A 53306-nucleotide genomic window follows, 5' to 3' on the forward strand; every position below is an offset into this window, starting at 1 on the left:
AAGACGGTGGCCCTGCTCGGCCTGACGTTCAAGCCGGACACCGACGACATGCGCGATGCGCCCTCGCTGTCGATCATCTCCGGCCTTCAGGACGGCGGGGCCAAGGTGGTGGCCTACGATCCAGAGGGGATCGAGCAGGCGAAACCCATGCTGCAGGGCGTAAGCTACGCCGAGGACGCCTATGCCTGCGCCACGGGGGCGGACGTTCTGGTCCTGGTGACGGAATGGCGCCAGTTCCGCGCGCTCGACCTGCCGCGTCTGAAGGAGCTGATGAACGCCCCCGTGCTGGTCGATCTGCGCAACGTCTATTCCCCGGCCGAGGCCGAGAAGCACGGCTTCCAGTATACCGGAATCGGCACCACGAAGGTCGACGCCTGAGCCCACCACCCGTCCCGGCCTACATCGGGACGGGCCTTCAGCGGGCGGTGCGGCGGGCGAGCAGCGTGTAGAGCACCTGCGCGGCCACGACACCCAACACGGCCGCCGTGCCCTTCACCGAGAAATCGAACAGCCGCCCGTGCCGGCTCGCCGTGAGTCCCTGCGCGAGTTCGAGCAGGCCGGCCATGGCGACGCTCGCCACCACCACCAGTCGCCAATGGCGGGGATAGGACAGGGCGAGCAGGAATCCGAACAGGGCGTAGGCCGCCGCCCGCTCCAGATGCGGCGAGGCGACGACCGGCCTCGCCTCGATCGGCGAGAGCGTCACGAAGACGAGGATTGCGGCGACGATCCAAGCCGCCAAGCGAACGAGGGTCAACATCGTTCCCTCGTGGCGCAGCCGCCGCGGTACGGTCAAGCGGCGAATCGGCAGCCCTGCCGAGCGGTTTTTCTTCCAGGGTCTGTGCCACCGCTCCTGCCGCGAGAATCCGCAAAGCGGCGCCGCACCGCGCCTCTCGGCATTCCGCCTCGGGTTGCGCCTGAAACCTGAGGTCGATTTTTGCCGGATATCCCCAATTTGGAGGATGCGACTCCCCCTGATCTCGATGCCTCCTGCTCCTTGTCGATCACGCCGCCACGGCGCCAGCGATGGAAGACCCATTGATCCGGGGCGGAGCTTCTGAGGGGGAGACAGACATGATCCGGGAAAGCGAGGACGTGCCGCGCTGGCTCCAGCGCCGCGAGAACCGCAAGGCCGGCCGCTACGACGGCAACAAGGTCGTGCGCTGGATCGCGCGACGCACCACCAAGGAGCGCGAGGCCGAGGCGTCGGCGGACGCTCAGACGACGCCCGAATGGCCGCGGCTGGGCGGCTTCGGCATGCTGCGGCTGGTGGCCGACAATCCGGCGATGTGAAGTTCGAGACGCAAAAAGCCCGCCCGGCCGGATCGCATCCGCGCCGGGCGGACGGGAAGCCCCGGCGGCGCAGCCGATTGCACTGCATAAGCCGGCCCGACAACTTACCCGACAACTTGGCACGGCCCGTAAGCGGGTCCATGATCGTCGCCGACAAGCCGTCGGAGCACACGGCGGCATCGGAGGGTCGTCCCATGCTTGCCGCCAACCGCCTCGTCAAAGCCGCCTGGATCGCCGTCGACGTCACGCGCGAGCGGGCCGAGCGGGTGCTCGTGGTCGAAGCCTACATCGCCGTGAGCCCGCTGGAGAAGAACTACGACGCCGAGCGCTACACGCTCTTGGTCGAGGACGTGCGCCGGGTGCTTTCCGCCAACCCCGAGATCGACCGCGCCTCGATCCTGAGCATGCACCGCGACGCGGGCTGCGCCGCCCTGTTCCGCTCCAAGCCCGCCACGGCGGCCTGACGCCAAATCCAGAGGCGTCAGTCCAAAGGGGCTTGGGCCGGATCGCGCGGCAGGCCGGCCTCGGCGCGCTCGGGCCGCAGGCCCGGCGGGGTGACGCGCCCGACCGGGGCGCCGTCGACGCCGCCGCAGCCGTTGCAGATCGAGCGGGCGGCGCGCGCGCCGCGCTCGGCGATGCGCCGGTCGAACGCGCCCTGGCGCGCCGCCGATTCCTCGGCCTGCTTTTGTGCGGCCTCGGTGAAGCGCTCGTCCAGGAGCGGCCGGGTCGCGGCGCGCTCGCGCGGGACGGCTTGCGGCTCCGCGAACGCGGCGCCGGGAAGCATCAAGGCGAGCAGGCAGAGGAGGGGTCGCATCGGTCGCGCGCTCCGTTCCGTCACGGCCGGCGGCCTGCCGACACCGACAAGGTTAACGTGCGCTTGCCCGTAACGATAGCGCGCCGACGACACGGTCGACGAGCGTTGACGGCTTCCCGCTCCCCTGGTCGAGGAACAGCCGGTAGGCCGGGTTGTCGGTCTCGTCGAAGCAGGGATAGCCCAGGGCGTCCAGGGCCGCGTCGAACCGGGCGCGCTCGGAGGCCGGCACCTCGATGCCGGCAAGCACCCGGCCGTAATCGGCGCCGTGGTTGCGGTAGTGGAACAGGCTGATGTTGAAGCCGTCGCCGAGCGCATCGAGGAACTTCATCAGCGCGCCCGGCCGCTCAGGGAACTGGAAGCGGTAGAGCCGCTCGTCGGCGAGCCCGGTGGCCCGGCCGCCGACCATGTAACGGACATGGACCTTGGCCATCTCGTTGTCGCTCATGTCGGTCACGGAATAGCCGCCCCGCTCCAGCGTGGCGACGAGGTCGCGCTTCTCCGCGCCGCCGCCGGGCAGGTTGATGCCGACAAAGATGCGCGCGTCGGAGCCCCTTGCGTAGCGGTAGTTGAACTCGGTGATGGCGCGGGGCCCCAGCGCCGTGATGAAGGCGCGGTAGGCGCCCGCCCGCTCCGGGATGGTGACGCCGAGCAGCACCTCGCGCTGCTCGCCGATCTCGGCCCGCTCGGCGATGTGGCGCAGGCGGTCGAAGTTGAGGTTGGCGCCCGACGAGATCGCCACCAGCGTGCCGGCGCCGGGGTTTTGCGCCGCCCAGGCCTTGGCACCGGCGAGACTGAGCGCGCCCGACGGCTCGGAGACCGCGCGGGTGTCGTCGAACACGTCCTTCACCGCGGCGCACATCGCGTCGGTATCGACGGTGATCACATCGTCCAAAAGCTCACGGCAGATCCGGAACGTTTCCTCGCCGGCTTGGCGCACAGCGACGCCGTCGGCGAACAGGCCGACGGTGGGCAGCGTCACGCGATCCCCCGCCTCGATCGCCGCCTTCATGCAGGCGGCGTCGTCCGGCTCCACGCCGATCACCTTGGTCTCGGGCCGCAGGTACTTGACGTACGAGGCGATGCCCGCGGCGAGGCCGCCGCCGCCGATCGGCACGAAGATCGCCTCGATCGGGGCGCTGTGCTGGTGCAGGATTTCCATGCCGATGGTGCCCTGGCCGGCGATCACCTCGGCATCGTCGAACGGGTGCAGGAAGGTGAGGCCCCACTGTGCCTCAAGGCGGCGCGCCTCGGCCAGCGCCTCGTCGAAGGCGTCGCCGTGCAGCACCACCTCGGCACCGCGCGCGCGGCAGGCATCGACCTTGATGGCGGGCGTGGTGCGCGGCATCACGATCACCGCCCGCACCCCGAGCTTGGCCGCCGCCAGCGCCACGCCCTGCGCGTGGTTGCCGGCCGACGCGCAGATGACGCCGCGGGCGAGCTGATCGGGCGACAGCGAGGTCATCTTGTTGTAGGCGCCGCGCAGCTTGAACGAGAAGACCGGCTGGAGGTCTTCACGCTTCAGCAGCACCGGCCGCTCCAGCCGCTTGGTCAGCCGCGGCATCGGATCGAGCGGGCTCTCGATCGCCACGTCGTAGACGCGGGCGGAGAGGATTTTCTTGATGTAATCGGTCACGGGGCAGGCATCCGGCCGCTTCGGACGGACCGGAGACGATTCTCCGGCCCACACGCTTCGCGCGACCGGGTCCGACTTGCGAAGAGAGGCCTCGGAACGCGATGCGGGAATCGCGTTCGTTTAGACCTTTGCGCCGCGGGAGGCGAGGGCCCGCGACTCATACCAGGCTGCTTGAAACAGGACCGCCGCCCCGCCGTCGCGGAGGCGACCGACGATGATCCGATCCTCGTCGGTCGGTCTCACAATCTGATGTCGGAATCGAGCCGCGCCGGGTCGAGGGCGTCGTCGAAGGCTACGCCGATGCAGTCGGTGAACAGGCGCACCACCCGCCCCGCGGTCAAGCCGAGGGTGACGCTCGCCCCGAGCGGAACCGGGCGGGCCAGGAACACGGCGGCGCCCGAGGCCGAGACGTTGACGATCCGGCCCGGCACGACGCCGCCGTCGCCGAGGGTGACGAGCACGTCCCGGCGCCGGGGCGTGATCCGCTTGTGGCGGCGCACCGCACCGAGCTGGTGGTCCTGCCCGCGGGCGAGTTCCACCAAGGTCCGGGCGATCTCGACGGCCCGCTCCCGCGGCACCGACAGGCGCACGCCGAAGCTGCTCGGTCCGTTGGCGACCACCCGCGTCTCGATCGTGCCGACGAAGCTGATGCTGCAGGTGATCCGCGCGTCGATCTCCGGCACCACCGATGATCGGAAGCCGATGCCCTGCGCCGTGATGTCCTCGGTGACCGCGTAGAAATCCGAATGCTGCCGGCTCCCGCAGAGGGCCGGGAGGATCAGCGCATGGCGGTCGGCGGGCGGGCTGGCGGGCGGGATGGTCGTCATGGGTCCGGCATCGTGGCCCCCGGACCATGACGCCGCGACCTGAACGGAAAACGGACCGGATGCGGGCAGTTTTCCGTAAATTTTCTTAAGCTTACGGAGGGATAGGACACCGCGCCGTTCTCGCCGCCGCTGGGTTCGCGCGGCAAAGCAAGCGATTTCGATCCTGACCGAGAACGCGACCGCGAAATCGGCTTTCGTCCGATCAGGGCGATCATCAAAAAAAGATACTTCTGGCAAGATGCCTGAGACGACGCCCGGCGCGTGGACGAGACGACGACACAACTGTCGGCAGGGTTACGTTCGATCGATTTTGGCCGCAACCATCTGTCACGATGCGTGGAATGCATGGGGTGCCCGCCGGGAGGGCATGCCGTCGCAGCGGCCGGAAGCCGGCCCTTGTCAGCGCTCGCACGCGGTGGGCATGGTCGGCGGATGAGCGATACGCCGTCCGAGCCCGACCGCCTCGCGCGCCTCGAAATCCGCCTCACCGAGCAGGAGGCGGTGATCGAGGACCTGAACGCCGCGATCATGGCGCAATGGAAAGTGATCGACCGCCTCACCCGCCAACTGGCGCGGGTGCAGGAACAGCTCGAGGACACCGCCTTCCGCGGCGCCAGCGGCGCCCCGGAACCGCCGCCGCCGCATTATTGACCGGCCGGTCCCACCCCCCTCTCATCCCGAGGTGCCGCGAAGCGGCCTCGAAGGAGGGCTCCGGGGATCGCGCGACTTCTGGAGACCTCCTTCGAGGGCGACGCTTCGCGTCGCCACCTCAGGATGAGGGGGAGGGGGGATGCGACGGCATTCGGCTGCTGCGCGTCGGCTTTTTCCGAAAGCCGGCGACCACCTTTCGGGCCGATGCTCTATGCTGCGGACAACGCGTCGCGAGGAATCCCGGCCATGAAGCGATCGGTGCAGCGGGTGATCGCAGGCCTCTGCCTCGCGCTGGGGCCAAGCGTGGCGTTCAGCCTGGAGCGGGTGCCGCTGCCCTCCGAGGCGCCGATGGAGGCGTGTCCCGAGCAGGGTGCGGGCTTCGCGCGCATTCCCGGCACCTCCACCTGCCTGCGCGTGTCGGGGCGGGTGGCGGCGGGGATCGATGCGGGAACGCATGGCACTGCTGGGCCGATGCGCGGCCGGTTCTCGGTCGATACGCGCTCCGACACCGATCTCGGGCCGGTGCGCTCGTTCCTGCGGCTCGAGGCCGGCCATCGCTGAGCCGGCGCAGCGCTCCAGCTAGTTGTGCCGCATCGGCTTTTTTCCGAAAGCCGGTCCCCACCCTTTCGGGCCGATGCTCTAGTCGTCGCGGTAGACCCGCTCGCGGCGCTCGTGGCGCTCCTGCGCTTCGAGCGACAGGGTGGCGATGGGGCGGGCGTCGAGGCGCTTGAGGGAGATCGGCTCGCCGGTCTCCTCGCAGAAGCCGTAGGAGCCGTCCTCCAGGCGGGCCAGCGCCGAGTCGATCTTGCTCGTCAGCTTGCGCTGACGGTCGCGGGCGCGGAGTTCGATCGAGCGATCGGTCTCCGAGGAGGCGCGGTCGGCGAGATCGGGATGGTTCTCGTTCTCGCTCTGGAGCGCGCTGAGGGTACCCTGCGCCTCGCGCAGGATCTCGCTCTTCCACGAGAGCAGCTTGCGCCGGAAATATTCCCGCTGCCGCTCGTTCATGAAGGGCTCGTCGTCGGAGGGCCTGTAGCCGTCCTCGATCGTGACCTTCGCCATCGTTAAGCCCTCGCGCTCCCTGCCGGTCAGCGGCGATCTCGGGCAGGGCTATAATCGAGCCGGGCGGGCTCCACAACGCGCGGATGCTGCCCTGCACCCCATCGCGTGAATTGCCCGCGGCATTGCGGCAAACACGTCACGGTCCGGGAGCGTACGAAGTGCGCGACCGCAGGCCGTTCAGCGATGCGGCGATCTCGTCGGCGAGCGCGCGGGCGAGGTCGTGGCGGTAATGGGTGCGGTCGAAGAACAGGACCGGATCGTGCAGGGCCGCCCGGTCCCGGCGCCCATCGACAACATCGCTCCGGGGATGGCGCGCCAGGGCGGCGCGCATCGCCGCGCGGCAGGCGGCCTCGGCCCGGGCACGCGGGCTCCCCGCCCGCGGAAGGGCGGAGGCGTAGACCGGCGGGAACACCATCACCACCGGAGTCTGCGGCGGTACGCCGGCCAGCAATGCGCCGAGCCTGTCGGCGGCGGGAAAGTCGGGCCCAGCCCGGCCGGGATCGGCGGCCTCCGGCACCGGCGTCTCGCGCGACGCGTGCAGCCGGTCGGGGTCGAGATGCGCGTAGTCGGGCCCGTAATCCCAGAAGCCGTCGGGCCGCGCGGTCCTGCGGCGCGGGCCGGCGAGCCAGCCGAGGCGGCCGACGACCTCCTGGGCGACCGGCCAGCGCAGGAGCCCGCGCAGGTAGGGCAGGGCGTCCGGGCTGTAGAGCCAGAACGGGAACGGCTTCTCGTTGGGCAGCGCCGGATCGTCGCTGCACCACAGGTCGTCGATCGACAGGACCAGGGCGTCGGGCCGGGGATGGTGGCGCAGGAACCAGCCCAGCAGGGCGATTTGCTCCCCCGGCCCGGTCGCCGGCACCGAGAGCTGCACGAACGGGATGCCGGTCGCCGCGGTGAGGCGGGCGGGCTCGACGAGCTGGATGTGCGAGTTGCCGAGGACGGCGCCGGCGAAAGCGGGATCGCGCCCGCGCCAAGCGGCGGCCGTGCGCGGGCCCTGCTGACGCACGGCGCCCGCCGACAGGAGGGGGGAGCGCCCGCTGTCGTAGGGATCGACGAGGGCGGCGAGCGCCAGATAACCGAGGAAGAGGCCCGCCGCCGTGCCGACGAACAGCCGCGCGAACCCCGCCCACGCCCGCCCGGTACCGCGATGGGATGCGCCTGCGATCATGATCAGAACTGGAAGTAGATGAACTCGTAGTTCGCGTCGTCCCCGATCTTGAGGAGGATGACGACGAACAGGACGGCGCAGGCCACGGCGAGCGGACGGCTCGGCGGCAGGCGGTGGATGACGGCCCAGGCGCTCGGGCCGACGATGGCGACCAGGGCGGCGAACAGGATCGTGCGCCACTTGAAGCCTGCCCCCGGCGCGGCAAGGCCGAACAGCCCCTTGTAGATCGTCAGCGCCGCCTCGAAGGTCGACGCGCGAAAAAGCACCCAGGTCAGCACCACGAAGGCGGCGGTCAGCGCCCAGCCGAGCGGCGCCGGCATCCGTCGGCCTGAGCGGCGCCACAGCACGCCCGCGCCGAGGCCGAGCCCGTGGGCGGCGCCCCAGGCGACGAAGGTGAGCCCCGCCCCGTGCCAGAGCCCGCCGAGCGTCATCGTGACGAACAGGGCACCGACCTGCATCGCGAGGCCGCGCCGGTTCCCGCCCAGCGGGATGTAGAGGTAGTCGCGCAGGAACCGCGACAGCGTCATGTGCCAGCGCCGCCAGAAGTCGCGCAGGGACGTGGCGCGGTAGGGCACGTCGAAGTTCTGCGGCAGCACGATGCCGAACAGCAGCGCGATGCCGAGCGCCATGTCGGTGTAGCCGGAGAAGTCGAAGTAGATCTGGAAGGTGAAGCCGAGCGTCGCCTGCCACGCCTCGGCCGCGGTGACCGCCTGGCCCGCGGCGGCGGCCTGGAACACCGGGTTGACGTAGGCCGCCAGCGGATCGCCCAGAAACACCTTCTTGGCGAGGCCGACGACGAGCAGCACCAGCCCGCGCCCGATCCGTTCGGCGGCATCCGGCCGCCTATAGGGGCGCTCGTCGAACTGGTGGACGATCTCGCTCCAGCGCACGAGCGGGCCGGCGAGAACCTGCGGGAAGAAGGCGATGTAGAGGGCGTACTTGGTCAGTCCGAGCGCCGGAGCACGGCCCGCGCGCAGGTCGGTCAGGTACATGATGTGGTGGAAGGTGAAGAACGAGATGCCGAGCGGCAGCACGAGATCGACGTGCGGCAGGCTTGCGCCCGGGATCAGGTTCGCGAGGTCGGCGAGGAAGCCGAGATACTTGAAGGCGGCCAGCACCACGAGGTTGCCTGCGAGCGCCGCCGGAAACAGCCAACTGTGGGCCCGGCGCGGCAGGGCGCGGGCGATCAACCAGTTGAGCCCGATCGAGGCGACGAGCAGCGGCAGGAAGCGCCAGTCCCACCAGCCGTAGAACACGAGGGAGAGCCAGACGAGCAGCGGCAGGCGCCAAGCGGGCCGATAGCGCTCGACGCCCGCGTGCAGCACCAGGGCGATCGGCAGGAACGCCAGCAGGAAGACGAAGGAATTGAACAGCATCGCGCGCGGGCAGGCTCGTCCTGGCTGGCGAGACCGGTGCCGTCCGCTCACGCGCGGGCCTTGTCGGGGATCGCGGCGAGGGCGTCAACGCCGGGGCCGGAGGCCCGGAAACCGCCGCGATCGGGTCAGCCACGGTTCACCTCGGCCGACCTAACCCTACCTCTGCAACCGGGCCACCCGGCCCGAACGGAGAGGATCGTACGATGACGCACGCGAAGGCGTTCGCATGGGCTGCGGTGGTCGCCGGCAGCCTCGGATGGATCGGCGGCGCGCAGGCCGCGCCGTTCAGCCCCGCACCGCTCGGCGCGACGAATCCGGTGGAGCGCGTGGCCGGCGGCTGCGGCCCCGGCTTCCATCCCAATCCCTGGGGCATCTGCCGCCCGAACCTCTACGGCCCGCGGCCCTATTGGGGCCGGCCGGTCTACGGCGGGCCCTACGGCTATTATCGCCCGCGGCCGGTCTATCGGCCCTACGGCTACGGCCCGCGGCCGTTCTACAGGCCGCCGCGCCCGTTCTATTGAGATCGTTAGGGCCGGGGCGGCTCAGACGCCGCGCGCCGCCTCCAGCTTGGCGAGTTCGACCGCGGCCCTGAGTTCGATCTCGGCGACGAGCCCGTCGAGGCGCGGGTCGCCGCTCTCGGACATCCGCTCGGCCAGACGCCCGGCGATGGCGCGCAGGTCGGCGGGCGCCACCCGTCCGCCGATCAGCGCGGCCTTCAGCCGGTCGAGCCCGTCCAGGAGGTCGTGCCCGCGCTGCACCGAGCGGCGGCGGCGTTCTTGGGGCGTGTCGGCGCTCTCCTGCCCCTGGAGCGTCAGGATCGCGTCGAGGCCGGCGAGCATGCCGGTCTGCGCCGCGCCCGCCGTGCTCGCCCGCGGCTGTTCGGCTTCGCCGGCCGAGAAGGCACCCGGCGAGGCGGCGCGGCGCGGGCCCGCGAGGGCACCCGCGGCGGCGGCGGCAAAGCGGGGATCGACGCGCATGGTCCGGCCTCTCAAGAGGCCTACGAGAAACGGCCCCCATGGTTAAGCGCGGGTAAACGTCTCGGCAGAAGCTGCCGCCCCGGCAGGAATGCGCCCGGCGGCGGATGCGGCCCGGACGGGCACGCCGCCACCATTTTCCATACCGATCAATAACTTAGTCATAGATCCCAGTTGGCACGGCCCTGGCACTGGACAGTGGCATGACGCCCGATCCGGTCGAAGCCCCGCCGATGCCGCTGCCCCAGCGCTCCCTCCCGTTCCGCCTCCTGGCCGTCCTGGCCTGCTGGCTCGCGGTGCTGCCCGGCCCGGCCTTCGCGCTGTCGCGGGTCAAGGATCTCGCCTCGATCGAGGGCGTTCGGTCGAACCAGCTCGTCGGCTACGGGATCGTGGTCGGCCTCAACGGCACCGGCGACACGCTCAACAACATCCCGTTCACCAAGCAATCGCTCCAGGCGATGCTGGAGCGGCTCGGCGTCAACACGCGGGGCGCCACCATGCGCACGCAGAACCTCGCCGCCGTGATGGTGACGGCGAACCTCCCCCCGTTCTCGACCCAGGGCACGCATATCGACGTCACCGTGTCCTCGCTGGGCGACGCCAAGTCGCTCCAGGGCGGCACGCTGCTGGTGACGCCGCTGCTCGGTGCCGACGGCGAGGTCTACGCGCTCGCCCAAGGCTCGGTCGCCATCGCGGGCTTCGCCGCGGAAGGCGAGGCGGCCAAGATCACCCGCGGCGTGCCGACCAACGGGCGCATCTCCAACGGCGCGCTGATCGAGCGCGAGATGGCGTTCAAGCTGAACGAGGCGCGCTCGCTCCGGCTGTCGCTGCGCAACCCCGACTTCACGACGTCGAAGCGGATCGCGGCGGCCATCAACGACTTCATGGGCGCCGACACCGCCGAGCCCACCGACCCGGCGACCATCACGCTGCAGATCCCGCCCAAGTACCGCGGCAACATGATCCGCCTCATCACCGAGGTGGAGCAGCTCAAGGTCGAGCCCGACCAGACCGCCCGCGTCGTCGTGGACGAGCGCTCCGGCATCATCGTGATGGGCCGCGACGTGCGCGTCTCCACGGTCGCCATCGCGCAGGGCAACCTCACGGTGACGATCACCGAGCAGCCGATGGTGAGCCAGCCCGGCCCGCTCTCGAACGGCCAGACCGCGATCGTGCCGCGCACCGGCGTCAAGGTCGATACGGGCGACGGCAACAAGCTCGCCCTGGTCAAGGAGGGCGTGACGCTCCGCGAACTGGTGGACGGCCTCAATGCGCTCGGTGTCGGCCCGCGCGACCTGATCTCGATCCTGCAAGCGATCAAGACGGCGGGCGCGCTCCAGGCCGACATCGAGCTGATGTGATTCTGCTAAGGTAGGAGACCCGACATGCTGCCTCTCGCGACCTTCGCGGCCTCCGCCGCCGCCGGCGTCGGCAAGAATCTGCTGCAATCGCTGTCGAAGACCGACACGAACACGATGGACACCGCCCAAGCCTCGACCCAAGCCTCGGCCAAGGCGCGCAAGACCGCCGACGAGTTCGAAAAGATGTTCCTCGAAGACAGTCTGGAGCGGATGACCCAGAGCGAGGGCACGGAAGGTCCGCTCGGCGAGAACGGTTCGGGCGGCGGCGTGTGGCGCTCGATGCTGACCAAGGAATACGCGAACGCGATCGTGAAGAGCGGCGGCGTCGGAATAAGCAATCAGGTCTATTCCGAGATGATGCGGATGCAGGAGGCCGGCCGTGGCGGCAAATGACACCCGTCTGAGCGACCGCGCCGGGGCGCAGGCCTTCGTGCAGGGCCTGCTGACCGTGATGCGCGATCTCGAAGCGGTGCTCGCCCGCGAGAGCGAGGGCGTGCGCGCGGGCCGCATCGGTGAGGCGATGACGGGCACGCCGGCCAAGACCGCGTTGGCCGCCGCCTACATGACCGGGCTGGAGGCGGCCAAGGCCAACGCCATCGCGCTGGCCCGCTTCGCCCCCGAGGGGCTGGAGGCGCTGAAGGCCGCCCAGAAACGCTTCGCCGCCGTGCTGGAGGTGAACCAGCAGGTGCTCGCCACCGCCCGCTCGGTCTCCGAGGGGCTGATCAAGGCGCTGGCCGAGGAGGTCGGCAAGACCCGCAACGCCACCGTCTACGGTCGCCCCTCGCACTCCCCGTCGCCCTATGGCAGGCCAGGAGCGAACAGCGGGCCGCTGGTGCTGTCGCGCAACCTATGAGGCTCGGCGCTGCTGAGGTGCGACAACAACGACAGGATGAGGCGCGTTAAGTCGTGATGGCGCGCTGCGCGGCCGGGCGAAATCTGAACATTGAACGGGCCGTGGCAGCGCTCAAGCTTCCGGAACTTTCATCTCCGCCGTTGCTTGCCACCGAAATCAATCATCGGAGGTGCCGGCCATGTCGAACGATGTGCTGATTCCGCTACTCGCCATCTTCACCATCGTGGCCGTCGCGGCCTTCGCCATCTGGCAGCGCGGCCGGGTGGCGCAATCGAAGGGTGACTCGCAGCGTTCGAGCTTCACTCAGGCCCACGGAGAGGCGCCCCGCCCGAACCGGCCGGGGACGGATCACTGAGGACGGGCCGCGTCGTCCCTTCGAGGAACATCCTACCGAGCTCCCTCATCCTGAGGTGCGAAGCGTAGCGAAGCCTCGAAGGAGGGCTCCAGGGATCGCGCGATCCGCTGGAGCCCTCCTTCGAAGCTGCTTCGCAGCGCCTCAAGATGAGGGCGTTTGATGGGATCGCTGGGGAGCAACCCCCTCAAGCGAGCCGTGTCGCCTCGACCCACCAGTCCGGCTGCGCCGCTCGCACCGCGCCCGCCGCCGCCTCGGCGGCGGGCGCGTCCGTGAACAGCGCGAACACCGTCGCACCCGAGCCCGACATCCGGGCGAGCCGGCATCCGCCCTGCGCCCGCAGCAGCGTCAGCGCCGCGCCGATGACCGGGGCGAGGGTGAGGGCCGGCGGTTCGAGATCGTTGCGGGCCGGCCGGATCGCGGCGAGCAGGCCCTCAGCGTCGAGGCCGGCGCCGAGGCTGGGATGCTCGGCACCCTCCAACGTCTGGCCGACGGCGAGGCCCAGCGCCTTAAACACCGGCGCGGTCGAGACCGGCACGCCGGGATTGACCAGCACCGCGGGCAGAGCCGCGAACCCGAGGGCCGGGCCGACCGCCTCGCCCGCACCGCGCATCATCCGTGCCCGCGGATCGAGGCAGACCGGCACGTCGGCCCCCGTCGCCCGCGCCGCCGCGACGACGGCCGGATGATCGAGGGACAGCCCGTTCCGTTCGGCGAGCAGGCGGAGCGCGGCCGCGGCGTCCGACGAGCCGCCGCCGATCCCGGCCGCGACCGGGAGTTCCTTGTGAAGATGGAAGGCGCCGGCTTCCAGGCCGGGCACGCCCGCGGCGAGGTGGCGGGCGGCGCGCAGGACGAGGTTGTCGTCGAGGGGGCCCGCCGGTCCGGCGGTCGGACCCGCGACGCTGAGCGCGAGATCGGGGCCGGGATCGAGCGTCAGCCTATCGGCGACCTCGGCGAACGCCACGAGGCTTTCGAGCACATGGTAGCCGTCTTCGGGTCGGCGCCCGAGCACGTGCAAGGTCAGGTTGATCTTGGCCGGAGCGCGGGTGGTGAGACGGGACACGGGCTCTCAGGCAGACGGGAAAGGACGGGCCTGCCTTACGAGCGCGGGGCGCCTCGGGCAAGCCGTCCTCCGGGGAGGGCGTCGGCGCGGACGCATCCGCGCCGACGCCGCTCGCTCACCAGCGGTGATGCCAGCCGCCGTAACCGCCGCGCCAGCCGACGTGGCGATAGCCCCACGGGCGCGCGTAGCCGACGTGACGGTAACCCCACGGACGGCCGAAGCCGACATGGCGGTAGCCCCAGGGGCGGCGCCAGCCGTAGCCATAGCTGCGATAGACGACCGGACGGGCGTAGATGACGGGGCGGTAGGCGTAGGGTCGCCAGTTCGGCTTGCACCAGCCCGACCAGCCGCGGTGGAATCCGGGCCCGCACCCATCACGGGCCTCGGCGGTGCCCGCCGTCCCGGCAACGGTGCCGAGGGTGAGAAGGGTAGCGGCAGCGATCTTCAATCGCACGATTGTCCTCCTTCGGTCTCGAGTGGATGCCCGAAGAACGACAACAACGAAGCCATCGTTGCCGCATTACGAAAATTTAATATACCTTTTGGAACAGGGATTTACAGCAGAATATGGCCAAGCCGGATTGTTTCTGTTGTGTGTCAGACAGGAATGACTTGAGACAAATACTCGTGAGGCCGGCCCATGTCCAACCCACGCCCTCATCCTGAGGCGCCGAAGCGAAGCGTAGGCCTCGAAGGAGGGCTCCAGAAATCGCTGAGAGAACTGGAGCCCTCCTTCGAGGCTGCTGCGCAGCACCTCAGGATGAGGGGAATGGGTAGGAGTTTCGGTGATCCGGCACGCGCGACGAGTCTGCCCTCGCGGCGCGTATCGAGAAAAGACCGCTAGCCGCCCGGCTTCTTGTCGGCCGAGCCCGGTGCGTCGCCGGGGGCCGGGGCGCCCTTGGGTAGTTCCGGGTTCTCCGGATTGTGCGGCGCCGCCACGGGGGCGGGGACCGTCTCTGCCGGGGCCGGGGCCGGCGGGTTCTCGGCGGTCGCGGTCGGCTTGTCCGGCTCGGGCAGGCCGTCCTTCAGCTTGGCATTGATCTTTTCGAGGTCGTCCGGCTCGGGATTCAGGTCCTTGGCGTGCTGCCACTGGAACTTGCCTTCGAGCCGCCGGCCGGTGCGCCAATAGGCGTCGCCGAGGTGGTCGTTGATGGTCGGGTCGCCGGGCTTCAGCTCGACCGCCTTCTCCAGCTCGCGCACCGCGTCGTCCCAGCGGCCGAGGCGGAAATAGGCCCAACCGAGAGAGTCGATGATCATGCCGTCGCGCGGCGACAGATCGACGGCCTGCTTCAGCATCTTGAAGCTCTCGTCGATGTTCATGTTCCGATCGACCCAGGAATAGGCGAGGTAGTTGAGCACCTGCGCCTTGGCGTTCGGCTGGGTCGGCGGCAGCAGGGTCAGCGCCTTCTTGAGGTCGGCCTCGGCCTCGTTCCACTTGCCGGCACGCTCGTAGGCGGTGCCGCGGAAGTAGTAGAGCGTCCAGTGGTTGGCCTCGTTGCCCGCCGGGATCAGCTTGATCGCGCGGGTGTAGGTCTCGCTCGCCTCGGCGAATTTTTTCCGGGAGCGCTGGACGTTGCCGAGCGCCGAGATCACGTCGATGTTGTCCGGGTTGGACCTGAGCACGCTGTCGAGGTGTTGCAGCGCCTCCTCGCCACGGCCCATCTGCTCGAGGTTGAGACCGATCTGGATGTCGGCGTTGAGCTTGAGCGGGGAGTTCGCCGGGATCTGGGCGTAGGCCTCGTTCGAGCGCTCGGTCTGCTTCATCCGGTCGAGGGTGTCGGCGAGCGTCAGGCGCGCCACCGCGTGCTCGGGGGCGAGGTAGAGGGCGAGTCGGAGATAGACGACCGCCGGCAGCTCGTCGCCCTGCGTCGAGCCGGCGGAACCGAGCCCGTAGAGCACTTCGGCCGCGCCTTCCTGGGCCGAAGAGATCAGCGGCGGCAGGGGCTTGCCGGCCTTCAGCTTGTCGAGGGCATCCACCACCATCGGGTGGCGCGGCATGGTCTTCTCGAACTGGCTGTAGGCGTCGATGGCGAGATCCGTGCGGCCGATGCCGGCGGCGAACCGGGCATAGGCATCGACGATGCGCAGCGTGTTGTGGTCGGCCTCGAACGCCGCCTTCAGCTTGCGCTCGGCCTCGGCCTTGTCACCAACCAGCGCGGCGATGAGGCCCGCATGGTAGTCGCGGAAGACGTTGAAGTAGCGCTCGCCGCGCAGGCGGTTCAGCGTCTCGTTGGCGCGCTTGCCGTCACCCGCGCCGGCATAGGCCCAGGCGGTCAGCAGCGTCGCGGTAAGGTCGGCCGCCGCGCCCTTGCCGCTGCGGGCAAAACTCTGGCGGGCCGGGGCGTATTGCCCGGCCTTGAGCTGGCGCACGCCGAGCGAGAGCTGGGCGAGGCCGTTCGAGCCCTCGCGGGTGGTGAGCCGCTCGGCGGCGCGGAAGGCGTCGGTCATCGCGCCGTCGGCGAGCAGCGAGACGAAGGCCCGCTCCAGAAGCTCGGCGTTGCGCGGATCGCCCTTCACCGCCTCGCGGTAGAAGCTCGCGGCGGCGGCCGTGTCCTTCGAGGCGCCGGCGATGTAGGCGGAGAGGAAGTTGCCCTCCAGCGATTCCGCCGGCTCGTATTCGGAGATCGGCGAGGATTCCCGCGGCTGCAGGGCGGCGGCCGGCAGGCTGCCGGCGACCGTGCCCGAGAGCATGAGGGCGAGCGCGGCAGCGCTCCGGCGGGCGGTGGTTCCGTTCATGATCACCAGACGCGGCTCCTGCGGCGCCGCGCGAGGGTTGCCCCTTGTCGTCGGCCGGCGCCGTTTCGGCGGGGGACACTGGACTCCTTCCGCCATCACCGCAAGGCGAAAGGATGGCGCGGGGACAGAGCCGAATTGACGCTCACGCGTCGTCGGCGATCTCGGCTTTCGCGTCCTCGACCAAGCCCGCGAGGCCGGTATCGACCTCGGAGCCGAGCAGCGCGCGCTCGGCATCCGTCAGGTCCTTCGCCCAGGCGCTGCTGCCAAAGCCCTCGCGGCAGCGGGCGCGCTCGGATTCGATGGCGGCCTCGGTTCCGGCGGGGTCGGCCCGCATCGCCGCGACGAACCCGAACCACGCCGCGCGCTCGACCACGGCGAGGCGCGCCCGCAGCCGCATCTCCACCGCGCGGGCCGGATCGACCGCGCCCTCCTCGTTCTCGGCCATCGTCGCCCCCCGACTCAGCGCCGCTGCTCGCAGCGCGTCTTCACATAGGTCTTGGTGTCGCTCGGCGTATGCCCGGCGCTGGCGGCGAGCACCGGGCCCTGGATCAGGCATTCCTGCAGGGTGTGGGCCGGGCCGACGATGATGTCGAGCGCCGTCTCGCGCGAGCAATCGGGCACCTGCACGGTCGAGGCGCAGACCAGGGCGACGACGAGGATCGTGTTCATGCGGGGTCGGCCTCCGAACGGGGTCCGACCCTCAAGGGCCGGGATGGAAGGGTAGAACGGCCCGGCCGCGATAAGCTCCCGAAAAGTCCCGCGAGGCGGCTGCGTCACAGCCGCACGTGGCACGCCGAGGGGCGCTTCAGATGCGACCGTGCTTCCCGTTCGAACGAGCGGCAGCACCGTACAACCGGGCGCGAAGAGCGCCCCGCGCAGCGGCCTCGGCTCTCGGCCGAGGCATCGAGCGGAGCGAAAGCCTAAGGCCGCGGACGCGGCCGCCGGCGTCTGAGGCTCGGCAAAAAACCCTCTGCCCCAAAAAAGTCGCAAGGTCGGCCTGTCTTCCACGACCCCGGACAAGGTCGTTGCAAGGAGGCGACAATGTCTTTCGACGTGATTTTGACGAAGTCCGCGCAGGAACTCGGTGAGAGCCGCGGTGTGCTGCCAGATCTTGAGGAGCGGACCCGCGACGAGATCGCGGAACTGCCCGGCGAAGGGCTGGAAGAATTGGAGAAGCGGCTGTTCCATGCGTTCGCGCTGGACGACGGCACCGAAGTGATCTGTTCGCTGACCGCGGACGGCGCGGTGCGCGTCGATGCCTGCGAGGCGGACGCCGCCTGAATCGGAACCGGCGCGGCGGGCGCCGGATTGCTCCTCCCGACAGACGCCCCGTCGAGGAGGACCCATGTCCCAGGACACCGTCGGCATCGAGGCCGACTTCGCCACCCGCGACTCCGCCCACGCCGCCAAGAGCCGGCTGGCGCGCGCGGGATTTGCCCGCAACAGCATCGACATCTTCCGCAACGGCGACGGCTTCGTGGTCCGCGTGCCGATCCGCGAGGAGAACCGGGCCCGCGCCGCCCGCCTTCTGAAGGGCACGGCCTTCGTCGAGCGGGCCAAGCAAGGCGGCTGGGCCGCGGCCGACCGGGTCGGCAGCCAGCCGCTGCTCGCCCTGGCGCTCGCCGGGCTCGCGGGGTTCGTTCTCTACGGGCTGACCAACCGGCGCTGAGCGCTCACGCGCCCTCGAAGAAGCGGTTGCCCGGCCGCTTCAGCCCGAGATGGTCGCGCAATGTCGTGCCTTCGTACTCGGTGCGAAAGAGGCCGCGGCGCTGCAATTCGGGCACGACGCCGCCGCAGAAATCGTCGAGCCCTTCCGGCACGAACGGGAACATGACGTTGAAGCCGTCGCAAGCCCCGCCGTGCAGCCACTCGGCCATCCGGTCGGCGATCTGCTCGGGCGTGCCGACGAAGGTCAGCCCGCTATAGCCGCCGACTTTCTGGGCCAGTTGGCGCACGGTGGCGCCGGTGCGGCGGGCATACTCGACGATCTGCGCCTGCCCGCTCTTGCTGGCGTTGGTCTCGGGAATTTCGGGCAGCGGCGCGTCGAGATCGAAGCCCGAGGCGTCGGTGCCGAGCCGAACCGAGAGGTTGGCGAGCCCGCTCTCCACCGGCACCAGCGCGTCGAGCCGTGCCTTCTTCTCGCGCGCTTCCTCGTCCGTGCCGCCAACCACGACGAAGGCGCCGGGCAGGATCTTCAACTCGTCCGGCGCGCGGCCGGCTTTGCGCATCCGGCCCTTCACGTCGGCGTAGAATTTCTGGCCGGCCTTCAGCGTCGAGGACGAGCCGAACACCATTTCGGCGGTCTCGGCCGCGATCTGCCGCCCGGCGTCGGACGCCCCGGCCTGCACGATCACCGGCCAGCCCTGGACCGGGCGGGCCACGTTGAGCGGGCCCTTCACCCTCAGGAACTCGCCCTGGTGATTCAGGGTGTGCAGTTTGTCGGGGTCGAAGAAGAGCCCCTGCTCGACATCGCGCACGAAGGCGTCGTCCGCCCACGAATCCCACAGCCCCGTGACGACTTCGAAAAACTCGCGGGCGCGGGCGTAGCGGACCGGGTGATCGAGATGGGCGTCGCGCCCGAAATTCAGTGCCTCGTCGGGGTTGCCCGAGGTGACGAGGTTCCAGGCCGCGCGGCCCTTCGAAATATGGTCGAGCGAGGCGAACTTGCGGGCGACGTGGTAGGGCTCGTTGTAGGTGGTCGAGGCGGTGGCGATCAGCCCGATCCGCTCCGTCACCATGGCGAGCGCGGGCAGCAGCGTCAGCGGATCGAACGAGGAGACGGTGGCCGAGCGCTTGAGCGCCTCCATCGGCATCTTCATCACGGCGAGATGATCCGCCATGAAGAACGCATCGAACTTCGCCGCCTCCAGCGTGCGGATGAAGCGCACGAGGTGTTCGAGGTTGAAGTTCGCATCTGGAAATCCGCCGGGATAGCGCCACCACGCGGTGTGGATGCCGATGGGGCGCATGAAGGCGCCGAGATGGAGTTTCTTTTTCTTGGCTGTTTCGCCCATAGCTGGCTCCGGCCGCGGCTGGCTCGATGCGGGCGATATGGGGCGAGAGTGCCCCTGCGGCACGGTTTGTAGGGCCCGACCGGTTGCCCTCCGACTGCAAAAACCTTGTTTTCTCCCACCCGATCCCCTCATCCTGAGGTGCCGCGCCAGCGGCCTCGAAGGAGGGCTCCAGGGATCGCGCGCTCCGTTGGAGCCCTCCTTCGAGGCTTCGCTTCGCTTCGCACCTCAGGATGAGGGGAGTGGGTGGGAGGACAAGGAGCGATGACCGTCGATCCGACCAAGGACCCGGTGCTGGTGCGCTTCCGCGCCGCGCTCGAAGATACCTACGGCGAGCGGATCGCGCGGGTCGTCCTGTTCGGCTCGCGGGCGCGGGGCGACGCACGACCGGACTCCGATTACGACATCGGCCTCTTCCTCAACGATATGGAGAGCTTCGGCCGTGAATCGGAAGTGCTCGCCGAGATCGAGACCGATCTCTTGATGGCGACCGGAGCGGTCGTGAATACCCTGCCGCTGCTGGCACACGCGTTTGCCGACCGCACGGGCTTCATGGGTGAGGTGCGGCGCGACGGCATCGCGCTATGACGCCGGAGGTCGAAGCCTATCTCGACAAGGCTACCGAGGACTTGGCCGATGCGCGCAAGATTCTCGCGATTCCACTGGCGAAGGTGGCCGCCCGCAGCGCCTACTACGTCGCATTCCACGCAGCGGAAGCGATCCTGCTGGCGCGCACCGGGCGAATTTCGAAGACGCACAGGGGTCTACGCTCCGCTCTAGCCGTGGTCTTATCCGATGCCCCCGCCCAAGATCGAGAGCTCCTGACCTTCCTGGCCCGCGCCTACAGGTTCAAGGAACTGAGCGACTACGGCGTCGGGCGCGAAGCCGTCGTCACGGACTCTGAAGCCTCTGCCTTGATCGAGAGCGCGGCGCGCTGCCTCGACCGGGCAACAGCTTTGATCGAAGTCAGCGGTCCGGGCGGCAATCCCATTTCATAGGCCGAATAACCGGTTGACTAACAGTATATTAGGTTGTGGCAATATGTGGATTAATTTCGATTTCAACACTGTTTTCGTATATGTTCCCTTGTATTTGGTGAATTTGTATTTTCTATATTCAGCGATATCTAATATCAGAAAGTTATTATTCTGGAAATCGAATTTTGGCATCATTGAAGAGGTGGAATACAAGTCGTCAGGCGAATACACATCTGCAATTCCAACCATCAGCTACACATATGAAAATAAATTTTATCTTGCCAAGCCCGTTGGAAGTTATAGAGCCGAAGGATTTCTGAAAGACGCCCCTATCAAGATTTTCGTCAATCCAAAAAATCCAGAGAAGTTTTCTATAAAAAGTTTGGAAGTTGTTCTGGCCCCGCTTTTTATTCTAGCGTTTATAAATTTGTCATCAATAGCGATTATTAAAAGCGCGTTTTTTTGACGAAAATCGTACATCCAAGCGGCTCGCCAATCTTTGCGAACTCAAACTCTGTTGCCGAATTTTACTGCTCCATCCTACACAGTGAAAACCCTTCGTTGCTTGGAAATGCGATCAGATATCCAACTCCGCCCCATCCGCAAACGCCGCGCGCTCCGTAATGAACGCGAACCGCGCCTCCGGCTTGTTGCCCATCAGCCGCTCCACCGTGTCGCCGGTCGATTCCCGCGCCTCGTCCAGAACCGCGACGCGCAGGAGGGTGCGCTTGCGCGGGTCCATCGTGGTCTCCTTGAGCTGCGCGGGCATCATCTCGCCCAGCCCCTTGAAGCGGCCGATGTCGACCTTGGCGCCTTTGAACACGGTCTTGATGATCCGCTCCTTGTCGGCGTCGTCGCGGGCATAGGCCGATTTGGCGCCCTGGCTGAGCCGGTAGAGCGGCGGGATCGCCAGATAGAGGTGGCCCTTGTCGATGAGCTTCGGCATCTGCCGGTAGAAGAAGGTGATCAGCAGCGAGGCGATGTGGGCGCCGTCCACGTCCGCGTCGGTCATGATGATGACCTTGTCGTAGCGGAGATCGCCCTCGCGGAAGTTGGCGCCGGTGCCGCAGCCGAGCGCGAGCGTCAGGTCCGAGATGAGCTGGTTGGCGCCGAGCTTGTCGCGGCTGGCCGAGGCCACGTTGAGGATCTTTCCCCGCAGCGGCAGCACGGCCTGGGTGCCGCGGTCGCGGGCCTGCTTGGCCGAGCCGCCGGCCGAGTCGCCCTCGACGATGAAGATCTCCGAGCCCGCGGTGCCAGCGGCCGAGCAATCGGCGAGTTTTCCGGGGAGCCGCAGCTTGCGGGTGGCGCTCTTGCGGGCGACCTCCTTCTCCTGGCGGCGGCGCAGGCGCTCTTCGGCGCGGTCGATCACCCAGTCGAGCAGCTTGTTGGCCTGGGCCGGGGAGGCGGCGAGCCAGTGATCGAAGGCGTCGCGCACTGCCGTCTCGACGATGCGCGAGGCCTCGACGGTCGCGAGCTTGTCCTTGGTCTGGCCCTGGAATTCCGGCTCGCGGATGAAGACCGAGAGCATGGAGGCGCAGGTCGCCATCACGTCGTCGGTGGTGACCGCCGTCATGCGCTTGGCCTGGTTCACCCGCTCGGCATGCTCGCGCAGGCCTCGCAGCAACGCGACGCGCAGGCCCGCCTCGTGGGTGCCGCCCTCGGGGGTCGGAATCGTGTTGCAGTAGGAATGCGAGACGCCGTCCTCGGTGACCGTCCAGGCCACCGCCCATTCGAGCGAGCCGTGCGAGCCGGGCTTCGTCATCTTGCCGGAGAAGAGGGTGTCGAGGACGAGCGCCTTCCCCTCGATGTCGCGGGCGAGATAGTCGGACAGGCCGCCGGGGAAGCGGTGGACGGCCTCGGCCGGGACGTCCTCCAGCCCTTCGAGCAGGGCCGGGGCGCAGCGCCAGCGAATCTCGACGCCGCCGAACAGGTAGGCCTTCGAGCGGGCCATCTTGAACAGGCGGCGCGGATCGAACTTCAGCGAGCCGAAGATCTGCGCGTCGGGGTGGAAGCGCACCCGCGTGCCGCGCCGGTTCTGTACCCGGCCGACCGTCTCAAGCGGCCCTTGCGCGTGGCCGCGGGAAAAGGTCTGGCGGTAGAGGGTCTGGTTGCGGGCGACCTCGACCTCCAGCACGTCGGAGAGCGCGTTGACCACCGAGATGCCGACGCCGTGCAGGCCTCCGCTCGTCTCGTAGACCTTCGAGTCGAATTTTCCGCCCGCGTGGAGCGTGGTCATGATGACCTCGAGCGCGGACTTGCCGGGAAATTTCGGGTGCGGATCGACCGGGATGCCGCGTCCGTTGTCGGTGACGACGAGGCTGCCGGATTCCTCCAGCTCCACCTCGATGAAGCTCGCGTGGCCCGCGACGGCCTCGTCCATGGAATTGTCGATCACCTCGGCGAAGAGGTGGTGAAACGCCCGCTCGTCGGTGCCGCCGATATACATGCCGGGCCGCCGCCGCACCGGCTCCAGCCCCTCCAGCACCTCGATCGCGGAAGCGTCGTAGCCGGCCTCGGCCGGCTCGGGCGCGGGCACCGCGGCGAGCTTGCGGCGCTCGACAGGCTTCGCCTCAGCCTGCGGCGGGGTCGCCGCGAGCGGCTTGCCACCGGGCCCGAACAGGTCGCGCGCCGGATCGCTCACGCGACGGCTCCTCGAATCGGGGCGGAGGCGGGCTGCATGGCTCTTCATACCCTCTTGATACAGGAACAAACGGGAAACAAAAAGCACCCCGTTCAGCCGGACTTTTGCATGGCGGCGGCGCGGCGTCGAAACCGGCCGGCGCGGAACCGTCATGCCAGTGATGCAAGCGGATGGTTAAAGAGTGACTGCCGGACGGGACCGGAACCGATGTGCGGATTCGCACGTTGTTCCGCCAATGATAGCTTGACCATTGGGAGACACGCCGATGACCGCCGCTGCGCAGGCCCGCCACCTCTCCCTTTCGCGCCTGGAGCGCGCCGCCGGTCAGGCCTTCGGCTACGAGGAGCAGGAGTCTGTCGTCGCTCCGCGGGGCTCGTTCACGATGGCGCATTCGGGCTTCGCCCTGGCGACTGTCGCGACCGCGCTCGCGGCGACGATCACGTATTTTGTCTGATCCGCTGATCCTTACGATTTCCGGCCTACCCCGTCATTGCGAGGCGGAGCCGAAGCAATCCAGGGCGCGACCTTTTCGGACAGGGCGAATCGACTTAGGCCGCTCCGTCATCGACGGCACGGCCTATTTGCTGGGTGCGGAGCGCTGGATGGCTTCGGCTCCGCCTCGCAATGACGGTGCGGGTTTTTCTGAGGCCTCACAGAGAGCTTCGGCGGCGTTGCTGCCGCTGAAATGAGCGGGCGTCCCGCCCGACCCTCACTCCAAAAAACTACTTGTCGTTCAGCACTTTGATGGGGTCGGTGCGCTGGGCCGGCGAGGGCTCCTTGGTGAGCGTGCTTCCGGTCTTGCGCTCCGAGGGCGCCTTGCCGCCGCCGACGGGGCTTTGCGCGCCGCCATCCTGGCCCTGCGAGGGCGCCGTGCCGCTGGCGAGTTCCAGGCAGGTCACCAGCTCGACATAGGAAGGCGAACCGCCCGCGGTAAATTGCTGCGAGCATTGAGTCTTGGCGGCGCCGGGAAACTTGCTCCAGTTCTTCTTCAACTCGTCCTGGGCGCTACGCTCGGATTGCAGGCAGCCCTCCAGGCTGGCGTTGTCGCTGATGCTGACCTGGGCGCGCTGCGCCGACTTGCAGGTCGACTCGACGTCGAGCTTCGGCGGGCCGTCCTGGGCGAGGGCGGGCACGGTCAGTGCGGCGAGGCCGAGGGCGGCGAGGAGCAGGCGGGGCGTCATGTCGGCTCGCGGAAGGGTAGGGGTGTCCGGACACGACAACGCGCGAGACGGCGCGAAGGGCCGGGTCCGGCGCAAAAATCCTGCGCGGCGGTCTCAGCCGCGCAAAGCCGCGTCGAGATCGCGAAACAAGTCGTCCGGGTCCTCGATGCCGGTGGAGAGCCGCAGCAGGTCGGGGGGGCAGGGCGTCGTCGGGCCCTCCACCGAGGCGCGGTGCTCGATCAGGCTTTCCACGCCGCCGAGGGAGGTCGCCCGCTTCCACAGCCGTACGCGCGCCGCGGTGGCGATCGCCGCCGCCTCGCCGCCTGCGACGCGGATCGACAACATGAAGCCGAAGCCGCCCCGCATTTGGCGTGCCGCCACCGCGTGGCCGGGATGATCGGGCAGGCCGGGATAGAGGACGGCGCTCACCAGCAGATGGGCGGAAAGGCGCTCGGCCAAGTGTTGCGCCCCGGCGCTCTGGGCGCTCGCCCGCAACGGGAGGGTGCGCAGGCCCCGCATCAGCAGATAGGCCTCGAACGGCCCGAGGATCGCCCCCCAGGTGGCGCGGATCGCGACGATCCGCTCCCAGAACGCGTCCGGTCGCGCCGCGGCGAGCACGCCGGCCACCACGTCCGAGTGACCGTTCAGGATTTTCGTGCCCGAATGCATCACGAGGTCGGCGCCGTGTTCCAGCGGCCGAGTCAGGATCGGGCTGGCCGCAGTAGAATCGACGGCGAAGCGGGCGCCGGCCGCATGCGCGATCTCGGCGACAGTCGCGAGGTCGGTGACGGTGCAGAGCGGGTTGCCCGGCGTCTCGGCCCAGACGAGGCGGGTGCGGCCGGGCACGATGGCGGCGCGCAAAGCCGCGACATCGTCCATCGCGACGAAATCGACCGCGAGGCCGAGCCGGTCCGCTTCCTGGCGCAGCCAGCGCTTGAGGCCCCAATACATCACCTCCGGCGCGACCACGTGGTCGCCGGGCGCGAGCGCGCAGAACACGGCCGCCGCCGCCGCCATGCCGGAGCCGAACAGCAGGGCGCCGGCGCTCGCGCCCTCCAGCGCGGCGATGACCCCCTCGGCCTCCCGCACCGTGGCGTTGTCGGGCCGGGCGTAGGAGAAGCCGGAGCGGTAGGCGTTGTCGGCGTCGCGCAAGTAGGTGGTCGAGAGATGGAGCGGCGGCACCACCGCGTGGGTCACCGGATCGATATGGCCCATCGCCTGCGCGGCCAGCGTCCGCGGGCTCCATTCGCTCGCCGCGAGGGGGGCGGGATCGGCGTCCAAGCCTGCACGCAAGCCTGCATCCGGATCGGTCTCGGGCGCGTTGGTCCGGCTCATCGCATCCTCCTACGCTCTGCCCCGCGGGCTTGAGCGAAACCCCGGTTGCGGGCAAGGCGGACCATCGACGGACGGAGCAGCGAACCGTGCATACGACCCTGGAGGTTCCCGAGCGGCCGGCCCTGCCGCCGCTGCCCCGCATCGCCGCGGCGATCCTGCCGGTGGTGCTGACCGCGGCGATCGGCTCGCTCGCCACCGGCTCGAACATCGAGACGTGGTACGAGACGATCCGCAAGCCCGCCTTCAACCCGCCGAACTGGCTGTTTCCGGTCGCCTGGACATTGCTCTACGCGATGATCGCCGTCTCGCTGTGGCGGCTGCTCGGCGCGCGACCGGTGGTGGGTCCGTCGCGGCGGGCGTGGTGGCTGGCGCTCGCGGCCTTCGCGGGCCAGCTCGTCCTCAACGCCGCCTGGACCCCGGTGTTCTTCGCCGCCCACGAACTCGGGCTCGCGCTGATCGTGGCGCTGGCGATGCTGGCGATGATCCTGTGGACGATCCGCCTGTCCTGGCGCTTCGACCGGGCGGCGGCGTGGCTGCTGGTGCCCTATGCGGCCTGGGTCAGCTTCGCGTGCCTGCTGAACGGGGTGATCTGGCAGATGAATTGACGGCTCAGGCCGCCAGCGCCCGCGACACCGTCGAGCGCAGGTCGGCGAGCGAGAACGGCTTGGTTAGTACGTCGGTGACGATGGCATCCAAGCCGCGGGCGCGTTCGCGCTGGTCGGCGAAGCCGGTCATCAGCAGGATGGTCAGGTCGGGATAGTCGCGCTTCGCCGCCAAGGCCAGCGCGATGCCGTCCATCAGCGGCATGCGGATGTCGGTCAGCATCAGGTCGAAGCCGCCGCCGGCCTCGGACAGGCGGTCGAGCCCGTCGCTGCCGTCGATGGCGGTGACGACGGAGTGGCCGTCGAGTTCGAGACCCCGCTTCAGGAAGCCGCGCAAGGTGTCCTCGTCATCCACCAGCAGGATGCGCGCCATGACCGGCTGTCCTCTACCTTTCTCGGGATGTCGTCGTGTCGATCGATTGATCAAGCGCGACCGTAGCCTGTCAAGCCTTTGCAGGGCTTCAGGTTCCTTCCGCCGCTTTTATGGGCGGAGTGTCGCCGATTTATCAGTCTCGACTGTCTGGGCGGCGTCAAGCGCCGCCGACGCGGCGTCAGGCGCCGCCGAACAGGTCCGGGTCGGTGCTCTCGTAATCGACGAGGCCGACGAAGGGCAGTTGGCGGAAGGCGTGGGCCGCGTCCATGCCGTAGCCGACGACGAACACATCGGGACACGTGAAGCCGACGAAATCCGCCTCGATCGTCACCGCGCGCTTGCCGGGCTTTTCCAGCAGAACCGCGGTGAGCACCCGCCGGGCGCCGCGGGCCATCAGCAGGTCCTTGGCGAAGACCACGGTGCGGCCGGATTCGAGGATGTCGTCCACGAGCAGCACGTCGCGCCCGCGCACCTCGCTCTGCACGTCGCGCAGGATTTCGACCTGCCCCGACGACACGGTGGAGGTGCGGTAGCTCGACAGGTGGACGAACTCGACCTGCGGCGACAGGCCGGCGCGATGCAGCGCCCGCAGCAGGTCGGCGGCGAACATGAAGCTGCCCTTGAGCACCGCGACGACGAGGAGGTTGTCGGGCTTGGCCGCGACGATCTCGGCGGCGAGTTCGTCGTTGCGCTGGGCGATCGTGGCCTCGTCGAACAGGACGCGGACGCGTTTGGATGCGGTGCTCATGCGGATCTTGAAAACCTGGGACGCTCGCGGCCGGCGCCGAAAGAGGGTGCTGCGGGGGAGCATAGCACGCGGAGGCCCCGCCGCCAGGGTCCGAACCGGATGGCTGCGCGTCAGTGGTCCTGCGTCGCAGGCAGCGGCGCGGTCTCGCCGAAGCGCACCTCGACGCGGCGCCCCAGGGCCGGGGGGGCCGACAGGCTCGCCTTGAAGCGGGCGCGCTCGCCGGGCTCCAGCGCCGCGCGGGGGCCGGGCACCGACCAGCGGTAGAGCGACTGCCCGTGCTCGTCGCGCACCTCTATCTCCACAGGCGGCACCGCCACCCGCTCGCGGGCGACGCCGACGAGGTCGCCCTCGACCACGAGGCGGGCCGGCTCGGCGCCCTCGGCCGGGCTCTGGAAGGCGGCGAGATCGGAGAAATCGATGCCGCGCAGGTTCACCGTGAGGCCGATGCCGGCATAGAGCCCGGCGGTCTGCGGCATCGCCCGCACCACGGTGGCGCGGCCGAGCAGGGCCAGCGGCAACAGGGCGGCCACCGTGAGGCCCGCGGCCAGCGCGGGTGAGAGGCGGCGCGGGCCCGCCCGCTTCGGCTTGCGCGCGACCTTCGGCGGCGCGCGGCGGCGCGGCGGGGGCGCCTCTTCCGTTTGAGCCGGCGGCGCGGCTTCGGGCGCCTCGCCGCCGAGCGCGGTTTTGAACGGGTCGGTCTCCGGCGCCATCTCGGCCAGCAGGCCCGCGGCGACGTCGTCGGGGCCGATGTACCACGTCTCGCGGCAGGCGGCGCAGCGCACCGAGCGGCCGGCGGCGCCGACCTTCTCGGCATCGATGCGGTACTCGCTGGCGCAGGCCGGGCAGACGATCAGCATGGGGATACGCGGCTGAGTCCGGGGCGGCGGGTTGCCGCGCGCTCGAAAAGGACACAAACGTTCTCCCCCAGTAGGGTTAACCGGCCGTGAAGCCGGCCGCAGCGCCCCGGACCCCGGTCCGGGCCCCACGAGAGTCAGGTGGAGCGAGCCTTGTCGGCTGGGAAGAACACGGGCAGCCTGCTGTCCGGCGCGCAGGAGCCTGTCGTCCGCTTCGAGAGTGTCGGCATGCGCTACGGGCTCGGGTCCGAGGTGCTCTCCGACGTGAGCTTCGAGATCGCGCCCCACTCGTTCCAGTTCCTCACCGGGCCCTCGGGCGCAGGGAAAACCACGCTGCTGCGCCTCATCCTGCTCTCGGTGAAGCCGACGCGGGGGCTCGTCTCGGTGTTCGGCGAGGAGGTGAGCGGCATCTCCAACGACGCGCTGACGGGTCTGCGGCGCCGCATGGGCGTGGTGTTCCAGGATTTCCGCCTGCTCGACCACCTCACCACCTACGAGAACGTCGCGCTCCCGCTTCGCGTGCAGGAGCGGTCGGAGGCGAGCTACCGGGCCGAGGTGGTGGAACTTCTGCGCTGGGTGGGGCTGGGCGAGCGCATGCACGTGCTGCCGCCGCTCCTGTCGGGCGGGGAGAAGCAGCGCGCGGCGATTGCCCGCGCGCTCATCGCCCGGCCCGAATTGCTGCTCGCCGACGAGCCCACCGGCAACGTCGATCCGAGCCTCGCCCGGCGCCTGCTGCGCCTGTTCATGGAGCTGAACCGGCTCGGCACCTCGGTGCTGATCGCCACCCACGATTACGGCCTGATGGACCTCGTCGATGCCCGCCGCATGGTGCTCGGCGAGGGCCGCCTGCGGATCGAGAACTGATGAACGAGGCCCGCCCCCCCGCGCCCGCGCGCCCGGCCGAGAGCGCCGCGCCTTCGCTGCCGGCCAATCTCCGGCGCAACGCCCCCCTGGTGCCGACCGATTCCGCGGCGAGCCGGGCGCTCGCCGCCGTCATCGCCATCCTGACCTTCCTGGCCGCCCTCTGCGCGGGGGCGGCCGAGATCGCCGTATCGAGCGCCGGCCAGTGGCAGGGCAGCGTCGCGCAGGAGGTGACGGTGCAGATCCGCCCCGGCGCCGGCCGCGACATCGAGGCCGACGTGAAGCGGGCGGAGAGCATCGCCCGGGCGCACCCTGGCATCGTCGGCGCCCGCGTCTTCACCAAGGCCGAATCCGAGCGGCTGCTGGAGCCCTGGCTCGGCGCCGGCCTCGACCTGTCGGACCTGCCGGTGCCGCGGCTGATCGCGCTGACCCTGCCGCCGGATGCGCGCCCCGACCTCTCGACCTTGCGCACCGCGCTGACCGAGGCGCTGCCGGGCGTGGCGAGCCTCGACGACCACGCGCTCTGGCTCCAGCGGCTCTCGGTGATGGCCAACACGCTCGCCGGCATCGGCATCGGCGTCGTCGCCCTGGTGCTGATCGCCACCGGTCTGGCCGTGGTGTTCGCCACGCGGGGCGCCATGGCGGGCAACCGCGAGGTGGTCGAGGTGCTGCACTTCGTCGGGGCCGACGACGCCTACATCGCGAAGGCCTTCCAGAGCCGGTTCTTCCGTCTGGGGCTGCGCGGCGGTGCCCTCGGGGCCGGCGCGGCGCTCCTCGTCTGCGCGCTCGCCGGGTTGGCCGCCCGCGCGTGGCGCTCCGGCCCGGCGGGGGAGGAGATCGCGGCCCTGTTCGGCACCTTCCAAATCGGCTGGCAGGGTTACGCCGTGATCGTCGTGATCGGCGCCATCGCCTCCGTCGTCACCGCCATCGTCTCGCGGGTGACGGTGCGCCACTTCCTGCGCTGATCATTCTCTCAGAGAGGCCGTTAACCTTTCGTCAAGCATTGCGGACCGAATCTCCGCCTCCATGATACCGCAATGAGCCGCTGTCCTGTCGCCCATGTCCGCGCGAACGTCACGTCCGACGACGACCGGCGCCCTGGCCTTGAGAGCAAGGGATGCGCTCGGCTGGTCCTGGTCGGCGCCGGTGCCGCCGCGGATGCGTGAGGCGCGAAAGACCGGCCGGGGGCGCCTCCTGCTGCGGCTCGCCGTCCTCGTCGGGGTGCTGGGGTTGCTGGCGCTGGCGGGCGGCTTCTTCGCCTTCGTCACCGCGATCGAGCGGGCCGAGCGCCCGCCCGCCGGCCGGGCGGACGCCATCGTCGTGCTCACCGGCGGCTCGCAACGCATCGGCGACGCCATCGACCTCCTGTCCAACGGCCACGGCCGCCGCCTGCTGATCTCCGGCGTCAACGAGCGCACCAGCCGCGACGAGATCGCCCGGCTCAACCCGAACCAGCAGCACTGGATCGATTGCTGCATCGATCTCGACTACCGGGCGCGCAACACCATCGGCAACGCCATCGAGACCCGCCGCTGGATGCGCCGCCACGGCTTCAACAGCATCGCGGTGGTGACCTCGAACTACCACATGCCGCGCACGCTGGTGGAGTTGCACCACGCGCTCGACGAGGGCGAGACGGTCATCCCCTATCCGGTCGTCTCCGACGGCTTCGACGTGTCGCGCTGGTGGGCCGACCCCTCCGCCGCCCGGCTGGTTGGCGCCGAATACCTCAAGTTCCTCGTCGCGTGGCTGCGCACGCAGATCGAATCCGACCCGGAACAATCCCACTTCGCCGTTCTGGTCGGCCGCCGCAAACCGGTGAAGATCGTGGCCGAGCGCCTGATGCGCGAAATGAATTGATCGGCGTCAGTTGAGGGCTCGGCCTCAGCTCAACGCCTCGCGAAACGCTTTCAAGTTCGCGCGCATCATATCCAGATAGGTCGGCGCCGGGCCGGTCGGGCCGCTGAGCGCGTCGGAAAACAGCCGGGCGCCGACCTTGGCGCCGCTCTCGCGGGCGATCTGCTGCATCAGCCGGGGGTCGGCGATGCTCTCCACGAACACCGCGGGCACCTTGTCGCGACGGATCTGGCGGATGATGCGGGCGACGTCCTTGGGGCCGGCCTCGCTGTTGGTCGAGATGCCCTGCGGCGCCAGGAAGCGCAGGCCGTAGGCCGCCGCGTAGTAGCCGAACGAATCGTGGGTGGTGATGACCCGCCGCTGCCCCTCGGGGATCGTCGCGAGTCCGGCTCTGATCTCCCCGTCCAGCGCGGCGAGTTGTTCGGTGTAGGCCGCAGCCCGCGCGGAATAGTCGGCAGCGTGGTCCGGATCGGCCTTGGCCAGCGCGTCGCGGATGTTGGCCACGTAGGTCTTCACGTTGGCCACGCTCTGCCACGCATGCGGATCGGGATGGTCTCCCTCGCCGTGGCTATGTCCATGATCGTGGTCGTGCTCCTCGCTCGCCGGGATCGTCTTGATGCCGGCCGACGCCGTGACCACGGGCGCCTTGGTGCCCGAGGCGCGGATCAGCCGCTCGATCCAGCCCTCGAAGCCGAGGCCGTTGACGACGACGAGATCGGCCTCCGCCACGCGGCGGGCATCGCCCGGCGCCGGGCTGTAGCCGTGGGCGTCGGCATCCGGCCCGACGAGGCTCGTGACCGCCACCCGGTCTCCCCCGACCTGCGCGACGAGGTCGGCCAGGATCGAGAAGGTCGCCACCGCCTTCAGCTTCGCCTCGCCCGCCGCGGCGGAAAGAGGCGCCAGCGCCGCCAGCACCACCAGAACCCGCAACAGCGCCCGACCCATCCAACCCGCTCCCAGCTTTCGATCGGGTCGGCATAGTGTAACATTATCACATCGCCAAGAGCGGGAGAGGTACGCTCCATCGCAATCGCTCTGAATGAGCGATTGTACCGTATGCCGGGCGCGAAGAGCGCCCCGCGCAGCGGGCCTCGGCGGCAGCCGAGGCGTCGAGCGGAGCGAAAGCCAAGGCCGCGGATGCGGCCGCCGGCGGTTGAGGCTGACGTGAAATCCCGAACATGGACAACCTGTCATGTGCCGGACACGCTACGGTGAGGGGAGCTTGTCCATTCTCGAGCCACTTCGGGGGAAGTGTCTCACGGGATGGAGTTCATCCATGCTGAATCGAAGAATGATGGGTGCCGCCGCCCTCGGGCTGATCGGGATCGGCTCCGTGGCGCTGGCGGCGCAAGCCAACGAGCGGCCCGATCCGTTCGCCCGCGGCCATTGGCACGGACGCTGGAACGCGCTGTCGCCGGAGGATCGGGCGGCCTTCACCGATGCCCGCGTCGCCGCGCTGCGCGCTGGGCTGACGCTCACCCCCGATCAGGAGAAGCTGTGGCCGCCGGTCGAGACCGCGATCCGCGATCTCGCCAAGCAGCGCGACGCGCAGCGCACCGCCCGGCGCGAGCGCGGGCGCATGGTGGACGACGCTCCCGGCGCGCTGCGCGGCATGGCCGATGCCGCGACCGCCCGCGGCGAGGCCCTGCGGAAGCTCGCCGACGCGACGACGCCGCTCTTCGCTACCCTGGACGAGGGCCAGAAGCGCCGCGCCATGGTGCTGGCCCGGCCGCTGCGCCCCGGCGGCGAGGGCCACGGCTGGCGTCACCGCCACGGCCGCGACTGAGCCCCCGCGCTTGATCCGCAGCCGATACGGCGGCAAACCCCCGCGGGGAGCCTTCCGGCTTCCCGCGGAAAGATACGGAAAAATATGGCGCGCCGGCCGCTCCTGAGGGGCGACACCCTTCCCCTGCTCGGCCGCCTCTGGCGCGAATGGCTGTCGCCCCATCGCGGCACGCTCGCCGTGGTGCTGGTGCTGATCGCCATCGTCGGCGCCGCGACCGGCCTCTACCCGGCGCTGATCAAGGCCGCCTTCGACGCCTTCGACCACAAGGATTCGTCCGCGCTGGCCTACGGGCCGCTCGTCGTCATCGCGGTCACCTCGGTGCGGGGCTTCGCCCTGTTCGGGCAGACGGTGCTGACCAACCGGGTCGTCACCCGCGTCGAGGCCGACATGCAGGCGGCGCTGTACGGCCACCTGATCGAGGCCGACCTGGCGCAACTCGGCCGCGAGAGCCCGGCCGCCTTCACCCAGCGCTTCACCACCGATTTCGCCTTCATCAAGGAGGCGCTGACCCGCATCTCGACGGTGCTGCTGCGCGACCTCGCCATGCTGATCGCGCTGGTGATCGCGCTGGTCTGGATGGACCCGCTGCTGACGCTCGCCGCCGCGGTCATGGTGCCGTTCGTCGCCGGGCCGATCGGGAAGATCGGCAAGAAGCTGCGCCGGGTCTCGACCACGACGCAGGAGCAGATGGGCGCCACCGCGAGCCTCATCACCGAGAGCCTGCAAGGGGCGCGGGTCGCCAAGACCTACGCGCTGGAGGGCTACCTCAAAGGACGCGCCACGCAGGCGCTCGACGAGGTGCGTCGCCTCAAGATGAAGGCCGCCAACGCCCGCGGCCGGCTCGACCCGCTGCTCGAAGTCGGCGGCGGCTTCGCGGTGGCCGGGGTGCTGGTGCTGGTGGGCCAGCGGGTGATGTCGGGCGACCGGACGGTCGGCGACTTCACCGGCTATGTCGCCGCTCTGCTGCTCGCGGCACAGCCGGCCCGCGCGCTCGGCACCCTCAACGCCATCCTGCAGGAAGCGGCGGCAGCCCTCACCCGCTACTTCGCCGTGATGGACGAGGCGCCGACCATCCGCGAGAAGCCGGGCGCAGCGGCCCTCACCGTCACCGCGGGCGAGATCCGTTTTGAGCGCGTGCATTTCCGCTACCGCGCCGACGCGCCGGCGCTAGAAGGCATCGACCTCGTCGTGCCCGCGGGCTCGACCACGGCGCTCGTTGGGCGCTCGGGCTCGGGAAAATCCTCGCTCCTCAACCTCGTGCCGCGGCTGCACGACGTCGGGCAAGGCCGCGTCCTGATCGACGGGCAGGACCTGCGCGACGTGACGCTCGCCTCGCTCCGCGCCAACGTCGCCGTGGTCTCGCAGGAGGTCGTGCTGTTCGACGACACGGTGGCGGCCAATATCGGCTTCGGCCGCCCCGGCGCCTCTCGGGTCGAGATCGAGGCGGCGGCTCGGGCGGCGGCGGCCCACGGCTTCATCGAGCGGCTGGGCGAGGGCTACGAGTTCCGCGTCGGCCCGAGCGGCGGGCGCCTGTCGGGGGGAGAGCGCCAGCGCATCTCGCTCGCCCGCGCCTTCCTCAAGGACGCGCCGATCCTGCTCCTCGACGAGGCGACCTCGGCGCTCGACTCCGAATCCGAGCATCTGGTGCAGGCGGCCCTGGAACGGCTGATGCGCGGCCGCACCACGCTGGTCATCGCCCACCGCCTCTCGACCGTGCGCGAGGCCGGCCGCATCGCCGTGCTGGAAGCCGGCCGCGTGGTCGAACTCGGTCGCCACGAGGAGCTGGTCGCGGCCGGCGGCACCTATGCGCGGCTGCACAGGCTTCAGTTGTCCGACGATTCCGGCCTCAACCGGGCTGGCGCCGACCCGGCGTGATGTTAACCTCAGGCCTCGATGAGCCTGATCGACAACGAGCAGACGAAGCTGCTGGCCACCGCGCTGAACACGGCGGCGACCTCGTGCTTCACCGTGGGGATCGCGACGCCGATCGCGGGGTATCTGTACAATATCGGCGGCCTTCGAACGACATTGCCGTTTTGGATTCTGGTAGGCGGGCTCCTCGCTTGGTCCACAGCGGCAATCACCCTACATCTGATCGTAAGACAGATCCTGAAGAGGCTGCGTGCATGAACGAGTACGCGATCTTCGCCTTCGTGGTGACGCCCCTTTTCGTGGTTGCTTCGGGCTACGCCGCCATGCGCCTGCACGAATGGGACCTCGACCGCCGCCATCGCAACGACCCGGCCGAGTGAGTTTCCCGCCCGCGAACGTGATCCCGCCGCTGGCACCGGCGCCGCCTCTCGTTCGTCTTCCCTCGGGATACGAGGGAGCGACCGTATGACACCCGCATTGTTCGGACGCACCTCCACCGGCGAGGCGGTGAACCGCTATGCGCTGGTGCGCGGGGCGATGCGGGTCGAGATCATCACCTACGGCGCGGCCATCACCGCCATTGAGGTGCCGGACCGCGAGGGACGATCCGCCAACGTCGTCCTCGCGCTAGGCTCCGTCGAGGCCTACGAGACCTTGAGCCCGCATTTCGGCGCGGTGGCGGGCCGCTACGCCAATCGGATCGCGGGCGGGCGCTTCGCCCTCGACGGCCAAACCTACACGCTGCCGGTCAACGCCCCGCCCAACACCCTGCACGGCGGCCCCGCCGGCTTCGGCAAGCGCAACTGGCGCGTCGCCGCCGCCGATGCCACGCGTCTGGCACTGGCGCGACGCAGCCCGGACGGGGAGGAGGGGTTTCCGGGCAACCTCGATGCCGAGGTGGTCTACAGCCTGCCCGAAGACGGCACCCTGCGGATAGACTACCGCGCCTGGAGCGACCGGCCGACGGTCGTGAACCTGACCAACCACAGCTACTTCAATCTCGCGGGGGAGGGGGCCGGCGACGTGTTCGGCCACGCGGTCGCGGTCTTCGCCGACGCCTTCACGCCGACCGACGCGACGCAGGTGCCGACCGGCGAGATTCGCGACGTGGCGGGCACGCCGTTCGATTTGCGCGAAGCCACACCGCTCGGCACGCGCATCCGCACGGGCGACCCGCAGATCGTGATCGCCAAGGGCTACGACCATAATTTCGTGCTGCGCGGACCCAGTGACACCTTGCGCCCGGCGGCGACCTGTACCGATCCGGGCAGCGGGCGGCGCCTGGACGTGGAAACCACGCAACCGGGCCTGCAACTCTACACCGGCAACAACCTCGACGGCACGCTGGTTGGCCCTTCCGGCCGCACCTATCGATCGGGCGACGGCGTCTGCTTCGAGACGCAAGGATTTCCCGACGCGCCCAACCGCCCGGAGTTTCCGAGCACGGTGATCCGGCCGGGGCAGATTTTCGTGGCGAGCACAGCGTATCGGTTCTCGACGGTGTAGGGCGTCATCCTCTGTCGCCTCCGAGCACACGCGCTACGGCGTGGGTCTTTTGGATGCCGTAGCGCGAGGGTCAGCGCTGGGATACGAGCGAAACGAGACCGGGCGAACGGATCGCTCCCGACACCTGCGACCCAACGACCGCGCCCTTGACATCCCACCATCTGCATCCGAAGTTTCTGTCATGACCGAAACTTCGGACATTCCCCAGAAACTCCCGGCCGCCGTCGAGCGCTTCGTGCTGCACTGGGGCGACCTCGGCGGGCAGTGGGGGGTGAACCGGTCGGTCGCGCAGATCCACGCGCTGCTCTACCTGTCGGACCGTCCGCTCGCCGCCGAGGACATCGCCGGCACGCTGGGCATCGCCCGCTCCAACGTCTCGACCTCGCTCAAGGAGCTGGCCGGCTGGCACCTGATCCGGCGGGTGCCGGTGCTCGGCGAGCGGCGCGACTTCTACGTCGCCGAGACCGACTTGTGGGAAATGGTCACCCGCATCGCGGCGGGGCGGAAGGAACGCGAGATCGATCCAGCCATCGTCGCGCTGCGCGCTTGCGTGGCGGAAGCGAAGGACGATCCGACCGTCGGGGCGGTGGCGAACCGGCGCCTCAAGGCGATGCTCGATTTCACCGAGACGCTCGACGGCTGGTACGCGCAGATGCTGCGGGTGCCCCACAACACGCTGGCCAAGCTGATCCGGCTCGGGGCCGGAATCGTGCGATATCTGCCGGTGAGATAGGGGGCACTCGCGGGGTACTAACCCGCGAGCAAATGCCCGCTCGGCCGGTCGGAACCCCAAATCTTCTCGAGGTTGTAGAAGCCGCGCACTTCGGGGCGGAAGATGTGGACGAGCACATCGCCCGCATCGATCAGAACCCAGTCGCAGGCCGGCAGGCCCTCGACACGGGCGTTGCCGAAGCCCCGGTTCTTCATCTCCTGGATGATCTTGTCGGCGATCGAGCCGACATGGCGCTGCGAGCGGCCGGAGGCGATGATCATCGTGTCGGCGAGCGAGGTCTTGCCGACGAGGTCGATCTCGACGGTCTCCTCGGCCTTCATCTCGTCGAGGCAGCCGAGGGCAAGGGCCTTGAGGGCGCCGGACGCGGCGGCCTGGGCATCGGAGCCGGCGGCTCCCTGGGTCACGGTCTCGGTCAGTGTCCGGGTTCCTGCGTCACGAACGGCGCATGGCGAATCCGCCAGCATGCTGAAATTGGCGGCTTTCTCGAAGCTTTTCAAGTTCGCCAAACGCCCTACGGCCATGCCCGTGCCGGGCATCGTGAACGGTTTGGCGCCATTCAGGGGCTCTGGCCCTCACGCAACGCCGTCGAGGATAGCGCCGAGCGCGGCCCGTGCAGGAACACCCAGGCCGGGGGTTTTTGGGAAGCGAGGGTCGGGGCCTCGCACTCCGGAAGGCGCGCGGCGGCAAACCGCCGGGCGGCGCGGGCGGCTTTGGCGGTGAGCGTGTGGCCGGGGCGGTCGATCACCGCGATCGGCATCAGCGCCGCGATTTCCTCGTAGTGGCGCCAGCGGTGGAAGCTACCGAGCGAATCGGCGCCCATGATCCAGACGAAGCGCAAATCGGGCCGGCGGCGGCGCAACTGGCGCAGGGTCTCGACGGTGTAACGCAGCCCGAGACCGGCCTCGAAACCCGTCACGACGATGCGCGGATCGGTGGCGATATGGCGCGCCTGCGTGATCCGCGCGTCCAGCGGCGCCAGCTCGCCTACGTCTTTCAGCGGATTGCCGGGGGTGACGAGCCACCACACCCGGTCGAGCCGCAGCCGCCGCAAAGCCGTGCGGCCGACATGGAGATGCCCGGCATGGGCCGGGTTGAACGAGCCGCCGTAGAGGCCGATCCGCTGGCCGCGGGCGGCCGGCGGAAGGATGTCCGTGCGCAAGCGCAGGTCAGCGGGCGGTCACGGCCGGGTCTGGCCGCTGCCGTGGACGCGGTACTTGAAGGTGGTGAGCTGCTCGACGCCGACCGGGCCGCGGGCGTGCATCCGGCCGGTGGCGATGCCGATCTCGGCGCCGAAGCCGAACTCGCCGCCGTCGGCGAACTGGGTCGAGGCGTTGTGGACGACGATGGCCGAATCGACCTCGTTGAGGAAGCGGGTCGCCGCCTCGTTGTCGTCGGTGATGATCGCGTCGGTGTGGTGCGAGCCGTTGGCCTCGATATGGGCGATGGCCGCGTCCAGTCCATCGACCACGCGGGCCGAGATGATCGCGTCGAGATACTCGGTGCGCCAGTCGGCTTCGCTCGCCGGGCTCACCCGCGGATCGGCGGCGCGGACCGTCTCGTCGCCGCGCACCGCGCAGCCGGATTCGAGCAACGCCTCGATGAGCGGCTTGAGGTGGGTCTCGGCGACGGCGGCATCGACCAGCAGCGTCTCGGCGGCGCCGCAGATGCCGGTGCGGCGCATCTTGCTGTTGAGCAGCACGGTGCGGGCCATGCCGAGATCGGCCTGCGCCCCGACATAGACATGGCAGACGCCGTCGAGATGGGCGAAGACCGGGACCTTGGCTTCCGACTGGACGCGCTCGACGAGGCTGCGCCCGCCGCGGGGCACGATCACGTCGACACAGCCGTCGAGGCCCGCCAGCATCAGGCCGACCGCCGCGCGGTCGCGGGTCGGAACGAGTTGGATCGCGTCCGCGGGCAGGCCGGAGCGGGCCAGCCCCTCGCTCATGGCGGCGGCGATGGCGGTGGCGGTGCGGTGCGAATCCGAGCCGGCGCGCAGGATCGCGGCGTTGCCGGCCTTGAGGCAGAGCGCGCCGGCATCGGCCGTGACGTTGGGGCGGCTCTCGAAGATCACGCCGACGACGCCGAGCGGCACCGAGATGCGCTCGATCAGCAGGCCGTTCGGCCGCTCGAAGGCGGCGAGCTGGCGCCCGACCGGATCGGCCAGACCGGCCACCTTCTCCACCGCCTCGGCGATGGCCGAGACGCGGGCCTCGTCCAGCGTCAGCCGGTCGATGATCGCCGCGGTGAGGCCCGCGGCCTTGCCGGCGGTGACGTCGCGGGCGTTTTCGCGCAGGATCGTCGGCGCGGCCTCACGGATGCTCTCGGCGACCGCGCGCAGGGCGAGGTCCTTGGCCTGGGCGGAGGCGAGCGCGATGCCCCGGCTCGCCGCGCGGGCACGCCGGCCGATCTCGGTCATTTGGGTCGCGAGGTCGTCGGCACCCGCGAAATCGGACTTGAGGTTCAGGACCGGCACGTTCCCGCTTCCCTGATTGACGTCTTGAGAGGTCCATATGGACCCCGATGCGCCCCTTTGCATGACGCGCGGGGGTTGAACAAGCACGTGCGGCGCGTTGTCGGCACGATATTTCATCGCACCGAGGCGAGGTGCGCGATGATACCGGTCAGCTGCCCACCATGGCGAGGTCGTCGCGGTGGATCATCTCGGTGCGCCCCGGCTGAGCCGCGCTCGCGGCGATGTCGCGGCTGGAGCGGCCGATGATGGCCGCGGCCTCGGCACTATCGTAGTTGACGAGGCCGCGGCCGAGCACGCGCCCCTCGGGGCCGCGGATCAGCACGGCGTCGCCCTTGGCGAAGCGGCCCTCGATTCCCGTGACGCCGACCGGCAGCAGGCTCGCGCCGCCGCGCAGCGCCTGGGCCGCGCCGGCATCGACGACGAGCGTACCCGACGGCTCCAGCGCCCCCGCGATCCAGGTCTTTCGCGCGGCGGTGGGTGTCGAGCCGGAGAGGAACCACGTGCAGCGCCCGCCCTCGCGGATGGTGCGCAACGGATTTTTTCGCCGCCCGTCGGCGATGACCATGTGGGTGCCACCCGAGGCCGCGATCTTGGCGGCCTCGACCTTGGTGCGCATACCGCCGCGCGACAGTTCCGAGGCCGGGCCTCCGGCCATCGCCTCGATCTCCGGCGTCACGCGCTCGACCACGGGCAGGTGGCGGGCGTCCGGATCGGTGTGGGGCGGGGCGGTGTAGAGCCCGTCGATGTCGGAGAACAGCACCAGCACGTCGGCGCCGATCATGGTCGCAACGCGGGCGGCCAAGCGGTCGTTGTCGCCGTAGCGGATCTCGATCGTCGCCACCGTGTCGTTCTCGTTGACGACCGGCACGGCGCGGACTTCCAAGAGCTTCTGCACGGTCGCCCGCGCGTTGAGGTAGCGGCGGCGCTCCTCGGTGTCCTTCGGGGTCACGAGCACCTGGCCGGCGACGATGCCGTGATGGCCGAGCACCTCGGTCCAGTGGCGCGCGAGCGCGATCTGCCCGACGGCGGCCGACGCTTGGCTCTCCTCCAGCCGCAGCGGGCCCGGCGGCAGGCCGAGCACGGTGCGGCCGAGCGCGATGGCGCCCGAGGAGACCACGAGCACATCGACGCCGCGCGCATGCAGGTCGGCGATGTCCTCGGCGAGCGCCGCGAGCCACGCATGGCGCAAGCGGCCCCGCGCACTGTCGACCAGCAGCGCGGAGCCGACCTTCACGACGACGCGGCGGAACTCTTCGAGGGCGGGCGGCTGAGGCACGGACATAGGCGGAGCGAAAGGCGGGACGACGCCGTTCCTGTGCCTCAAGCGGCCGGCCTTGACCAGACGGGCAGGGCGCATGGGTGCCGCCCCCGGTGGGGCGCTCCGGTTTTCGTTTCCGGGCACAAAGCCTGTACAAGTTCGCGTGAATGAGGACCGCCGATCCGGCGGCGTAGGCGAGAATATGCCGTTGCCCGAGAACCGCGCCTGGGAGAGCCTGCTGCGGGATCGACGCGTGCTCGTGATCGAGGACGACTATTTCTGGGCGGACGAGCTTTCGGCCGGCCTGCGCCGGGCCGGCGCTCTGGTGCTCGGCCCCACCGGCACCCTCGCCTCGGCGCTGGCGCTGCTCGCGCCGGAGCCTGAACTCGACGCGGCAGTGATCGACATGAACCTGCGCGGCGAGCGGGCCGAGCCCCTGGTCGATCGGCTGGTGACTCTCAAGGTGCCGCTGCTCCTCGTCACCGGCTACGAGTGTTCCAGTCTGTCCGAGGCCCATATCGGGTTGCCGTGCCTGGAAAAGCCGGTGGCGCTCGCCGCGGTGCTCACCGCCCTGAGCCGTTTGCTGCCGCAGGGATAGCCGACGGGCTCTCGCGCCACAGCTTCCCCGCCTCGGACAGAAGTGGCGGGAGCCCGGACCCTTGACCTCACCGATCGGATTCTACTTGGCGGCGATGCTGGCCGGCGTCGCCTTCGTGGTGCAGCAGGCGGCGAACGCCAAGCTGCGCGGGGCGCTCGGCTCGGGCCTGTGGGCGGGCTTCACCAACTTCGCCGTCGGCGGGATCGCGGTGCTCGTCGTCATCGCGATCCTGCGCGAGAGCGTACCGACGATCAGTGCGGCGGGGCGGGCGCCCTGGTACGCCTGGATCGGCGGCGGGCTCGGCGCGCTCTACATCGTCGGCTCGGTGTTCCTGCTGCCGCGCATCGGCGCGGCCTCGCTGATCGCCCTGATCCTGGTCGGCCAAATGCTGGCCTCGCTCGCCTTCGACCATTTCGGGCTGATGGGCGTGCCGGTCCACGAAGCCAATTCTTTTCGCATTTTCGGCGCAGTGCTGCTGATCGCGGGGGTGGCGCTGATCAGTATGTTTTGAGAGTCCGTTCGTCGGATTGGTCCTACCCAACGCCCTCATCCTGAGGTGCTGCGAAGCAGCCTCGAAGGAGGGCTCCAGGGATCACTGAGCGAACTGGAGCCCTCCTTCGAGTCTGAGCTTACGCTCAGCACCTCAGGATGAGGGGAAGGGGTGGGATCGGCCGTTCGAAAAGTCTTCGGCGCTGTGCCCGATCCGAAGACGTCGCGCACTGGATTGCTTCGGCTCCGCCTCGCAATGACGGCGCGGTGCGGAGCCGAAGCAACGGTTCTCGCAGCGATTACCGCGAAAACTTCTTGTATTTCAGCTTCTTCGGGATGATCGAATCGGTCCCGAGGCGCCGCTTCTTGTCGGTCTCGTAATCCGAGAAGTTGCCCTCGAACCACTCGACGTGGCTGTCGCCCTCGAAGGCGAGGATGTGGGTCGCGATGCGGTTCAGGAACCAGCGATCGTGGCTGATGATGACCGCACAGCCGGCGTAATCCTCCAGGCCCTCTTCGAGCGCCCGCAGGGTCTCCATGTCGAGGTCGTTGGTCGGCTCGTCGAGGAGCAGGACGTTGCCGCCCTTGCGCAGCGTCGCGGCGAGGTGAACGCGGTTGCGCTCGCCGCCCGAGAGCACGCCGACCTTCTTCTGCTGGTCGCCGCCCTTGAAGGCGAAGGCCGCGCAATAGGCGCGGGAATTGATCTCGCGCTTGTTGAAATACAGGATGTCGTTGCCGCCCGAAATCTCCTGCCAGACGGTCGAGTTCGGATCGAGCGCGTCGCGCGACTGATCGACGTAGCCGAGATGCACGCTCTCGCCGATCGCGATGGTGCCGGCATCGGGCGTCTCGTTGCCGGTGATCATCTTGAACAGCGTGGTCTTGCCGGCGCCGTTGGGACCAATGACGCCGACGATGCCGCCCGGCGGCAGCTTGAACGAGAGATCCTCGATCAGCAGGCGGTCGCCGTAGGCCTTGTTCAGGTTCTGGAACTCGATGACGTTCTGGCCGAGCCGCTCGGTGATCGGGATGACGATCTGCGCGGTCGCATCGACCTTCTGCTGCTGCTTGGCGACCAGTTCCTCGTAGCGGGTGATGCGCGCCTTCGACTTGGACTGGCGGGCCTTCGGCGAGGCCGAGATCCACTCCTGCTCGCGGGCGATGGAGCGCTGGCGGGCCATATCCTCGCGGCCCTCCTGCGCCAGGCGCTTCTGCTTCTGCACCAGCCAGGACGAGTAATTGCCCTCGTAGGGAATGCCCTTGCCGCGGTCGAGTTCGAGGATCCAGCTCGTGACGTTGTCGAGGAAGTAGCGGTCGTGGGTCACGATCAGGATCGCGCCGGGATACTGGCGCAGGTGGCCTTCGAGCCAGTTCACGGTCTCGGCGTCGAGATGGTTGGTCGGCTCGTCGAGGAGCAGCAATTCCGGCTCCCACAGGAGGAGCTTGCACAGCGCGACGCGGCGGCGCTCGCCGCCCGAGAGCGTGGCGACCGGCTGCTCGTCGCTCGGGCAGCCCATGGCCTCCATGGCCTGATCGACCTTGGAATCCAGCTCCCAGAGGTTGCCCGCCTCGATCTTGTCCTGGAGCGCGGTCATCTCGTCCGCGGTCTCCTCGGAATAGTTCATGGCGAGTTCGTTGTAGCGGTCGAGCAGGGCCTGCTTCTCGGCCACGCCCTCCATCACGTTCTCGCGCACCGACTTGTCGGGATCGAGATGCGGCTCCTGCGGCAGGTAACCGACGCGGGCGCCTTGCGCGACCCAGCCGTCGCCGGTGAAGTCCTTGTCGATGCCGGCCATGATCTTGAGCAGGGTCGACTTGCCCGAGCCGTTGATGCCCAGCACGCCGATCTTGGCGTCGGGGTAGAACGACAGGTTGACGTTATCGAGGACCTTCTTGCCGCCCTGGTAGGTCTTGTTGAGACCCCGCATGTGATAGATGAAATCGCGGGCCATGTGCGCTCGTCCTTGAGAGAGGAACCGTGCCGGCCGGGCCGGATGCAGCGGATGCGCGCCGCCCCGCGCGGGGCCGGCCCTGGTTCAGGGCTGCCGCGCGGGCGCCGTCCGCTCACGGGTGAAGAATTTGGGTTTCCGACTATCAGGGCCGCCGGGCAGGGGCAAGGACGGGGCTCAGGCGAAGGGGTTTCGGACTTTTGCTGCGGCCTCCGGCTCCTCGGCCACCTGCTCTGGCAAGTCCTCGCCTTCCAGAACGGAGACGATGGCGTCGAGGGTTTCGCGGAGGTCATGTGCGCGTCGAAGGCCCTCGCGGTCGCGGGCGATGTCGAGGGAGCCGTGGAGCGCGATGCGCGCGGTGCCGTTCTCGATCGAGAAATCCCCCATCGTGCGGACGGCCGCGTCGTCGGCAAACGGCGTGAAGGCGGGCTTTTGGCGAGTCATCGAGCCTTCATCCTCAAAAGATCGCCCGCATCAGCTCGCGCCACAGGCGCTTGAGCACGTCGTGGGCCAGTTGGCGAAAGAAGTCGCCCCAGGACTCACCCCGCGCCTCGTCGCGCGAGAACTCGCGTGGTTCGGGCAGGTCCATGGCCTTCGCCTTGGCGGCGTCGGGGAGCGCCGGAAACACATCGATCCCGGCGGTGTCGCGGAGCGTCGCGAGCGAGACCGCCTTCCACTCGGCCCCGGCCTCGTTGGCGGCGAGATAGGCGCCGGCCTCGCCGGAGCGCGGATCGTAGATCGCCTTGAACAGCTGCGTCGGCACCAGAACGCGGCCCTTGATCGAGCCGACGCTGCGGCCGGAAAAGATCGGGCCGGTGACGACGAACAGCTCGCCGCGCTCGGAGGCGAGCCGCCGCACGCTCTCCTCGATGCCGGCCCACAGGCTGCGGTTCACGCTGCGGTTCTGGGGCACGATGTTGGCGAGCGTGAAGGATTGCGCCTGCGCCTGCGGGCTCGGCATGTCGCCCGCGGGCGCGAGGTGGCCGCGGTCGAACCCGCTATGGACGTAGTCGGCGAGGCTCGCGCGGTCGTCGGCGGGCAGGCGATCCTCGTCGTGGAAGGCATCGTCGCGCTCGACCCGCCGGGCGGCGGAGACGCCGGCGCGGGTCAGCCGCTCGACGGCGTAGAGCGGCGTGCGCGAGACGCCGGAATGCAGCACCGCGAAGGCGTCGAAGCAGAGCGGCACGGTGCGCTCCTCGAGTTTTTTGTTGGTCAGGACCGGCGCGCGGCCGTCTGCGAACAGGGCCGGGCAGGCGGGGGCCGTGTCGGCGAGCGCGGCGCCGGGCACGCCCACGACGAGCGCGACGAGAGCAATCCGAAAAAGAATCATGCGGCGGCGCTAGAAGCAGACCCGGACCCGGCGGGGGCCGGACGGGGTGTAGCGCCAGCGGATGCCGCAGGGGCGGCCCAGCGCCCCGCGCAGGGTGCCGTCGAACGGCCGCACGTCGCGATCCGGCGGCCCCGGCGGGCGGCGGCAGCGGACGGGCCACGCGCAGTCGCTTCGGACGACGCTTCTTTCCGCACGGCCAGCATCTGCCGCGGCCGCCGGGACGAGGGTCGCGAGGAGCAGGATCGGGAGCGCAAGAATCGGAATCATCGTGCCGGGGGCCACCTTCGCGGGGCGGCCCGATGTTGAACGAGCAGCCCTAACTTCATACTTAAGGCCGGTCGCGGCGCGAAACAGGCGGCTTCCTTAACTGTGAAGGCATGCGGGACGGGCGAATCCTGCAAATGCTTGGGCGCTGTTGCACTCGGATCATGGCATCCTGTGACCGGATCGCGGTAAGGTGCATGTTCGAATGTCCGTCGAAGGGTCGGGAAAGCCGCCGATTCGAGGGACGCACGGAATCAGCGGAGCGGTCCGCGACAGGGATGAGACGCCGAAATTGCGCCGCCCCGTCCCGAGCCGCCTGAAGGCGGCCCGGGCCGCCGTCGAGAAATGGGTGAAGACTTTGGCACTAGCGGACACGACGATCCTCGAGGGTCTTGAGACGCCCGACCGGCTGCGGCAACTGCCGGAAAGCAAGCTGCAGGACGTGGCGGACGCCGTGCGCGCCGAGATGATCGACGCCGTCTCGATCACCGGCGGCCATCTCGGCTCCGGCCTCGGCGTGGTCGAGCTGACGGTCGCGCTGCATCACGTGTTCGACACCCCCGACGACCGCATCGTCTGGGACGTCGGCCATCAATGCTACCCGCACAAGATCCTCACGGGGCGGCGCGACCGCATCCGCACCCTGCGCCAGGGCGGCGGGCTCTCGGGCTTCACCAAGCGCTCGGAGAGCGAATACGACCCGTTCGGCGCGGCCCATTCCTCGACCTCGATCTCGGCCGCGCTCGGCATGGCGGTCGGCCGCGACCTCGCGGAAGCCGACGCCAAGGCGAAGGGCACCGATCCGGGCCGGCGCCGCAACATGGTGGCGGTGATCGGCGACGGCTCAATGTCGGCCGGCATGGCCTACGAGGCGATGAACAATGCCGGCGCGCTGCACTCGCGCCTGATCGTCATCCTCAACGACAACGACATGTCGATCGCGCCCCCCGTCGGCGCGATGTCGGCCTATCTCGCCCGGCTGGCGTCCGGCGGCACCTACCGGGGCCTGCGCGAGACGGCCAAGCAGCTCGGCAAGCTGCTGCCCAAGGCCCTCTACGAGCGCGCCGTGCGCGCCGAGGAATACGCCCGCTCGCTGGTCGTCGGCGGCGGCACTATGTTCGAGGAGATGGGCTTTTACTACGTCGGCCCGGTCGATGGGCACAACCTCGACCACTTGCTGCCCGTTCTGAAGAACGTCCGCGACAGCGATCAGGGCCCGATCCTGCTCCACGTCGTCACCCAGAAGGGCAAGGGCTACGGCCCGGCCGAGGCCTCGGCCGACCGCTACCACGGCGTGGTCAAGTTCGACGTGGTCTCGGGCGTGCAGGCCAAGGCCAAGGCGAATGCCCCGGCCTATACCCGCGTGTTCGGCGAGAGCCTGATCAAGGCCGCCGACGCCGACCCGAAGGTGGTGGCGATCACCGCCGCCATGCCCGGCGGCACCGGCATCGACCTGTTCGGCAAGGCGCATCCCGACAAGACCTTCGATGTCGGCATCGCCGAGCAGCACGCNGGCGATCACCGCCGCCATGCCCGGCGGCACCGGCATCGACCTGTTCGGCAAGGCGCATCCCGACAAGACCTTCGATGTCGGCATCGCCGAGCAGCACGCGGTCACCTTCGCGGGCGGTCTGGCGACCGAGGGCTACAAGCCGTTCGTGGCGATCTACTCGACCTTCCTGCAGCGGGCCTACGATCAGGTCGTCCACGACATCGCTCTGCAGAACCTCCCGGTCCGCTTCGCGCTGGACCGCGCCGGGCTGGTCGGCGCCGACGGCGCCACCCATGCGGGCGCGTTCGACCTCGCCTACCTCTGCTGCCTGCCGAACATGNGTCCGCTTCGCGCTGGACCGCGCCGGGCTGGTCGGCGCCGACGGCGCCACCCATGCGGGCGCGTTCGACCTCGCCTACCTCTGCTGCCTGCCGAACATGACGGTGATGGCGGCGGCCGACGAGGCCGAGCTGGTGCACATGGTGGCGACCGCGCACGCGCACGACACCGGCCCGATTGCGCTGCGCTACCCGCGCGGCGAGGGCGTCGGCGTCGAGCTGCCGGAGAAGGGCGAGGTGCTCGCCATCGGCCGGGGCCGGGTGATCCGCCGTCCCGAGGGCGCGCGGGTGGCGCTCCTCTCGCTCGGCACGCGCCTGTCGGAGGCCCTGAAGGCGGCCGACGCACTGGAGGCCGAGGGCGTGGCTGTCACGGTGGCGGATGCGCGCTTCGCCAAGCCGCTCGACGCGGAGTTGGTGGTCGATCTGGCGAATACCCACGAAGTCCTGGTGACGGTCGAGGAAGGCTCGGTCGGCGGCTTCGGGGCGATGGTTCTGCATCTGCTCGCCGAGCGCGGCGTGCTGGATGCCGGCCGGGTCCGCGTGCGGGCGCTGACGCTGCCGGACACCTACCAGGACCACGACAAGCCCGAAAAAATGTACGCCGAGGCCGGGCTCGACGCCGAGGGCATCCTCAAGGCGGTCCGCGCCGCGCTGCCCGAGCAGAAGAAGGGCAGCCGCACGGGTCGTCTACGGTTGGCGTAACCGCCACCGTCATTCCGGGGCTGCGCAGCGGAACCCGGAATCCACGACTGGCCGCGACGGCCCTCACAGCCGCGCATCACGGGTGGATTCCGGGTTCGCCTTCGGCGCCCCGGAATGACGGTCGCGATTGAGTAAGCAGGAGCGGCGCTTGCCGCACTGCGCCATGAATGAGAGAAGCGCCGCACCGTTCTGAACCGCCGAATCGGTGGCTTGGATGGGCGCGGCGTTTCCATTTGCCCGAACCTCCGCCGGTCGGCGGGCGCGGGCCTTCCGGTCGATCACGCGAGCATCATGACAGAGCCGACGACAAGCGGCCCATTCGAGGCGGGGCCGGTGCTCATCACCGGCGCCAGCGGCTTCCTCGGAGCCGCCCTGGTGGACGTGTTCCGTGCGGCCGGCTTCCGCGTGCGCATCTCCGTGCGCGCCTCCTCGCCGCGCACCAACCTGACTTGGCCCGATGTCGAGATCGTCGAGGCCGATATGCGCGACCGCGCGGCGGTGGCCGCCGCCATGCGGGGCCAGCGCTACCTCGTCCACGCCGCGGCGGATTACCGCCTGTGGGCGCCGGACATGGAAGAGATCGTCCGCACCAATCGCGACGGCACCCGCATCCTCATGGAGGAGGCGCTGAAGGCCGGCGTCGAGCGGATCGTCTACACGTCGAGCGTCGCCACCATCAAACCGCACGACGACGGGACGCCCGCCGACGAGACCCGACCGCTGACGCCGCAGACCGCCATCGGTGCCTACAAGCGCAGCAAGGTCGTGGCCGAGCGCGTGGTCGAGGAGATGGTCGCTCGCGACGGGCTGCCCGCGGTGATCGTGAACCCTTCGACGCCGATCGGCCCCCGCGACGTGAAGCCGACGCCGACCGGCCGCATCATTCTCGACGCGGCCCAAGGAAAAATTCCGGCCTTCGTCGATACCGGCCTCAATCTCGCCCACGTGGACGACGTGGCTGCGGGCCATCTGCTGGCGCTGCGCAAGGGCCGGATCGGCGAGCGCTACATCCTGGGCGGCGAGGACGTGATGCTGGCGACCATGTTGGCCGACATCGCGAAGATCGTCGGGCGCAAGGCGCCGACGACCAAGTTGCCCTACGCGGTGATCTACCCGATCGCCTTCTTGTCCGAGCAGATCGCCCGCGTGACCGGCAAGGCGCCGCTCGCCACCATCGACGGCGTGCGCATGTCGAAATACCGGATGTTCTTCTCCGACGCGAAGGCGCGCGCGGAACTCGGCTACACCGCGCGGCCCTACCGCGAGGGGCTGTCGGACGCGATCCACTGGTTCCGGCGGGCGGGGTACATGTCATGAGCGCCGGCCTTCAGACCGCCACCGATGCCCGCACCGGCAAGGGCGAGCGCGACGAGAACTTTCCCGTCGCCTCGCATCTGATCCATCCGCGCAACCGCGGTGCGATCCTCGCCTTCTACAACTACGTGCGCGCCGGCGACGATGTCGCCGACCACACCGGGTTGTCGCCCGAACGCAAGATCGAACTCTTGGACACGCTCGCCGACGCGCTGACCGGCAAGGGCGGTTCCGATCCCTCGGTCGAGCCGCTCAAGCGCGAGTTGGCCTCGCACGGCCTGCCGCCGACCCACGCGCTCGAACTCCTCGACGCCTTCCGCATGGATGCGCGCAAGGACCGCTACGCCGATTGGGACGAGCTGATCCATTATTGCCGCTACTCGGCGATGCCGGTCGGCCGCTTCGTCCTCGACGTGCACGGCGAGAACCCGGCCCGCGTCTACGAGACCTCCGACGCGATCTGCGCCGCGTTGCAGGTGCTCAATCATCTCCAGGATTGCGGCAAGGATTTCCGCAATCTGAGCCGCGTCTACATTCCACTCGACACCATGGCGCGCCACGGCGCCGACGTGTCGATGCTCGGGCGCGAGAAAGCCACGCCCGAGCTGCTGGCCGTGATCCGCGAACTCGCGCAGCGCACCCTCGACCTGTTGGAGGAGGGCAAGCCGCTGCCCGTCCTCATCGACGACCTGCGCCTGAGCCTGGAGATCGCCGCGATCCATCGCCTCGCCGTCGTGCTGACCAAGGGCCTGCTGACCCGGGACCCGCTCTCGGAAAAGGTCCATCACGGCAAGGCCGGCTTCGCGCTGACCGCGCTCGGCGGCATCGCGGCGACGCTGGTGCGCCGCCCCTTCCGGCCCCGCGCCGCCACAACGAAAGCCGGACGATGAGTGCCGCCGCGACCACGATGCAGGCCGAGACCGGCACGGCGCTCCCGGCGGCGGGCTCGTCGTTCTACACCGCCATGCGCCTCCTGCCGAAGGAGCGGCGCGAGGCGATGTACGCCGTCTACGCCTTCTGCCGCTCGGTCGACGACGTCGCCGACGACGGCGGTCCGCGCGACCTGCGCGCGGCCGAACTCGACAGCTGGCGCGCCGACATCGACGCGCTCTATGCCGGCCATCCGCCGTCGCGCGTGCGCCCGCTGGTCGAGCCGGTGCGCCGCTTCGGCCTTAAGCGCGACGACTTCATCGCCGTCATCGACGGCATGGCGATGGATGCGGCGGAAGACATCGTCGCCCCCACCGAGGCGACCCTCGATCTTTACTGCGACCGCGTCGCAAGCGCGGTCGGGCGGCTGTCGGTGCGCATCTTCGGCATGCCGGAGGAGGCGGGCATCAAGCTCGCGTGGCACCAGGGCCGGGCGCTCCAACTCACCAACATCCTGCGCGACATCGACGAGGACGCCGAGCGCGGGCGCCTCTACCTGCCGATGGAGAAATTCCACAAGATCGGCCTGATGAACCCGACGCCGGAATCGGCGCTGGCGCACCCGCGGCTCGGCGAGGTCTGCTCGGCCGTCGCGGCGGAGGCGGAGGAGCATTACCGCCAGACCTGGGCGGTCATCGACAGGAGCCCGCGGCAGGCGACGAAGGCGGCCCGCCTGATGGCCGCGGCCTACCGGCTCTATCTCGACGCCGTGATCCGCCGCGGCTGGGCGCCCCCGCGCGAGCGAGTGAAACCGGGCAAGCTGTCCCTGCTCCTCGTCGCCCTGCGCCACGGGATCGTGTGATGACCGGAACGGTTCACGTCGTCGGGGCGGGGCTCGCCGGCCTGTCCGCCGCCGTCTCGCTCGCCGAGACAGGCGCGCATGTCGTGCTGCACGAGGCCGCCAAGCAGGCGGGTGGGCGCTGCCGCTCCTACTACGACCCGGCGCTCGGGCTGACGATCGACAACGGCAACCACCTGCTGCTGTCGGGCAACCGCTCGACCCTCGATTTCATGCAACGCATCGGCGCGCCCGAAGACGCGCTGACCGGCCCGGACGAGGCCGCCTTCCCGTTTGCGGATCTCCGCACCGGCGAGCGCTGGACCCTGCGCCCGAACCCCGGCCGACTGCCGTGGTGGGTCCTGCGCGCCGGGCGCCGCGTGCCGGGCACCCGCGCCCGCGACTATCTCGCGCCGCTCTCGCTAATGATGGCGGCCTCCGGCAGCGCGCCGGGCAAGAGCGGCACCATCGGCGAGAAGATGGCCTGCGAGGGCCCGCTCTACGACCGGCTGTGGCACCCGGTGCTGCTGGCCGCCCTTAACACCGATCCGCGCGAGAGCGATGTGGGGCTGGCCGCCACGATTCTGCGCGAGACGCTGGGCGCGGGCGGACGTGCCTGCCGGCCGCTGGTCGCGGTCGAGGGCTTGTCCACAGCCTTCGTCGATCCGGCGATTCGCTTTCTGACGGAGCGGGGCGCGGAAATCCGCTACGGCCGCCGCCTGCGCGCGGTGCAGGTCGGCGCGAATCGCGTCGAGCGCCTCGACTTCACCGACGAGCCGACGCTGATCGGCCCCGACGATTCGGTGGTGCTGGCCCTGCCGCCGTGGGTGATCGAGGATCTGCTGCCCGGCACGCCGACGCCGAAGGCGTTCCGCTCCATCGTCAACGCGCATTTCGCGGTCCGCCCGCCCGAGGGCGCGCCGCTGCTGCTCGGCGTCGTCGGCGGCCTCACCGAGTGGCTGTTCGCCTATCCGGACCGGTTCTCGGTCACCATAAGCGGAGCCGACCGGCTGCTCGATGCGCCCCGCGAGGAACTGGCCCGTCAGATCTGGCTTGAGATCGCGGAACTCAATGGGGTAGCACGCGAATTGCCTAGCTGGCAGATCGTCAAGGAGAAGCGGGCGACCTTCGCGGCCACGCCCGAGGAGGCCGCGCGGCGCGCCAGCGCCGCGACGCGCACGCCGAATCTCGCTCTGGCGGGTGATTGGACGGAGACGGGCCTGCCCTCGACCATCGAGGGCGCGATCCGCTCCGGGACGAACGCCGCGCTCGCTTTGTCCCGCAACGGGATGTGCGGGCGGGCACAGGCACAGGGAGTCGCTTGAAGCATGACCACGGCGTCACGACAGTCCGGAGAGGCGACGGCGATGCGCGAGGCGGCAGGCAAGGTCGAGCAGTTGCACCGTCCGAAGACGCGCGACGTGTCCCTCGTCGATGTGGAGCGCGGCGTCCAGGACGCCACCCGCGCGCTGACCGCGATGACGCAGGCCGACGGCCACATCTGCTTCGAGCTGGAGGCGGATGCGACCATCCCCTCCGAGTACATCCTGTTCCACCAGTTCCGCGCGACCGTGCCGCGGGACGGGCTGGAAGCCAAGATCGGCAACTACCTGCGGCGCACGCAGTCGAAGGCGCATGGCGGCTGGGCGCTCGTCCATGACGGGCCGTTCGACATCAGCGCGACCGTGAAGGCCTATTTCGCCCTCAAGATGATCGGCGACGACATCGAGGCCGCCCATATGCGCGCGGCCCGCAAGGCGATCCTCCAGCGGGGCGGCGCGGCCAACGCCAACGTCTTCACCCGCATCCTGCTGGCGCTCTACGGCGAGGTGCCGTGGCGCGCGGTGCCGGTGATGCCGGTGGAGGTGATGCATCTGCCGAAGTGGTTCCCGTTCCACCTCGACAAGGTGTCCTACTGGGCCCGCTGCACCATGGTCCCGCTCTTCGTCATCCAGGCGAAGAAGCCGCGGGCCAAGAACCCGCGCGGCATCGGCGTCGCCGAGCTGTTCGTCACGCCGCCAGATTCGGTGCGGACCTGGCCCGGCTCGCCCCATGCCACGTGGCCGTGGACGCCGATCTTCGGCGCGATCGACCGCGTGCTGCAGCGGACGCAGGACAAGTTCCACAAGGGCATTCGCCAGCGCGCCATCGACAAGGCCGTGGCCTGGACCAGCGAGCGCCTGAACGGCGAGGACGGCCTCGGCGCCATCTTCCCGGCCATGGTCAACTCGGTGTTGATGTACGAGGTGCTGGGCTATCCGCCTGATCATCCGCAGGTGAAGATCGCCCTGGAGGCGATCGAGAAGCTCGTCGCCGAGAAGGACGACGAGGCCTACGTCCAGCCCTGTCTGTCGCCGGTCTGGGATACGGCGCTCAACAGCCACGCCATGCTGGAAGCCGGCGGCGCCGAGGCCGAAGGGATGGCGCGCGCCGGGCTCGATTGGCTCAAGCCCCTCCAAGTCCTCGACATCAAGGGCGACTGGGCCGAGACCAAGCCGAACGTGCGCCCCGGCGGCTGGGCGTTCCAGTACGCCAATCCGCATTATCCCGATCTCGACGACACCGCCGTCGTCGTGATGGCGATGGACCGCGCCATGCGCCAGCACGGGCTGGTGAGCGGCATGCCGGACTACTCGCAGGCCATCGCCCGTGCCCGCGAGTGGGTCGAGGGTCTTCAGAGCGCCGATGGCGGCTGGGCGGCGTTCGACGCCGACAACAACCACCACTACCTCAACCACATCCCGTTCTCGGATCACGGCGCCCTGCTCGACCCGCCGACCGCGGACGTGACCGCCCGCGTCGTCTCGATGCTGTCGCAGCTCGGCGAGACCCGCGCGACCAGCCGCGCGCTCGACCGCGGCGTCACCTACCTGCTCAACGATCAGGAGAAGGACGGCAGCTGGTACGGCCGG

63 protein-coding genes and 2 pseudogenes (1 of these 65 running past the window's edge) are annotated in these 53306 nt (G+C 69.5%); 36 read left to right on the forward strand and 29 right to left on the reverse strand.

Features of this window, described 5'->3' with window-relative positions:
• On the forward strand, positions 1 to 378 hold a 378-nt coding region (locus ASG52_RS11970), incomplete at its 5' end, for a UDP binding domain-containing protein (protein ID WP_162249997.1).
• A 37-nt stretch (positions 379 to 415) separates the two neighbouring features.
• Here ASG52_RS11970 and ASG52_RS11975 read toward each other — a convergent pair.
• Positions 416 to 760: a VanZ family protein gene (locus ASG52_RS11975; protein WP_056243244.1), complete on the reverse strand. Its 345-nt coding sequence runs from the start codon at positions 758 to 760 to the stop codon at positions 416 to 418.
• Positions 761 to 1074: 314 nt separating this feature from the next.
• Between ASG52_RS11975 and ASG52_RS11980 the strand changes: the two genes are divergently transcribed.
• The gene (locus ASG52_RS11980; protein WP_056243247.1) at positions 1075 to 1293 is read left to right on the forward strand and encodes a hypothetical protein; all 219 of its coding nucleotides are present in this window, start codon (positions 1075 to 1077) and stop codon (positions 1291 to 1293) included.
• Between the two features lie 194 nt (positions 1294 to 1487).
• Entirely contained in the window at positions 1488 to 1757 is a 270-nt protein-coding gene (locus ASG52_RS11985; RefSeq protein WP_056243336.1) for a hypothetical protein, read from the forward strand.
• Between the two features lie 17 nt (positions 1758 to 1774).
• Here ASG52_RS11985 and ASG52_RS11990 read toward each other — a convergent pair whose 3' ends face one another.
• From ASG52_RS11990 to ASG52_RS12000, 3 genes are all read right to left on the reverse strand, one after another.
• Positions 1775 to 2107 carry a hypothetical protein gene (locus ASG52_RS11990; protein WP_056243248.1) on the reverse strand — a complete coding sequence of 111 codons (333 nt, stop codon included), beginning with the start codon at positions 2105 to 2107 and terminating at the stop codon, positions 1775 to 1777.
• A 52-nt stretch (positions 2108 to 2159) separates the two neighbouring features.
• Complete coding sequence (gene ilvA, locus ASG52_RS11995) at positions 2160 to 3740, reverse strand: threonine ammonia-lyase, biosynthetic (RefSeq protein ID WP_056243250.1); 1581 nt, start codon at positions 3738 to 3740, stop codon at positions 2160 to 2162.
• Between the two features lie 239 nt (positions 3741 to 3979).
• Positions 3980 to 4567, reverse strand: coding sequence for a PilZ domain-containing protein (locus ASG52_RS12000; protein WP_056243251.1), 588 nt, complete (start codon positions 4565 to 4567; stop codon positions 3980 to 3982).
• Between the two features lie 261 nt (positions 4568 to 4828).
• Here ASG52_RS12000 and ASG52_RS28760 point away from each other — a divergent pair, with 261 nt between their 5' ends.
• Together ASG52_RS28760 and ASG52_RS12010 are read left to right on the forward strand one after the other, a co-directional pair.
• The gene (locus tag ASG52_RS28760) at positions 4829 to 5218 is read left to right on the forward strand and encodes a SlyX family protein (protein WP_502691052.1); all 390 of its coding nucleotides are present in this window, start codon (positions 4829 to 4831) and stop codon (positions 5216 to 5218) included.
• Between the two features lie 246 nt (positions 5219 to 5464).
• Positions 5465 to 5779: a porin gene (locus ASG52_RS12010; protein WP_056243338.1), complete on the forward strand. Its 315-nt coding sequence runs from the start codon at positions 5465 to 5467 to the stop codon at positions 5777 to 5779.
• Positions 5780 to 5857: 78 nt separating this feature from the next.
• Here ASG52_RS12010 and dksA read toward each other — a convergent pair whose 3' ends face one another.
• The 3 genes from dksA to ASG52_RS12025 all read right to left on the reverse strand — a co-directional run bounded on the left by dksA (position 5858) and on the right by ASG52_RS12025 (position 8821).
• Complete coding sequence (gene dksA, locus ASG52_RS12015) at positions 5858 to 6277, reverse strand: RNA polymerase-binding protein DksA (protein ID WP_056243255.1); 420 nt, start codon at positions 6275 to 6277, stop codon at positions 5858 to 5860.
• A gap of 136 nt (positions 6278 to 6413) precedes the next feature.
• On the reverse strand, positions 6414 to 7445 hold the full coding sequence (locus tag ASG52_RS12020) for a hypothetical protein (protein ID WP_056243256.1): 1032 nt from the start codon (positions 7443 to 7445) through the stop codon (positions 6414 to 6416).
• 2 nt (positions 7446 to 7447) lie between these two features.
• Positions 7448 to 8821, reverse strand: a complete 1374-nt coding sequence (locus ASG52_RS12025) for an MBOAT family O-acyltransferase (RefSeq protein ID WP_056243258.1) — start codon at positions 8819 to 8821, stop codon at positions 7448 to 7450.
• Between the two features lie 203 nt (positions 8822 to 9024).
• On the opposite strand from ASG52_RS12025, the gene ASG52_RS12030 reads away from it, so the two are divergent.
• Positions 9025 to 9342, forward strand: a complete 318-nt coding sequence (locus tag ASG52_RS12030; protein ID WP_056243260.1) for a GCG_CRPN prefix-to-repeats domain-containing protein — start codon at positions 9025 to 9027, stop codon at positions 9340 to 9342.
• Positions 9343 to 9363: 21 nt separating this feature from the next.
• On the opposite strand, the gene ASG52_RS12035 is transcribed toward ASG52_RS12030, so the two are convergent.
• Complete coding sequence (locus tag ASG52_RS12035) at positions 9364 to 9798, reverse strand: flagellar assembly protein FliX (RefSeq protein ID WP_056243262.1); 435 nt, start codon at positions 9796 to 9798, stop codon at positions 9364 to 9366.
• 230 nt (positions 9799 to 10028) lie between these two features.
• Between ASG52_RS12035 and ASG52_RS12040 the strand changes: the two genes are divergently transcribed.
• The 4 genes from ASG52_RS12040 (at position 10029) to ASG52_RS27855 (ending at position 12364) form a co-directional block, all read left to right on the forward strand.
• On the forward strand, positions 10029 to 11156 hold the full coding sequence (locus ASG52_RS12040) for a flagellar basal body P-ring protein FlgI (protein WP_056243340.1): 1128 nt from the start codon (positions 10029 to 10031) through the stop codon (positions 11154 to 11156).
• A 24-nt stretch (positions 11157 to 11180) separates the two neighbouring features.
• A complete protein-coding gene (locus tag ASG52_RS12045) occupies positions 11181 to 11549 on the forward strand; it encodes a rod-binding protein (RefSeq protein WP_056243263.1) in 369 nt (122 codons plus the stop codon).
• Positions 11536 to 12009 carry a hypothetical protein gene (locus ASG52_RS12050; RefSeq protein ID WP_056243265.1) on the forward strand — a complete coding sequence of 158 codons (474 nt, stop codon included), beginning with the start codon at positions 11536 to 11538 and terminating at the stop codon, positions 12007 to 12009. Before ASG52_RS12045 ends, ASG52_RS12050 begins: the two co-directional genes overlap by 14 nt.
• 178 nt (positions 12010 to 12187) lie before the next feature.
• Positions 12188 to 12364, forward strand: a complete 177-nt coding sequence (locus ASG52_RS27855; RefSeq protein ID WP_200945600.1) for a hypothetical protein — start codon at positions 12188 to 12190, stop codon at positions 12362 to 12364.
• A 184-nt stretch (positions 12365 to 12548) separates the two neighbouring features.
• Here ASG52_RS27855 and ASG52_RS12055 read toward each other — a convergent pair whose 3' ends face one another.
• The 5 genes from ASG52_RS12055 to ASG52_RS12075 all read right to left on the reverse strand — a co-directional run bounded on the left by ASG52_RS12055 (position 12549) and on the right by ASG52_RS12075 (position 16829).
• On the reverse strand, positions 12549 to 13424 hold the full coding sequence (locus ASG52_RS12055; protein WP_056243268.1) for a 4-(cytidine 5'-diphospho)-2-C-methyl-D-erythritol kinase: 876 nt from the start codon (positions 13422 to 13424) through the stop codon (positions 12549 to 12551).
• Positions 13425 to 13539: 115 nt separating this feature from the next.
• Positions 13540 to 13878 (reverse strand): GCG_CRPN prefix-to-repeats domain-containing protein, encoded by a 339-nt coding sequence (locus ASG52_RS12060; RefSeq protein ID WP_082552508.1) that lies wholly within the window; start codon positions 13876 to 13878, stop codon positions 13540 to 13542.
• A 386-nt stretch (positions 13879 to 14264) separates the two neighbouring features.
• Positions 14265 to 16160: a tetratricopeptide repeat protein gene (locus tag ASG52_RS12065; RefSeq protein ID WP_056243342.1), complete on the reverse strand. Its 1896-nt coding sequence runs from the start codon at positions 16158 to 16160 to the stop codon at positions 14265 to 14267.
• A 142-nt stretch (positions 16161 to 16302) separates the two neighbouring features.
• Positions 16303 to 16605, reverse strand: coding sequence for a hypothetical protein (locus ASG52_RS12070; RefSeq protein ID WP_056243271.1), 303 nt, complete (start codon positions 16603 to 16605; stop codon positions 16303 to 16305).
• A gap of 14 nt (positions 16606 to 16619) precedes the next feature.
• Positions 16620 to 16829: a hypothetical protein gene (locus tag ASG52_RS12075; RefSeq protein ID WP_056243273.1), complete on the reverse strand. Its 210-nt coding sequence runs from the start codon at positions 16827 to 16829 to the stop codon at positions 16620 to 16622.
• 372 nt (positions 16830 to 17201) lie between these two features.
• Between ASG52_RS12075 and ASG52_RS12080 the strand changes: the two genes are divergently transcribed.
• Complete coding sequence (locus tag ASG52_RS12080; protein ID WP_056243275.1) at positions 17202 to 17441, forward strand: hypothetical protein; 240 nt, start codon at positions 17202 to 17204, stop codon at positions 17439 to 17441.
• Between the two features lie 64 nt (positions 17442 to 17505).
• Positions 17506 to 17829 (forward strand): hypothetical protein, encoded by a 324-nt coding sequence (locus tag ASG52_RS12085; RefSeq protein ID WP_056243276.1) that lies wholly within the window; start codon positions 17506 to 17508, stop codon positions 17827 to 17829.
• Positions 17830 to 17833: 4 nt separating this feature from the next.
• On the opposite strand, the gene ASG52_RS12090 is transcribed toward ASG52_RS12085, so the two are convergent.
• Positions 17834 to 19174, reverse strand: a complete 1341-nt coding sequence (locus ASG52_RS12090) for an LLM class flavin-dependent oxidoreductase (RefSeq protein ID WP_056243278.1) — start codon at positions 19172 to 19174, stop codon at positions 17834 to 17836.
• Positions 19175 to 19435: 261 nt separating this feature from the next.
• On the opposite strand from ASG52_RS12090, the gene ASG52_RS12095 reads away from it, so the two are divergent.
• From ASG52_RS12095 to ASG52_RS28040, 3 genes are all read left to right on the forward strand, one after another.
• Positions 19436 to 19759, forward strand: a complete 324-nt coding sequence (locus tag ASG52_RS12095; protein WP_056243280.1) for a nucleotidyltransferase domain-containing protein — start codon at positions 19436 to 19438, stop codon at positions 19757 to 19759.
• Positions 19756 to 20169, forward strand: a complete 414-nt coding sequence (locus ASG52_RS12100; protein ID WP_056243281.1) for a HEPN domain-containing protein — start codon at positions 19756 to 19758, stop codon at positions 20167 to 20169. The genes ASG52_RS12095 and ASG52_RS12100 overlap by 4 nt, the downstream gene beginning before the upstream one ends.
• A gap of 181 nt (positions 20170 to 20350) precedes the next feature.
• Positions 20351 to 20614, forward strand: a complete 264-nt coding sequence (locus ASG52_RS28040; protein ID WP_156383905.1) for a hypothetical protein — start codon at positions 20351 to 20353, stop codon at positions 20612 to 20614.
• A gap of 111 nt (positions 20615 to 20725) precedes the next feature.
• Here the strand turns inward: ASG52_RS28040 and parE are convergent, their stop codons facing one another.
• Complete coding sequence (gene parE / locus ASG52_RS12105) at positions 20726 to 22789, reverse strand: DNA topoisomerase IV subunit B (RefSeq protein ID WP_056243284.1); 2064 nt, start codon at positions 22787 to 22789, stop codon at positions 20726 to 20728.
• A gap of 265 nt (positions 22790 to 23054) precedes the next feature.
• Here parE and ASG52_RS12110 point away from each other — a divergent pair, with 265 nt between their 5' ends.
• Positions 23055 to 23243, forward strand: a complete 189-nt coding sequence (locus ASG52_RS12110) for a hypothetical protein (protein ID WP_056243285.1) — start codon at positions 23055 to 23057, stop codon at positions 23241 to 23243.
• Between the two features lie 268 nt (positions 23244 to 23511).
• Here the strand turns inward: ASG52_RS12110 and ASG52_RS12115 are convergent, their stop codons facing one another.
• Together ASG52_RS12115 and ASG52_RS12120 are read right to left on the reverse strand one after the other, a co-directional pair.
• Entirely contained in the window at positions 23512 to 23970 is a 459-nt protein-coding gene (locus ASG52_RS12115) for a hypothetical protein (RefSeq protein WP_056243287.1), read from the reverse strand.
• A gap of 93 nt (positions 23971 to 24063) precedes the next feature.
• A complete protein-coding gene (locus ASG52_RS12120; protein ID WP_056243288.1) occupies positions 24064 to 25284 on the reverse strand; it encodes a trans-sulfuration enzyme family protein in 1221 nt (406 codons plus the stop codon).
• A gap of 86 nt (positions 25285 to 25370) precedes the next feature.
• Here ASG52_RS12120 and ASG52_RS12125 point away from each other — a divergent pair, with 86 nt between their 5' ends.
• Positions 25371 to 25889: a TspO/MBR family protein gene (locus ASG52_RS12125; protein WP_056243290.1), complete on the forward strand. Its 519-nt coding sequence runs from the start codon at positions 25371 to 25373 to the stop codon at positions 25887 to 25889.
• A 4-nt stretch (positions 25890 to 25893) separates the two neighbouring features.
• Here ASG52_RS12125 and ASG52_RS12130 read toward each other — a convergent pair whose 3' ends face one another.
• The 3 genes from ASG52_RS12130 to ASG52_RS12140 form a co-directional block, all read right to left on the reverse strand.
• Positions 25894 to 26259, reverse strand: coding sequence for a response regulator (locus ASG52_RS12130; protein WP_056243292.1), 366 nt, complete (start codon positions 26257 to 26259; stop codon positions 25894 to 25896).
• A gap of 178 nt (positions 26260 to 26437) precedes the next feature.
• Positions 26438 to 27007: a hypoxanthine phosphoribosyltransferase gene (gene hpt / locus ASG52_RS12135; protein WP_056243345.1), complete on the reverse strand. Its 570-nt coding sequence runs from the start codon at positions 27005 to 27007 to the stop codon at positions 26438 to 26440.
• A gap of 110 nt (positions 27008 to 27117) precedes the next feature.
• Positions 27118 to 27864, reverse strand: a complete 747-nt coding sequence (locus tag ASG52_RS12140; RefSeq protein ID WP_056243294.1) for a zinc-ribbon domain-containing protein — start codon at positions 27862 to 27864, stop codon at positions 27118 to 27120.
• 150 nt (positions 27865 to 28014) lie between these two features.
• On the opposite strand from ASG52_RS12140, the gene ftsE reads away from it, so the two are divergent.
• From ftsE to ASG52_RS12155, 3 genes are all read left to right on the forward strand, one after another.
• Positions 28015 to 28725 (forward strand): cell division ATP-binding protein FtsE, encoded by a 711-nt coding sequence (gene ftsE / locus ASG52_RS12145; protein WP_056243295.1) that lies wholly within the window; start codon positions 28015 to 28017, stop codon positions 28723 to 28725.
• A complete protein-coding gene (locus ASG52_RS12150) occupies positions 28725 to 29687 on the forward strand; it encodes a cell division protein FtsX (RefSeq protein WP_056243297.1) in 963 nt (320 codons plus the stop codon). Before ftsE ends, ASG52_RS12150 begins: the two co-directional genes overlap by 1 nt.
• Positions 29688 to 29880: 193 nt before the next feature.
• The gene (locus ASG52_RS12155) at positions 29881 to 30582 is read left to right on the forward strand and encodes a YdcF family protein (protein WP_056243346.1); all 702 of its coding nucleotides are present in this window, start codon (positions 29881 to 29883) and stop codon (positions 30580 to 30582) included.
• Positions 30583 to 30606: 24 nt separating this feature from the next.
• Here ASG52_RS12155 and ASG52_RS12160 read toward each other — a convergent pair whose 3' ends face one another.
• On the reverse strand, positions 30607 to 31524 hold the full coding sequence (locus ASG52_RS12160; RefSeq protein ID WP_156383906.1) for a metal ABC transporter substrate-binding protein: 918 nt from the start codon (positions 31522 to 31524) through the stop codon (positions 30607 to 30609).
• A 331-nt stretch (positions 31525 to 31855) separates the two neighbouring features.
• Here ASG52_RS12160 and ASG52_RS12165 point away from each other — a divergent pair, with 331 nt between their 5' ends.
• The 6 genes from ASG52_RS12165 (at position 31856) to ASG52_RS12180 (ending at position 36476) form a co-directional block, all read left to right on the forward strand.
• Complete coding sequence (locus ASG52_RS12165) at positions 31856 to 32365, forward strand: Spy/CpxP family protein refolding chaperone (RefSeq protein ID WP_286159023.1); 510 nt, start codon at positions 31856 to 31858, stop codon at positions 32363 to 32365.
• A gap of 84 nt (positions 32366 to 32449) precedes the next feature.
• Positions 32450 to 34240 (forward strand): ABC transporter ATP-binding protein, encoded by a 1791-nt coding sequence (locus ASG52_RS12170; RefSeq protein ID WP_056243301.1) that lies wholly within the window; start codon positions 32450 to 32452, stop codon positions 34238 to 34240.
• A gap of 18 nt (positions 34241 to 34258) precedes the next feature.
• Positions 34259 to 34495, forward strand: coding sequence for a hypothetical protein (locus ASG52_RS26265; protein WP_082552510.1), 237 nt, complete (start codon positions 34259 to 34261; stop codon positions 34493 to 34495).
• Positions 34492 to 34617, forward strand: a complete 126-nt coding sequence (locus tag ASG52_RS28305; protein WP_286159024.1) for a hypothetical protein — start codon at positions 34492 to 34494, stop codon at positions 34615 to 34617. The genes ASG52_RS26265 and ASG52_RS28305 overlap by 4 nt, the downstream gene beginning before the upstream one ends.
• A gap of 85 nt (positions 34618 to 34702) precedes the next feature.
• The gene (locus ASG52_RS12175; RefSeq protein ID WP_056243303.1) at positions 34703 to 35743 is read left to right on the forward strand and encodes an aldose epimerase family protein; all 1041 of its coding nucleotides are present in this window, start codon (positions 34703 to 34705) and stop codon (positions 35741 to 35743) included.
• 181 nt (positions 35744 to 35924) lie between these two features.
• A complete protein-coding gene (locus tag ASG52_RS12180; protein ID WP_056243305.1) occupies positions 35925 to 36476 on the forward strand; it encodes a GbsR/MarR family transcriptional regulator in 552 nt (183 codons plus the stop codon).
• A gap of 17 nt (positions 36477 to 36493) precedes the next feature.
• On the opposite strand, the gene rsfS is transcribed toward ASG52_RS12180, so the two are convergent.
• The 4 genes from rsfS to proB form a co-directional block, all read right to left on the reverse strand.
• On the reverse strand, positions 36494 to 36940 hold the full coding sequence (gene rsfS / locus ASG52_RS12185; protein WP_082552512.1) for a ribosome silencing factor: 447 nt from the start codon (positions 36938 to 36940) through the stop codon (positions 36494 to 36496).
• Between the two features lie 92 nt (positions 36941 to 37032).
• Entirely contained in the window at positions 37033 to 37635 is a 603-nt protein-coding gene (locus tag ASG52_RS12190; protein ID WP_286159026.1) for a nicotinate-nucleotide adenylyltransferase, read from the reverse strand.
• A gap of 18 nt (positions 37636 to 37653) precedes the next feature.
• Entirely contained in the window at positions 37654 to 38952 is a 1299-nt protein-coding gene (locus tag ASG52_RS12195) for a glutamate-5-semialdehyde dehydrogenase (RefSeq protein WP_056243309.1), read from the reverse strand.
• Positions 38953 to 39100: 148 nt separating this feature from the next.
• Positions 39101 to 40234, reverse strand: coding sequence for a glutamate 5-kinase (gene proB / locus ASG52_RS12200; RefSeq protein WP_056243311.1), 1134 nt, complete (start codon positions 40232 to 40234; stop codon positions 39101 to 39103).
• A 184-nt stretch (positions 40235 to 40418) separates the two neighbouring features.
• On the opposite strand from proB, the gene ASG52_RS12205 reads away from it, so the two are divergent.
• Together ASG52_RS12205 and ASG52_RS12210 are read left to right on the forward strand one after the other, a co-directional pair.
• Entirely contained in the window at positions 40419 to 40808 is a 390-nt protein-coding gene (locus tag ASG52_RS12205; RefSeq protein WP_156383907.1) for a response regulator, read from the forward strand.
• 61 nt (positions 40809 to 40869) lie between these two features.
• Positions 40870 to 41319: a DMT family transporter gene (locus ASG52_RS12210; RefSeq protein ID WP_286159027.1), complete on the forward strand. Its 450-nt coding sequence runs from the start codon at positions 40870 to 40872 to the stop codon at positions 41317 to 41319.
• A gap of 277 nt (positions 41320 to 41596) precedes the next feature.
• Here the strand turns inward: ASG52_RS12210 and ettA are convergent, their stop codons facing one another.
• The 3 genes from ettA to ASG52_RS12225 form a co-directional block, all read right to left on the reverse strand.
• Positions 41597 to 43249, reverse strand: coding sequence for an energy-dependent translational throttle protein EttA (gene ettA / locus ASG52_RS12215; RefSeq protein ID WP_056243316.1), 1653 nt, complete (start codon positions 43247 to 43249; stop codon positions 41597 to 41599).
• 174 nt (positions 43250 to 43423) lie between these two features.
• The gene (locus tag ASG52_RS12220) at positions 43424 to 43690 is read right to left on the reverse strand and encodes a hypothetical protein (protein ID WP_056243317.1); all 267 of its coding nucleotides are present in this window, start codon (positions 43688 to 43690) and stop codon (positions 43424 to 43426) included.
• 13 nt (positions 43691 to 43703) lie between these two features.
• Positions 43704 to 44576 (reverse strand): DNA/RNA non-specific endonuclease, encoded by an 873-nt coding sequence (locus tag ASG52_RS12225; RefSeq protein WP_056243319.1) that lies wholly within the window; start codon positions 44574 to 44576, stop codon positions 43704 to 43706.
• 622 nt (positions 44577 to 45198) lie between these two features.
• On the opposite strand from ASG52_RS12225, the gene dxs reads away from it, so the two are divergent.
• From dxs to ASG52_RS28320, 3 genes and pseudogenes are all read left to right on the forward strand, one after another.
• The coding region (dxs, locus tag ASG52_RS28310) for a 1-deoxy-D-xylulose-5-phosphate synthase (RefSeq protein WP_502691053.1) at positions 45199 to 46352 on the forward strand (1154 nt) is incomplete at its 3' end.
• Between the two features lie 17 nt (positions 46353 to 46369).
• Positions 46370 to 46672 (forward strand): annotated as a pseudogene (locus ASG52_RS28315) (1-deoxy-D-xylulose-5-phosphate synthase); the annotation flags it as partial.
• Between the two features lies 1 nt (position 46673).
• Positions 46674 to 47372, forward strand: a pseudogene (locus tag ASG52_RS28320) (transketolase C-terminal domain-containing protein); the annotation flags it as partial.
• Positions 47373 to 47435: 63 nt separating this feature from the next.
• Here ASG52_RS28320 and ASG52_RS27120 read toward each other — a convergent pair.
• Positions 47436 to 47654, reverse strand: coding sequence for a hypothetical protein (locus ASG52_RS27120; RefSeq protein WP_156383909.1), 219 nt, complete (start codon positions 47652 to 47654; stop codon positions 47436 to 47438).
• A 9-nt stretch (positions 47655 to 47663) separates the two neighbouring features.
• Between ASG52_RS27120 and hpnA the strand changes: the two genes are divergently transcribed.
• The 5 genes in view from hpnA to shc are tightly spaced (at most 42 nt apart) and all read left to right on the forward strand, a layout consistent with a single transcriptional unit that may run on beyond the window.
• Positions 47664 to 48689: a hopanoid-associated sugar epimerase gene (gene hpnA / locus ASG52_RS12240; protein WP_056243353.1), complete on the forward strand. Its 1026-nt coding sequence runs from the start codon at positions 47664 to 47666 to the stop codon at positions 48687 to 48689.
• A complete protein-coding gene (gene hpnC / locus ASG52_RS12245) occupies positions 48686 to 49576 on the forward strand; it encodes a squalene synthase HpnC (RefSeq protein ID WP_056243321.1) in 891 nt (296 codons plus the stop codon). The genes hpnA and hpnC overlap by 4 nt, the downstream gene beginning before the upstream one ends.
• Entirely contained in the window at positions 49573 to 50418 is an 846-nt protein-coding gene (gene hpnD / locus ASG52_RS12250; protein WP_056243323.1) for a presqualene diphosphate synthase HpnD, read from the forward strand. The genes hpnC and hpnD overlap by 4 nt, the downstream gene beginning before the upstream one ends.
• The gene (gene hpnE / locus ASG52_RS12255) at positions 50418 to 51719 is read left to right on the forward strand and encodes a hydroxysqualene dehydroxylase HpnE (protein WP_056243325.1); all 1302 of its coding nucleotides are present in this window, start codon (positions 50418 to 50420) and stop codon (positions 51717 to 51719) included. The genes hpnD and hpnE overlap by 1 nt, the downstream gene beginning before the upstream one ends.
• Positions 51720 to 51761: 42 nt before the next feature.
• Positions 51762 to 53306: the 5' portion of a squalene--hopene cyclase gene (shc, locus tag ASG52_RS12260; protein WP_056243327.1), read on the forward strand. Its footprint extends 456 nt past the window's final position; 1545 of the gene's 2001 nt are visible here — the first part of the coding sequence; its start codon is at positions 51762 to 51764; its stop codon lies beyond the right edge, outside the window.

The sequence above is a fragment of the Methylobacterium sp. Leaf456 genome, from assembly GCF_001425465.1.
In the GTDB taxonomy this organism is placed as follows: Bacteria; Pseudomonadota; Alphaproteobacteria; order Rhizobiales; family Beijerinckiaceae; genus Methylobacterium.

Coding starts and splice junctions, on each gene's coding strand:
- hpt (WP_056243345.1), bottom strand. CDS start 27,007: ATGAGCACCGCATCCAAACGCGTCCGCGTCCTGTTCGACGAGGCCACG.
- ASG52_RS12225 (WP_056243319.1), bottom strand. CDS start 44,576: ATGATTCTTTTTCGGATTGCTCTCGTCGCGCTCGTCGTGGGCGTGCCC.
- ASG52_RS12220 (WP_056243317.1), bottom strand. CDS start 43,690: ATGACTCGCCAAAAGCCCGCCTTCACGCCGTTTGCCGACGACGCGGCC.
- ASG52_RS12140 (WP_056243294.1), bottom strand. CDS start 27,864: ATGCTGATCGTCTGCCCGGCCTGCGCCAGCGAGTACCGCATCGATGCC.
- ASG52_RS12150 (WP_056243297.1), top strand. CDS start 28,725: ATGAACGAGGCCCGCCCCCCCGCGCCCGCGCGCCCGGCCGAGAGCGCC.
- ASG52_RS12100 (WP_056243281.1), top strand. CDS start 19,756: ATGACGCCGGAGGTCGAAGCCTATCTCGACAAGGCTACCGAGGACTTG.
- ASG52_RS11990 (WP_056243248.1), bottom strand. CDS start 2,107: ATGCGACCCCTCCTCTGCCTGCTCGCCTTGATGCTTCCCGGCGCCGCG.
- ASG52_RS12080 (WP_056243275.1), top strand. CDS start 17,202: ATGTCTTTCGACGTGATTTTGACGAAGTCCGCGCAGGAACTCGGTGAG.
- ASG52_RS12095 (WP_056243280.1), top strand. CDS start 19,436: ATGACCGTCGATCCGACCAAGGACCCGGTGCTGGTGCGCTTCCGCGCC.
- ettA (WP_056243316.1), bottom strand. CDS start 43,249: ATGGCCCGCGATTTCATCTATCACATGCGGGGTCTCAACAAGACCTAC.
- ASG52_RS26265 (WP_082552510.1), top strand. CDS start 34,259: ATGAGCCTGATCGACAACGAGCAGACGAAGCTGCTGGCCACCGCGCTG.
- ASG52_RS11980 (WP_056243247.1), top strand. CDS start 1,075: ATGATCCGGGAAAGCGAGGACGTGCCGCGCTGGCTCCAGCGCCGCGAG.
- ASG52_RS28305 (WP_286159024.1), top strand. CDS start 34,492: ATGAACGAGTACGCGATCTTCGCCTTCGTGGTGACGCCCCTTTTCGTG.
- ASG52_RS12130 (WP_056243292.1), bottom strand. CDS start 26,259: ATGGCGCGCATCCTGCTGGTGGATGACGAGGACACCTTGCGCGGCTTC.
- ASG52_RS12170 (WP_056243301.1), top strand. CDS start 32,450: ATGGCGCGCCGGCCGCTCCTGAGGGGCGACACCCTTCCCCTGCTCGGC.
- dksA (WP_056243255.1), bottom strand. CDS start 6,277: ATGGCGAAGGTCACGATCGAGGACGGCTACAGGCCCTCCGACGACGAG.
- hpnE (WP_056243325.1), top strand. CDS start 50,418: ATGACCGGAACGGTTCACGTCGTCGGGGCGGGGCTCGCCGGCCTGTCC.
- ASG52_RS12120 (WP_056243288.1), bottom strand. CDS start 25,284: ATGAGCCGGACCAACGCGCCCGAGACCGATCCGGATGCAGGCTTGCGT.
- ASG52_RS12025 (WP_056243258.1), bottom strand. CDS start 8,821: ATGCTGTTCAATTCCTTCGTCTTCCTGCTGGCGTTCCTGCCGATCGCC.
- ASG52_RS12085 (WP_056243276.1), top strand. CDS start 17,506: ATGTCCCAGGACACCGTCGGCATCGAGGCCGACTTCGCCACCCGCGAC.
- ASG52_RS12090 (WP_056243278.1), bottom strand. CDS start 19,174: ATGGGCGAAACAGCCAAGAAAAAGAAACTCCATCTCGGCGCCTTCATG.
- ASG52_RS11975 (WP_056243244.1), bottom strand. CDS start 760: ATGTTGACCCTCGTTCGCTTGGCGGCTTGGATCGTCGCCGCAATCCTC.
- ASG52_RS12155 (WP_056243346.1), top strand. CDS start 29,881: ATGCGTGAGGCGCGAAAGACCGGCCGGGGGCGCCTCCTGCTGCGGCTC.
- ASG52_RS12070 (WP_056243271.1), bottom strand. CDS start 16,605: ATGGCCGAGAACGAGGAGGGCGCGGTCGATCCGGCCCGCGCGGTGGAG.
- ASG52_RS12065 (WP_056243342.1), bottom strand. CDS start 16,160: ATGAACGGAACCACCGCCCGCCGGAGCGCTGCCGCGCTCGCCCTCATG.
- ASG52_RS12030 (WP_056243260.1), top strand. CDS start 9,025: ATGACGCACGCGAAGGCGTTCGCATGGGCTGCGGTGGTCGCCGGCAGC.
- rsfS (WP_082552512.1), bottom strand. CDS start 36,940: ATGCTGGCGGATTCGCCATGCGCCGTTCGTGACGCAGGAACCCGGACA.
- ASG52_RS12045 (WP_056243263.1), top strand. CDS start 11,181: ATGCTGCCTCTCGCGACCTTCGCGGCCTCCGCCGCCGCCGGCGTCGGC.
- ASG52_RS12175 (WP_056243303.1), top strand. CDS start 34,703: ATGACACCCGCATTGTTCGGACGCACCTCCACCGGCGAGGCGGTGAAC.
- ASG52_RS12020 (WP_056243256.1), bottom strand. CDS start 7,445: ATGATCGCAGGCGCATCCCATCGCGGTACCGGGCGGGCGTGGGCGGGG.
- ASG52_RS12165 (WP_286159023.1), top strand. CDS start 31,856: ATGCTGAATCGAAGAATGATGGGTGCCGCCGCCCTCGGGCTGATCGGG.
- ASG52_RS11985 (WP_056243336.1), top strand. CDS start 1,488: ATGCTTGCCGCCAACCGCCTCGTCAAAGCCGCCTGGATCGCCGTCGAC.
- ASG52_RS12010 (WP_056243338.1), top strand. CDS start 5,465: ATGAAGCGATCGGTGCAGCGGGTGATCGCAGGCCTCTGCCTCGCGCTG.
- hpnA (WP_056243353.1), top strand. CDS start 47,664: ATGACAGAGCCGACGACAAGCGGCCCATTCGAGGCGGGGCCGGTGCTC.
- ASG52_RS12115 (WP_056243287.1), bottom strand. CDS start 23,970: ATGACGCCCCGCCTGCTCCTCGCCGCCCTCGGCCTCGCCGCACTGACC.
- ASG52_RS27855 (WP_200945600.1), top strand. CDS start 12,188: ATGTCGAACGATGTGCTGATTCCGCTACTCGCCATCTTCACCATCGTG.
- ASG52_RS12000 (WP_056243251.1), bottom strand. CDS start 4,567: ATGACGACCATCCCGCCCGCCAGCCCGCCCGCCGACCGCCATGCGCTG.
- ASG52_RS12035 (WP_056243262.1), bottom strand. CDS start 9,798: ATGCGCGTCGATCCCCGCTTTGCCGCCGCCGCCGCGGGTGCCCTCGCG.
- proB (WP_056243311.1), bottom strand. CDS start 40,234: ATGTCCGTGCCTCAGCCGCCCGCCCTCGAAGAGTTCCGCCGCGTCGTC.
- ASG52_RS12040 (WP_056243340.1), top strand. CDS start 10,029: ATGCCGCTGCCCCAGCGCTCCCTCCCGTTCCGCCTCCTGGCCGTCCTG.
- ASG52_RS12180 (WP_056243305.1), top strand. CDS start 35,925: ATGACCGAAACTTCGGACATTCCCCAGAAACTCCCGGCCGCCGTCGAG.
- ASG52_RS12075 (WP_056243273.1), bottom strand. CDS start 16,829: ATGAACACGATCCTCGTCGTCGCCCTGGTCTGCGCCTCGACCGTGCAG.
- ASG52_RS12110 (WP_056243285.1), top strand. CDS start 23,055: ATGACCGCCGCTGCGCAGGCCCGCCACCTCTCCCTTTCGCGCCTGGAG.
- hpnC (WP_056243321.1), top strand. CDS start 48,686: ATGAGCGCCGGCCTTCAGACCGCCACCGATGCCCGCACCGGCAAGGGC.
- ASG52_RS12160 (WP_156383906.1), bottom strand. CDS start 31,524: ATGGGTCGGGCGCTGTTGCGGGTTCTGGTGGTGCTGGCGGCGCTGGCG.
- hpnD (WP_056243323.1), top strand. CDS start 49,573: ATGAGTGCCGCCGCGACCACGATGCAGGCCGAGACCGGCACGGCGCTC.